The sequence below is a fragment of the Psychrobacter glacincola genome (assembly GCF_965118485.1).
Taxonomy (GTDB): domain Bacteria; phylum Pseudomonadota; class Gammaproteobacteria; order Pseudomonadales; family Moraxellaceae; genus Psychrobacter; species Psychrobacter glacincola_D.
This window is the reverse complement of sequence record NZ_CBCPJH010000004.1, coordinates 1-57,671: the sequence shown is the minus strand read 5'-3', so window position 1 is coordinate 57,671 and position 57,671 is coordinate 1. Positions and strand designations below refer to the sequence as shown.

41 protein-coding genes and 1 tRNA gene (1 of these 42 running past the window's edge) are annotated in these 57,671 nt (G+C 42.1%); 21 read left to right on the top strand and 21 right to left on the bottom strand.

Annotated elements, in window-relative coordinates; genetic code table 11:
• Nucleotides 1-54: the end of a bifunctional 2-methylcitrate dehydratase/aconitate hydratase gene (locus ACMHKH_RS01895; RefSeq protein WP_413518992.1), read on the top strand. It extends 1,434 nt beyond the left edge of the window; the window shows 54 of its 1,488 coding nt (coding positions 1,435-1,488); the start codon falls outside the window, past its left edge; its stop codon occupies nt 52-54.
• A 57-nt stretch (nt 55-111) separates the two neighbouring features.
• On the opposite strand, the gene ACMHKH_RS01890 is transcribed toward ACMHKH_RS01895, so the two are convergent.
• Together ACMHKH_RS01890 and ACMHKH_RS01885 are read right to left on the bottom strand one after the other, a co-directional pair.
• Nucleotides 112-870, bottom strand: a complete 759-nt coding sequence (locus ACMHKH_RS01890) for an SDR family oxidoreductase (protein ID WP_413518991.1) — start codon at nt 868-870, stop codon at nt 112-114.
• Nucleotides 871-1,183: 313 nt separating this feature from the next.
• Nucleotides 1,184-2,671, bottom strand: a complete 1,488-nt coding sequence (locus ACMHKH_RS01885) for a nucleobase:cation symporter-2 family protein (protein ID WP_413518990.1) — start codon at nt 2,669-2,671, stop codon at nt 1,184-1,186.
• A gap of 474 nt (nt 2,672-3,145) precedes the next feature.
• On the opposite strand from ACMHKH_RS01885, the gene ACMHKH_RS01880 reads away from it, so the two are divergent.
• The 4 genes from ACMHKH_RS01880 to ACMHKH_RS01865 all read left to right on the top strand — a co-directional run bounded on the left by ACMHKH_RS01880 (nt 3,146) and on the right by ACMHKH_RS01865 (nt 7,980).
• Entirely contained in the window at nt 3,146-4,585 is a 1,440-nt protein-coding gene (locus tag ACMHKH_RS01880) for a DUF2868 domain-containing protein (protein WP_413518989.1), read from the top strand.
• A 96-nt stretch (nt 4,586-4,681) separates the two neighbouring features.
• Entirely contained in the window at nt 4,682-6,325 is a 1,644-nt protein-coding gene (locus tag ACMHKH_RS01875) for a DUF3482 domain-containing protein (RefSeq protein WP_413518988.1), read from the top strand.
• Between the two features lie 320 nt (nt 6,326-6,645).
• The gene (locus ACMHKH_RS01870; protein ID WP_413518987.1) at nt 6,646-7,314 is read left to right on the top strand and encodes a hypothetical protein; all 669 of its coding nucleotides are present in this window, start codon (nt 6,646-6,648) and stop codon (nt 7,312-7,314) included.
• A 102-nt stretch (nt 7,315-7,416) separates the two neighbouring features.
• Nucleotides 7,417-7,980 carry a hypoxanthine-guanine phosphoribosyltransferase gene (locus ACMHKH_RS01865; protein WP_413518986.1) on the top strand — a complete coding sequence of 188 codons (564 nt, stop codon included), beginning with the start codon at nt 7,417-7,419 and terminating at the stop codon, nt 7,978-7,980.
• Between the two features lie 91 nt (nt 7,981-8,071).
• Here ACMHKH_RS01865 and recD read toward each other — a convergent pair whose 3' ends face one another.
• The 3 genes from recD to ACMHKH_RS01850 form a co-directional block, all read right to left on the bottom strand.
• Nucleotides 8,072-10,288 (bottom strand): exodeoxyribonuclease V subunit alpha, encoded by a 2,217-nt coding sequence (gene recD / locus ACMHKH_RS01860; protein ID WP_413518985.1) that lies wholly within the window; start codon nt 10,286-10,288, stop codon nt 8,072-8,074.
• A 76-nt stretch (nt 10,289-10,364) separates the two neighbouring features.
• Nucleotides 10,365-14,816: a UvrD-helicase domain-containing protein gene (locus ACMHKH_RS01855; protein ID WP_413518984.1), complete on the bottom strand. Its 4,452-nt coding sequence runs from the start codon at nt 14,814-14,816 to the stop codon at nt 10,365-10,367.
• 72 nt (nt 14,817-14,888) lie between these two features.
• Nucleotides 14,889-19,388 carry an exodeoxyribonuclease V subunit gamma gene (locus ACMHKH_RS01850; RefSeq protein ID WP_413518983.1) on the bottom strand — a complete coding sequence of 1,500 codons (4,500 nt, stop codon included), beginning with the start codon at nt 19,386-19,388 and terminating at the stop codon, nt 14,889-14,891.
• Between the two features lie 491 nt (nt 19,389-19,879).
• Between ACMHKH_RS01850 and ACMHKH_RS01845 the strand changes: the two genes are divergently transcribed.
• From ACMHKH_RS01845 to ACMHKH_RS01800, 10 genes are all read left to right on the top strand, one after another.
• Nucleotides 19,880-20,416 carry a hypothetical protein gene (locus ACMHKH_RS01845; protein WP_413518982.1) on the top strand — a complete coding sequence of 179 codons (537 nt, stop codon included), beginning with the start codon at nt 19,880-19,882 and terminating at the stop codon, nt 20,414-20,416.
• A gap of 66 nt (nt 20,417-20,482) precedes the next feature.
• Nucleotides 20,483-21,292: a hypothetical protein gene (locus ACMHKH_RS01840; protein ID WP_413518981.1), complete on the top strand. Its 810-nt coding sequence runs from the start codon at nt 20,483-20,485 to the stop codon at nt 21,290-21,292.
• Nucleotides 21,293-21,364: 72 nt separating this feature from the next.
• Nucleotides 21,365-21,440, top strand: a tRNA-Arg gene (locus tag ACMHKH_RS01835).
• Between the two features lie 220 nt (nt 21,441-21,660).
• The gene (locus ACMHKH_RS01830; protein WP_413518980.1) at nt 21,661-23,124 is read left to right on the top strand and encodes a tyrosine-type recombinase/integrase; all 1,464 of its coding nucleotides are present in this window, start codon (nt 21,661-21,663) and stop codon (nt 23,122-23,124) included.
• Between the two features lie 184 nt (nt 23,125-23,308).
• Nucleotides 23,309-24,082, top strand: a complete 774-nt coding sequence (locus ACMHKH_RS01825; RefSeq protein ID WP_413518979.1) for a hypothetical protein — start codon at nt 23,309-23,311, stop codon at nt 24,080-24,082.
• A gap of 199 nt (nt 24,083-24,281) precedes the next feature.
• The gene (locus ACMHKH_RS01820) at nt 24,282-24,563 is read left to right on the top strand and encodes a helix-turn-helix transcriptional regulator (RefSeq protein ID WP_413518978.1); all 282 of its coding nucleotides are present in this window, start codon (nt 24,282-24,284) and stop codon (nt 24,561-24,563) included.
• A gap of 1 nt (nt 24,564) precedes the next feature.
• Nucleotides 24,565-24,846 carry a helix-turn-helix domain-containing protein gene (locus tag ACMHKH_RS01815; RefSeq protein WP_413518977.1) on the top strand — a complete coding sequence of 94 codons (282 nt, stop codon included), beginning with the start codon at nt 24,565-24,567 and terminating at the stop codon, nt 24,844-24,846.
• Nucleotides 24,847-25,107, top strand: coding sequence for a hypothetical protein (locus ACMHKH_RS01810; RefSeq protein ID WP_413518976.1), 261 nt, complete (start codon nt 24,847-24,849; stop codon nt 25,105-25,107).
• A 294-nt stretch (nt 25,108-25,401) separates the two neighbouring features.
• Nucleotides 25,402-27,678 carry a YfjI family protein gene (locus ACMHKH_RS01805; RefSeq protein WP_413518975.1) on the top strand — a complete coding sequence of 759 codons (2,277 nt, stop codon included), beginning with the start codon at nt 25,402-25,404 and terminating at the stop codon, nt 27,676-27,678.
• Nucleotides 27,679-27,865: 187 nt separating this feature from the next.
• Nucleotides 27,866-28,210 carry a hypothetical protein gene (locus tag ACMHKH_RS01800; RefSeq protein ID WP_413518974.1) on the top strand — a complete coding sequence of 115 codons (345 nt, stop codon included), beginning with the start codon at nt 27,866-27,868 and terminating at the stop codon, nt 28,208-28,210.
• Between the two features lie 190 nt (nt 28,211-28,400).
• Here the strand turns inward: ACMHKH_RS01800 and ACMHKH_RS01795 are convergent, their stop codons facing one another.
• The 7 genes from ACMHKH_RS01795 to ACMHKH_RS01765 all read right to left on the bottom strand — a co-directional run bounded on the left by ACMHKH_RS01795 (nt 28,401) and on the right by ACMHKH_RS01765 (nt 40,468).
• Complete coding sequence (locus ACMHKH_RS01795) at nt 28,401-31,664, bottom strand: type I restriction endonuclease subunit R (RefSeq protein WP_413518973.1); 3,264 nt, start codon at nt 31,662-31,664, stop codon at nt 28,401-28,403.
• A 1-nt stretch (nt 31,665) separates the two neighbouring features.
• Nucleotides 31,666-32,334: a DUF2971 domain-containing protein gene (locus ACMHKH_RS01790; protein ID WP_413518972.1), complete on the bottom strand. Its 669-nt coding sequence runs from the start codon at nt 32,332-32,334 to the stop codon at nt 31,666-31,668.
• Nucleotides 32,335-32,440: 106 nt separating this feature from the next.
• Nucleotides 32,441-32,683, bottom strand: coding sequence for a hypothetical protein (locus ACMHKH_RS01785; RefSeq protein ID WP_413518971.1), 243 nt, complete (start codon nt 32,681-32,683; stop codon nt 32,441-32,443).
• Nucleotides 32,684-32,889: 206 nt separating this feature from the next.
• Nucleotides 32,890-33,648, bottom strand: a complete 759-nt coding sequence (locus ACMHKH_RS01780) for a hypothetical protein (RefSeq protein WP_413518970.1) — start codon at nt 33,646-33,648, stop codon at nt 32,890-32,892.
• Nucleotides 33,649-33,714: 66 nt separating this feature from the next.
• Nucleotides 33,715-35,040 (bottom strand): restriction endonuclease subunit S, encoded by a 1,326-nt coding sequence (locus ACMHKH_RS01775; protein WP_413518969.1) that lies wholly within the window; start codon nt 35,038-35,040, stop codon nt 33,715-33,717.
• Nucleotides 35,040-37,406 (bottom strand): type I restriction-modification system subunit M, encoded by a 2,367-nt coding sequence (locus ACMHKH_RS01770; protein ID WP_413518968.1) that lies wholly within the window; start codon nt 37,404-37,406, stop codon nt 35,040-35,042. The genes ACMHKH_RS01775 and ACMHKH_RS01770 overlap by 1 nt, the downstream gene beginning before the upstream one ends.
• 1,445 nt (nt 37,407-38,851) lie before the next feature.
• Nucleotides 38,852-40,468 carry an NAD(P)/FAD-dependent oxidoreductase gene (locus ACMHKH_RS01765; protein WP_413518967.1) on the bottom strand — a complete coding sequence of 539 codons (1,617 nt, stop codon included), beginning with the start codon at nt 40,466-40,468 and terminating at the stop codon, nt 38,852-38,854.
• A gap of 359 nt (nt 40,469-40,827) precedes the next feature.
• Between ACMHKH_RS01765 and ACMHKH_RS01760 the strand changes: the two genes are divergently transcribed.
• The 3 genes from ACMHKH_RS01760 (at nt 40,828) to ACMHKH_RS01750 (ending at nt 42,458) form a co-directional block, all read left to right on the top strand.
• Entirely contained in the window at nt 40,828-41,139 is a 312-nt protein-coding gene (locus ACMHKH_RS01760) for a transposase (protein ID WP_413519055.1), read from the top strand.
• Complete coding sequence (locus tag ACMHKH_RS01755; RefSeq protein ID WP_413519054.1) at nt 41,085-41,771, top strand: IS3 family transposase; 687 nt, start codon at nt 41,085-41,087, stop codon at nt 41,769-41,771. Before ACMHKH_RS01760 ends, ACMHKH_RS01755 begins: the two co-directional genes overlap by 55 nt.
• 402 nt (nt 41,772-42,173) lie before the next feature.
• Nucleotides 42,174-42,458 carry an XAC2610-related protein gene (locus ACMHKH_RS01750; RefSeq protein WP_413518966.1) on the top strand — a complete coding sequence of 95 codons (285 nt, stop codon included), beginning with the start codon at nt 42,174-42,176 and terminating at the stop codon, nt 42,456-42,458.
• 75 nt (nt 42,459-42,533) lie between these two features.
• Here the strand turns inward: ACMHKH_RS01750 and ACMHKH_RS01745 are convergent, their stop codons facing one another.
• Together ACMHKH_RS01745 and ACMHKH_RS01740 are read right to left on the bottom strand one after the other, a co-directional pair.
• On the bottom strand, nt 42,534-43,367 hold the full coding sequence (locus tag ACMHKH_RS01745; RefSeq protein WP_413518965.1) for a tetratricopeptide repeat protein: 834 nt from the start codon (nt 43,365-43,367) through the stop codon (nt 42,534-42,536).
• A 101-nt stretch (nt 43,368-43,468) separates the two neighbouring features.
• Nucleotides 43,469-44,692: a hypothetical protein gene (locus ACMHKH_RS01740; protein WP_413518964.1), complete on the bottom strand. Its 1,224-nt coding sequence runs from the start codon at nt 44,690-44,692 to the stop codon at nt 43,469-43,471.
• Nucleotides 44,693-44,995: 303 nt separating this feature from the next.
• On the opposite strand from ACMHKH_RS01740, the gene ACMHKH_RS01735 reads away from it, so the two are divergent.
• On the top strand, nt 44,996-46,348 hold the full coding sequence (locus tag ACMHKH_RS01735; RefSeq protein ID WP_413518963.1) for an alpha/beta hydrolase: 1,353 nt from the start codon (nt 44,996-44,998) through the stop codon (nt 46,346-46,348).
• Between the two features lie 240 nt (nt 46,349-46,588).
• On the opposite strand, the gene ACMHKH_RS01730 is transcribed toward ACMHKH_RS01735, so the two are convergent.
• From ACMHKH_RS01730 to ACMHKH_RS01710, 5 genes are all read right to left on the bottom strand, one after another.
• Nucleotides 46,589-47,728, bottom strand: a complete 1,140-nt coding sequence (locus ACMHKH_RS01730; RefSeq protein WP_413518962.1) for a M14-type cytosolic carboxypeptidase — start codon at nt 47,726-47,728, stop codon at nt 46,589-46,591.
• Between the two features lie 230 nt (nt 47,729-47,958).
• Nucleotides 47,959-48,789: an ABC transporter ATP-binding protein gene (locus tag ACMHKH_RS01725; protein ID WP_413518961.1), complete on the bottom strand. Its 831-nt coding sequence runs from the start codon at nt 48,787-48,789 to the stop codon at nt 47,959-47,961.
• 15 nt (nt 48,790-48,804) lie between these two features.
• The gene (locus ACMHKH_RS01720) at nt 48,805-49,791 is read right to left on the bottom strand and encodes a FecCD family ABC transporter permease (protein ID WP_413518960.1); all 987 of its coding nucleotides are present in this window, start codon (nt 49,789-49,791) and stop codon (nt 48,805-48,807) included.
• A gap of 78 nt (nt 49,792-49,869) precedes the next feature.
• A complete protein-coding gene (locus ACMHKH_RS01715) occupies nt 49,870-50,739 on the bottom strand; it encodes a heme/hemin ABC transporter substrate-binding protein (protein ID WP_413518959.1) in 870 nt (289 codons plus the stop codon).
• Nucleotides 50,740-50,938: 199 nt separating this feature from the next.
• The gene (locus tag ACMHKH_RS01710; RefSeq protein WP_413518958.1) at nt 50,939-52,084 is read right to left on the bottom strand and encodes a ChuX/HutX family heme-like substrate-binding protein; all 1,146 of its coding nucleotides are present in this window, start codon (nt 52,082-52,084) and stop codon (nt 50,939-50,941) included.
• 247 nt (nt 52,085-52,331) lie between these two features.
• Between ACMHKH_RS01710 and ACMHKH_RS01705 the strand changes: the two genes are divergently transcribed.
• Entirely contained in the window at nt 52,332-54,488 is a 2,157-nt protein-coding gene (locus ACMHKH_RS01705) for a TonB-dependent receptor plug domain-containing protein (protein WP_413518957.1), read from the top strand.
• 88 nt (nt 54,489-54,576) lie between these two features.
• Nucleotides 54,577-55,857: an HmuY family protein gene (locus tag ACMHKH_RS01700; RefSeq protein WP_413518956.1), complete on the top strand. Its 1,281-nt coding sequence runs from the start codon at nt 54,577-54,579 to the stop codon at nt 55,855-55,857.
• Between the two features lie 237 nt (nt 55,858-56,094).
• Here ACMHKH_RS01700 and ACMHKH_RS01695 read toward each other — a convergent pair whose 3' ends face one another.
• Nucleotides 56,095-56,514 (bottom strand): PaaI family thioesterase, encoded by a 420-nt coding sequence (locus ACMHKH_RS01695; protein WP_413518955.1) that lies wholly within the window; start codon nt 56,512-56,514, stop codon nt 56,095-56,097.
• Nucleotides 56,515-56,789: 275 nt separating this feature from the next.
• Nucleotides 56,790-57,470 carry a glutathione S-transferase gene (locus ACMHKH_RS01690; protein ID WP_413518954.1) on the bottom strand — a complete coding sequence of 227 codons (681 nt, stop codon included), beginning with the start codon at nt 57,468-57,470 and terminating at the stop codon, nt 56,790-56,792.
• Nucleotides 57,471-57,671 lie beyond the last annotated feature (201 nt).

The window sequence follows — 57,671 nt, the reverse complement described above, 5'->3', positions numbered from 1 at the left end:
CGCTTAGAGCAAACGCCGGTAAACGAGTTTATGGATTTGTTTGTAACTTATTAAATTGTCTGTTGATCCTATTAATTTTTAATCGTTTTAAAGAAGTGCTTACTTTAAAGCTTACCAAGGTATCGATTCTCCTGCCCAATCGACAAAACTGCCTGATTGGCTCGCATTCATCTTGCTGAGTACCTCAAGCAAGCATTCAGCACTGTAGGCTGGCGAGAATAACTGTTCGTCAGCCACATTGCTCTGGAACGGTGCTGATAGTTGGGTATTAACGGTGCCCGGCTGCATGACTACCACGCACATATCTTTCAGCGAGCGACTCCACTCAATACTTAGGTTTTTCATACCCATATTGAGCGCCGCTTTACTCATACGATAGCTATACCAACCGCCAAGCTGATTATCACTGATACTACCTACCCTTGCCGATATCGTTGCAAAAATAGCTGGCTTGTCATTACTGCGCTCAGCTTTTGCCAATAGTGGTCTAATATGCTTGGCAATAAGTAGGCTTGCCAACGCATTGACTTGCATATTCTTTAAGAAAAAATCAGTCTCAACCTGACGCAGAGCTTTCTCTGGTTGCTGCGTCCCGCTGTGTAGCAGTCCTGCACAGTTAATCACCCAGTTGATATGGTCAGTTTGCTGTGCAATCGTCTCAACCGCTTGTTTGATGCTCTGCTCGTCGCAGATATCCATAGGTAGCCAATGCAAATTGTCCGCTTCAAAGTCAGGAACATTCTTATAGTAAGTTGCAAATACATGAGTGTTTTTTTCAGTATGGTTAGCCGTTTTATTAACCAATTGCTCAACGATGGCTTTACCAATACCGCCCGTACCGCCAATCACCAGATAAATTTTAGCGTTCATAATGGGTTGCTCCTTTTTTATGACTTTTTTATGGCTTAGTTTTTATTGATTTTTTTCGGTGGCTATTGTTAATAAAACTCAGCCTACTAATTATTTATAGTTTGACTGAATTTTTTAACATTTTCTATGAGGCTGTTGTGTCTAATTAATATCCCTTACTAAGGTACTTAATATCACCTAAAAAACGACATTTTATTAAAATTTTGAGTAATAAAAAGCCGCCTCAATAATGGGCGGCTAGTAAAGATTTAAATATTAATATTTTAGCTTAAGTCTTGCTCATTTTTAACAATGCTCAGTACAGTAATAAAGGTTAATGTGCAGATTGTTTCTCTACAACCACAACAGGTACTTCTTTATGGTCTACATCGAACAATTTACCTTCGCTGAAATAATCACCGTCAGTTAAATCCATGAGAACAGTAGGATGTACCGAGCGGTCTTCTGTACCAGCAACGAATACTGACTGTTGGTCTGAGTTACCAACTTTTAAGTGGTTAAATAGCAAGTTTAGTGCAATCGCCATGATAGCAGCCGAGCTGATACCTGAATGGAAAATAGTTGCGAACCAGTCTGGGAATTGATCATAAAATGCTGGAGCTGCAATCGGTAACATACCGAAACCAATAGAAGTCGCAACAATGATAAGGTTCATATTGTTGGTGTAGCTTACTTGTGCAAGGGTACGAATACCACTGGCTGCAACGGTACCAAACAATACGATACCAGCACCGCCTAATACTGCAGTAGGAACGGTAGCGATAACACGACCCATAATTGGCATCAAGCCTAAAACAACTAAGATAATACCAGCATAAGCCACTACGAAACGGCTCTTAACGCCCGTTACTGCAACTAGACCTACGTTCTGAGCGAAAGCACTTTGAGTGAATGAACCAAAGATCGGTGCAACCATACTGGCTATCATGTCAGCACGTAGACCATTACCTAGACGTTTTGAATCAATATCCGTCTCAATAATATCGCCAACGGCCAAGATGTCTGCTGACGTTTCAACCAAAATAACCAATACGACGATAAACATTGAGATAATGGCTGCAATCTCAAAGGTTGGCATGCCGAAATGGAACGGTGTTGGGAAAGCAAAAATAGAACCTGTGGTAACACCAGAGAAATCAACCAAGCCTAACGCCCAAGCAGCAAAGGTGCCAATAACCATCGCTAATAAGATTGATAAGCGACTGATAGCAGCATTACCTAGTTTGCTTAGTAATAACACCATCGCTAGCGTGAAGCCAGCAAGACCGATATTGGTCATGCTACCAAAGGTTGGTAATTTGCTGTTGCCGCCCATTGCCCAGCGAGCAGCGACTGGCATCAAGGTTAAACCAATAGTGGTAATGACGGTGCCGGTGACTAATGGCGGGAAAAATTTAATAATCTGGGAGAAAATAGGCGTAATTAAGAAGCCCAGTGCAGAGGCGGCAATGACAGCACCAAATACCGAAGGTAGTCCGCCCCCCGTTGTCACAATTGCAACTACAGTGGCAACACTCGCAAACGATACACCTTGTACCAGTGGCAGCTGACAACCAAAGAATGGCACACCAATGGTTTGCAATAGAGTAGCAAGACCACCAATAAATAACGAGGCGGCAATTAACAAACCAATTTCAGCGGGCGTTAATCCAGCAGCCTGCCCAACAATGAGCGGTACAGCAATAATACCACCGTACATGGTCAGTACATGCTGAAAGCCGTAAGCAATATTTGCGCCAACACCCAAATTTTCATCTTCTGGGCGGATAACTGCCGATTGAGAAGTAGATTTAATATCCATATTAAATAGCCGTCCTTCGTGTTCTGTTGTTAATATGTTGTAGGCTTGCTCTAAGACAACCCCTAGCGTGGGACTCAAAATGTTCTAAAAACAAACGCTCTATGTATCCATTACTACTAAAAAGGCGTACTGCCCTTTTTATCTGCTTACCTTCGTTATTTCCAGCTATGTGGCTATCTTTATTTATAGCCGTATATAGCGCTGGGTATAATCTGAATTTGACATTAGAATGAATAGAAAGCTTTGGTTAAAAGTTGAAGCAGGATTCTAATGTGTTTTTAGCATAACGCTTATTTGAGATAACTGCTAGCTATAATTGACCATATGGTCAGGTTTTTTTGTTAGTAAAGCAAATTTAGGCAAGATTGACAACGGTATTTTCAAAAAAAACATAATTACACCGATAAACATGACTTATTAATTATAAACTTTCAACATATTTTGACATTTTTCATTAATTATGGATATCAGACTATGCTATCGCCCCAAGACCAATTGACTGAACTGGTACGTTTACTTGAGACTGACCAGCATGTCTTTGCCATTGACCCATTACTTATCACTGAAAAGCTGCAAAATGAGGACGGCAAACCATTACAAAAACTGTATCGCCGCGCCTCACGGATAGACAGTAATGGCGCACTGTCTAGTGTACTCGCTAAGATTGACGGGCGCATAAAAGGCATTATGGTTGTGATGAGTGTGGTCTGGTGTTTATCAGGATTCTTAGGGCTATTTACCTTACTCCAAACCAACGTGGTGAACTTCTTTTATGTCTTGGTTTGTTTGCTTGGTTTTCATAGCCTGATGCTTTTGGGCTGGCTGGTCATGACGCTCATCAATCAAGGTAAGCAGTCTTCAAATTGGTTTGCCAGTTTTGTCAGTCCCAGCTATCTAATACGTGGTAAAGACGATGTGACCAAAGCCGCGGTCAATCTATATGAGCGCCAGCTGCAACATAGCGGTATGCGTTGGTACTTGGGTAGGTTCAGTCATCAGTTATGGCTTGCTACTTTGACTGGTATGCTACTGGCGATTATATTTTTGCTGATTGTGCGTCAATATAGCTTTAGCTGGGAGTCAACCCTGCTATCCGATCAGTCGCTGATTACCTTGACTCACGTGCTTGGCTGGTTACCGAGTATGGTAGGCTTTGATGTGCCCAATGACGCGGCTATCATACAAAGTCGGTTGGTCACTGACGCTATGCCATTATCAGTCGCACGGCAGTGGGCGGGTTTATTGATTGGTAGTTTGCTGATGTATGGTATTGTCCCGCGCGCGTTTGCATGGGCATTTTGTGCATTGATGTTCCGCCGCAAAAAAATGCGTTTGGATATCAAACTGCCTTATTATCAAAAAATCCTTAATTTCTGGCAGCGTCATGTAGTGGATACCGATGACTTTAAATCAGCTAAAGCCGCGCCCACGCCTATCGCCCCAAAAGCTCAAGTCAGTGCTGGCAAGAAACTGGTGGCGTTACTAGAGTATCCAGCGCAGCAAGAGCGCTGGTGGCAGTCAGGACTTACAGAACTTAGTAAAAACATTACTGAGGTAACTAATATTGAGAATTTCGGTATCGTTGATGATCGTGATGATATGGCGCGGTTAAGCACTTACTTAGATGCGCATCCGGTACAGGTGTTACTAGGTATTCATTTTAAAGCACTGCCTGACCGCGGCACGCTGCGCAAACTGGATCAAATTGCCAGTCACGCCAAACATGGATTGATTGTGCAACTCTTAAACGATAGTAGCCCGAAAGAGAGCAATGTTAATGTTAATAATGATGCTCTAGATGGCAATATATTAGACCCGTTAAATGCAAGTACCAGTTTAGAAAAACGGAATGTACGCTATCAGCAATGGCAAACTGCCTTATCTGCTCGTAATATTGGTCTGATTAATAACTGATCAATATTGAATAATAGCTAAATGGCTGTTTGATTGCTAGGGTTAAATTAGTGGCTATGGTATTTTTGATATTACTAATAAATATAAGATTCTATTATGAATAATGACAATAATAATCAATACAACAATAAAGATGGCAACGGGCAATACAGTCTGCGAAAAACTGATAGCTCGTCTGTGGATGTTGCTGATAAAGCGTATGAATTAACTACGTTATCAAGTGAAACAGAAGCCAGTCACAGAACAATCAAAAAAACCATCGCTAGTGGTGAACCACTAAAGCTGGCGGTCGTTGGTCATACCAATACCGGTAAAACCTCTATATTGCGTACGCTATTACGTGACGTTTATTTTGGTGAAGTAAAAAATGAGGCGGCAACTACTCGTCATGTGGAGCGTGCGCAACTAACAGACAACCAAACTGGTGAAGTATTGGTCGCCCTATACGACACCCCAGGTTTAGAGGATGCCTCTGGTCTGATGGATTGGCTTGAGGATAATACTGCCAGTCGCCGTGATGGTATTGAGCGCTTACAACAGTTTTTGGCGTCTGATATCGCGCATAGTGATAATAGAGATGATAGCCATGCTGTGGTTAGCGCCTCAAATAACTATAAATCACCAAGCTATTCACAAAATTATGATTATAGCCAAGAGGCAAAAGTCATTCGGCAGCTGCTGGCAAGTGATATGGCAATCTATGTCGTTGATGCCCGCGAGCCAGTACTTGGTAAATATAGGGATGAATTAGCCATTTTATCTTGGGCGGCGATTCCTGTTATGCCAGTATTTAATTTCACTGACGCTCAAGATGCTAATATCGATGAATGGCAGACCATGCTGGCAAGACGTAATCTGCACATCTCGACGCGTTTTGATTCTGTTGCTTTTGAATTTAACGATGAGATGCGCCTATGGCAGAATCTTGCCACTATGCTCACCCACTCTGAGATGCTTGAACAACTGATGGCGCGGAGGACAGAGAATTGGGCGCAGCTCTATGATGAAGCCAATATCGTCATTGCCGATTTCTTATTGAATGTTGCCGCCTTTGTGCGAGAGATTGGTGAAGACGATGATCCAATGCCCGTACTGCAGCAAATGCAAGCAGCCGTCAGACAAAGTGAACGTGCCATGCAGCATAATTTACTAAATTTATATAAATTCTATGACAATGCCGTAGCGGCAACCCCACTTGAGCTGCAAGCCTATCAGCAAGACCCATTCGACCCTGAGCTGCTTAAAAGTTATGGTATTCGCACCACTTCTGGCGCAGCAGCTGGCGCGCTACTAGGACTAGGTATTGATGCGGCAGCACTTGGTACAACCTTAGGATTGGGCGCTGCTATCGGCGGCATCGCAGGTGGATTACTCTCCAACACTAGCAGTATCGCTGACAAGATATCAGGAGTTAAGCGTTTATATATCGACCCTGCAACACTGACCTTGTTAGCCACTCGGGCAATAGATTTACTCACTGCGCTACGTCACCGCGGGCACGCAGCAACAGACGCGACCCAGCTGATATATAATGGTGAGTCATCAATGGGTGACAATAATGATGATAATGGTAACGCCATCACGCCATGGGCGACGCATAAATTACCAAGTGAGCTAAAAAAAGCGCGCGGTAAGCCACAATGGTCATCACTCAGTAGCGGCAAGTCTGAACAAGCGCAGTTGCTAAGAGCGGATATGGCATGGTCGCTGGCAAGTAAGCTATCTTCATATCAGCGTTAGTAGACTGGTATTTAGAAAATAGCGCCATTTATATCATATATAAATGAGTAAATAATAGTTAGCCTGATAAGTTCAAGCTTTTAAATTTAGAATATGAAAAATATGGTAAATTGGTCTGCGGTTGGTCATCTAGCCGCCCATACTCATTTTAGAGAAATTCTGTAATATTATTATCCATTAACAATGGTTTTGCATTCTATCGTTAGTACACGTCACTAGTCAGCATATGATATGGTGATTTTTTAATTGCCAGCTTATTTAACTTTAACGAAGAATGTAATGCTAATTAATTATGAAAAACAACAAACAAAGGAAGCACGATGGCGCATTATTTTGGGTTTGTACCTTCAGATAAATTGAAAGCATTAATCATTGAGGCAGAACAAGTCATTGCATCAGATACAAAGACTGACTATTACCCTTATCGAGATGCATTGACTCACCAAACTGCACGCGATTTGATCGATAATTTGCTAGTTGGTCTGGTTGAGATTATTCCAAATCCTGAGCGTCAAGCATCTATGCGTAAAATTGTCGCGACTATTGAGCGTGCGACCGATACACTACTCAATATTTTACTGGGTAAAGAGAACAACGAAGAAGTCATGCCAAGTTTTCATTTTTTGAGAGATCACGCTACTTTTATTGATAATGAAGGTTTAAAACGTGTGGGATTTAAGCTCACCGAACAAGATACCGCTATCATACAAAAAGGTTTTGCAGCCATTACGCCTGAAAACGTGGATACCAAAACCTTTAAGATAGCTCTTGAAACGATGAACGAAGAGACGTTGACTCATTTTATCAGCCGTTTTGCTGATACCTTAAAACTTGGTATGATTAAGCGTAAATCGGTACCGGTTGCCAAAGCGGCGATTGATAAAGGCATGAGTATGGCGTTAAATAAGCTATTACCGGACCTGCCCGATAAATCATTAAACCGTTTAGCGAACTATTACCGCCCTTTTATCGTAGAAAAACCAGAATAAGTACCCGTATTTAATTAATTTTGTCCCAAAAGACAGATGGTGTTGGGCATATTCCCGAAAATTTGCTAAGATAAGCGGCACTTTTTACCGAAGGCGCATCCGATGACCCAAATCAGCAATCAAGAAATTGAAAAAACATTACGCAATTCAGAATGTCTAATCAGCAGCATCGAAGTTGCTGCCGCTTATGAGCGCTTGGCCGCACAGCTTAACCTGCACTATGCTGGTCTAAACCCGATTGTTATGGTTGTTATGAATGGCGGTCTTATCCCAGCCGGTCAACTATTGACTCATCTAACCTTTTATCATCGCATGCACTATATCCACGCTTCACGCTATCGCGATAACGCAGGTACGAATGAGCTTGATTGGAAGTTTAAGCCTGATGTAAATCTTGCTGGTGAGCATGTATTATTGATAGACGATATTTTTGATGAAGGCATCACCCTAAAAGCAGTCGTCGAAGAACTGAGCAAAGAAAATCCATTGTCGATTGAATCTTGTGTTCTACTTAATAAAGAACATGATCGTAAAGTTAAAGGTTTTGATGTGGATTTTGTTGGTATCAACGTTGCTGATCGCTATGTTTATGGCTGTGGTATGGATTTCCATGGTTACTTGCGTCATCTACCTGGTATCTATGCGATTAAAGAAGATAAGGTTTAATTAGCCTTTGGTTAAATTTATAGCATAATAAAAAAGCACCCATTGGGTGCTTTTTTATTGCTTGTTGATAATACACGTAATCCATATTAACTTAAAACTGCAATGCCAAACCCGTATGGCGCTCAGTCGGTGTCTGGACGGCTTTTTCAAAGGCATGTTTGGTGCTATATATTGACACCTGTTTTTTGGCACGTGTCACAGCCGTATAGATAAGTTCTTTGCTCAAAAGCCTTGCATGACTATTATCAAAAGTAATGGCCACATGCTCGAACTCTGAACCTTGTGATTTATGAATGGTCATCGCATATGCCGTAGCAATAACCTCTTCATTTAGCAAATTGACGGCAATCCCTTGTGTTTTGTTCTCAAAGAACACTTCAAGTCGGCTTCTCTCATCTGTTGTTTGAAGGCAAAAACCAATATCACCATTAAACAATCCAAGTTCATAGTTGTTTTGTAGCACCATAACGGGACGACCATGGAACCATGTGTTTTGACCGAGCGGCAACTTCAGCTCTGCAAGATGCCACTGAGTGAGATGGTTATTGATGTAATGATCACCCCATTCACCATTATGACCCGCACTTAAAATTCTAAACTGGTTAAACGTTTGCGTTAATGAGGCAATTGTACTTTTTATTGATTCTGGCATGGATTTTTCTATTGGATTCTTTAGTAAATTCTTAATTTTATTTATATATGGATGGTAGTTTAATGCGAGGTTTGAAATAATTTTATCATTACTTAGGCTATTTTTTATTTTATTATCTATAATACCCTCTACTTGTATCGTATTTATATACTGAAAACTTAGCGCCGCGTCCTGTTTTAATAACTGCCAAATAGCTTGAGTATCGGTCTCTGCCTGATTGATTTGATAAGCGAGCTTCCCAATACCTGAGTCTGCGCTAAATCGTTGACTCTCTGTTAGCTCTGCATGTATGTGCTTTAATAATGGAATGCGGCACAAGTCAGCCAGCACTGCTCCTGCATCTACCGCTGCTAACTGGTTCGCATCTCCCAACAGTATCAGTCTGGCACCTGGCTTCACTGCACTTACAAGATGATTCGCCAACTCAACTCCGAGCATAGACGCCTCATCAACGATGATAATATCTTCGCCGAGTGGGTTTTTGGCATCATAACGAGGTCTACCCGTCCGACCAATGCCTAACAAGCGATGAATGGTCTTAGCTTCTTGCAATTGTAGCTGTACATTTGCTGCATCTAGAGCCGCCTGTAAAGACTCCTGCATTCGCTGGGCAGCCTTACCAGTTGGTGCCGCTAACGCTAAACTGGCACTGTCAGTACTGAACCTAATATGTCTATACTCATCACCCCCACTCTCTGCAGCTTGTTGCAGCGCAATCACTAACTGAGCAACGGTATAAGTCTTTCCTGTACCTGGTCCGCCAGTAATAATACTAAAAGCATTGTTATTAGCCACATTGATAGCCGCTACCTGCTGCTCCTTTAAATTTTCTGGCATTAATATTTCTAGGGGTTTTATTTTTTGATTTAAAATACTACTAATCCGCTGCGCTAAATTAAATTCTGCTTGCCACGAGCGATGTAGCCAAAAAGTTAATGAAACTTTTGGTTTGTTGTTGTTTTGCTTTTTAGTTATTTTGTATATTATGGGTTTATTTATTTTACTTAGGCTATTTTTATATTCATCACTAATAGTATTGGCATTAGAATTAACGTCAATAAATAAAGTCTGTTGATGAATTATCTGAATAAAAGAGGTTAAATCCGTGTTTTTCAATAGCTGGTAAAGCATAACAACTGTATCAAAACGTTTAATCAGTATCTCTTTTTCATGATTAGTAAGTGCTAGCTGCGCCCATAGCTGATCGCGCTTGGCAAACATAATGTCTAGCAAGACAAATAATGACGACTCAGCTTCAGCTGTAAAATTATCATCTAGCTGCGTCTCTATTCGAGTGTCAATCAATGCTAGGATTGGCGCTGCTAGCATTTGTAGTAATTGCTGCTGCCAAGTATACAGAGTGACCAAATCGCCATTGATTTGACCTTGTAGCGGTATCTCATCCTCAGCCACCTCAATTGTTAAGACGGTATGCCCCTCTTCCAGGTGAGTTGCCAACATAACGAATAAAGCAGTAAACAAACCTTTTTCTTCATTTTTATCGACTTGTTTGCTATCAATGTTATCCGCTATGTCAGTTGTGCTATACGCTACATGCGTTTGCTGACGGCGCAGCAAAATATAGTCACTGATGTTACTAGCCCAGCTTTCTTGTAAGCTCACTGCCGCGCTGCTCTTATTGTTATTTTTACTCATAGTATGCTTGTCTCTATTATTGCCCAGGTAATCGCTAGCATGGTTATTATTCATTTAATTCGTTATTTATAGCCCGCTAATCTGGCAACCCAAACAACGCATCTAAGGCCTTAATAAAATCAACTGGAATATCCCAAGTGACTAATCCATAGCGTTCATTGCGCATTGAGCGGCTATTATCAGGCTCATTAACGTCTTGTGATACATTGGCAGCCGCTCGAGAGTCTGAGTCATACACGCCCCGTAAAAAGACATATTCAACAGCCCCAAGGTACTTTTCTTCATTACCTACATAATCACCAATCCTCATTGCAAGGAAGCGATGTAATGCCACTTGATAGATCGCTGCCTGTAGCCAATATCCCGCTTTGGACATGGCTTGCTTAAGTGTACTTTCGTCGTAATTGCTTAGGCTATTACCTAAAAAATTACTTTTATAATCGACAACGTAATACTTGCCAGCATGCTCATACACCAAATCAATTTCGCCACGTAGATAACGATACAGCTGCGTTTTATTTTGTGGAATAAGATTAACGTGCTTGTCCACTTCATTTGGAAGATATTGCTGAAAGAGTCTATTGATATCTTGCGCTTTAAAGCGCTCTGATAGCCCCATATTAAACTCTAATTCAGCAAATCGCTGTTCTGCATTGATAGATTGTAGTGGTTGATTGGACGCTAATAGCGGCGCCTGTAGCACCTCTTCAATCCAGTCAATCAATGCCTGATGTTTGGTAGCATCTATTAAGTCTATATCGAACGGACGGCTATTTTCTTTATTCTTTGACTGTAATAGTCGTCCTTGCTGTTCAGCGCTACTATAAACCAGAGGCAGCTGATAACTACTAACCGCTCTATCAATCACCTGAGACCACTGCGATTTATTATTGAAATCAATTTTTTCAAATATCTCATGCAAAAATGTACCGGCATTGGCACCTTTCACGAAAGTAAAACGGATATCATCTTCTGGTTTCAAACTCAAATCACTAACCCGTTTAAGAGAATCTTTACTAGTGAACGATACTGCCGACTCTGTTATATCAATATCTAAGGCATCATCCATACGTTCATCCACAACAGCTAACGCTTGTGTAGATTCATCTAGCTGACGAGCTAAAGCCGTAAAGCTAGTCTTAGCCCAACCATAAAAGTAATCTGTTTTCATGACCTCTGAAAAATCAGCATACTCAATAGTCTCTGTTATAGGCTTAGCGGTGGTAAGCGTTATGTTACCCGCTAAGCCTACTGCATTAGCATCTTTATTGTCATGGTAACTGTTATAAAAATCATTAACATGATGCCCTCGAATCATACCTATGGTGCCTTTGAGCCTATCAGGCAAATCAAATTTTGCCTCTAATGAATCAAACCAATAAAACACAGGCTTACGACCCATATCTCTTGTGCCACTAGGATCTCGTAACACTATATAAAGCTGCTCACTGGCTCTAGTAAAAGCCACATAGCCAAGTCGTCGGAGCTCATCAAAATCCTCTTCTGTCTCGATATCAGTGTAATAGCCTTCTGTGCTCGCAGAGCCTTTTACAGGTGAGAAACGACGCTGATTTCCCGTTGATTGGCTTTCTGTCGATTGCTGTACTAGCATCGAAGGAGCTTGTTGCGCATTATATAAATACAAGCCATAATCTTCTTTGTTACCCGACTGCCTACTGGCATCGCCCATACCCAATACGTAGACAATGGGAAACTCAAGCCCTTTTGACTTATGAATGGTCATCAGCTGCACGCCAGACTCAGTCGGTAGCGGGTATTGCTTAGCCCAATCGCTATTAGGAGCAGCATCTATATTTTGTCTAAACCACGCCAATAGTTCATGCTCACCCATGCCGATGCCATGCTGCGCCAAGACATCCATCATATGACGCAAATCCATGATGTGACGAGCGCCTTCTGGATGAGACGCTAAGGCTTGCCAAACGCCTTGCGGCTGTACGGGATTTTTATCTAATAAGTAATGCAGTGCCGACAAGATACCAAAGTGCTGCCAGTTTTGAGCCCCTTGTTTTAGATAAGTAATAAAGTCTTGATAGCTCGCTTTATTATCAATCACTTTCGTACTAGCACTACTCAAGCTACTACTCTCCGTAACTCCTGACTCATGGTCAGTCATCATGGCTTTGACGTCTTTGATACTTAGTCCATACAGATGGCTAGTCAAAACCCGATTAATCATGTCATGACGATATGGATATAGCATGGCACTGAGCAGCGCCGCCACATCTTCTGCCATGATGGTTTCAAAGATACTGACATCACTGGTGGTCAAGGTTGGGACATTAAGCTTAACGAGCTCGTCTTCAACGCGTTTTAAGTCTTTTTTAGTACGCGCCAACACGCCGATATCACTGGGCTGAATGGTTTTACCTGTTAAAGTCTGACCACTACCGAGTAAAGTCGCAATATGACGCGCCGTGATTTCATGCTCATCGTACTCAAGCTCTTTATCTTTGTCATAAGGTAGGTGTAATAAGCTCACTGGCTGGGCAGAGAGTATCTCAGTCACTAAGCTGCTGCTTTGAGCAGCTGGCTCATTAAACCATGACAGCTGGTTCTCTGACTTCGTAGCTTTGATATGCTGATAGTAAATACTGCTACCTAATTGTGCCAGTTTATTCTCAGTAGTCTTCACCATTGGCATACCAAACCAGCAATTTAGTGCATTAATCACACCAGCATTTGAGCGGCGGTTAATATCGAGCGTCCAAAGACTGCTTTGCTCAAACTGGGCTTTCATGTAGTTATAGTTGGCCACATCACCGCCACGGAAGCCGTAAATAGCCTGCTTTGGATCACCAACTAAGAGTAAAAACTCATGACTGGCTTTATTGGGTGTTGACTGCTTACCTTTATTTTTTGGCAAATAAATACTTTCAATCATAATGGCTTGTTCGCCATTGATATCTTGCGACTCATCAATCAGAGCAACCGGATAATGATGGCGAATATAGCGTGCCAGCTTCTCTCCTTGCCTACCGGTCAACGCTTGATTTAAGCGCACCATTTGTAAACTAAAGGTAGTTTCACCGCGCTCTTCTAAGATGACCGGTAATCTATCACGTACTGCAAGCACGATATGACGATTAAGATTGGCTAAAACAGTGTTTATATACTTATCAAGTTTTTCACTTTCTTCGATATACCGTTTAAAGTCACGAACGACTTGCAACTCGTTAAATATTAAATTGACTCTTTCACCATCTTTTGGCTTATAGAACTGCTTGCCTATATCATCAGTTTTCTGAAAAGCCTGAATCAACTTTCCTGTATGATTCTTTGTGTCTGATATAGACTTGTAAGCGGCTGGACCAGAATCTTTTAATGTTTGGATGATTTTTGGCCAAGAACCTCTGTTGTTTAGCAACTGACCTTTTGGAACCTCATAATACTCGCCGTTAGGCTTAAAAAAAGCATCAAGCTCATGGCTGTGCTCAAAGATACTACTAATAAGCCTCTCATAACCCTCAAAAGAAAAATTACTAACTACAACCTCATCAATAGGTGCTGAAATAAAGTTAAGCGAACGAGTGACATATTTTTTATGATCACTAACTGCAGTCAGTTTTCCTTGCTGATCCAGCAAGGCATATAATTTGGGCTGCTCATGATACAGTTTGCTTTGGAACTGCCGCAGCTCATCATGAATAATACTGTCAGTAACTTGCTCGATACTACTGTCTTCAATAATGGCCATACCTTGCTGATGACCGGTCTCACTACTGTATTCGATCAACCACTTTTGCGCCAAGCTATCAAGCGTGCCTACAAACAGCTTATCCAAAGTGGTTAGTACTAACGCAGTGCGTCGAATGGCCTCAGTCGTTGGATAACTATGTACATGGTCAAGCAAAAACCCAATCAAATGCAGATTAATAGGGTCTTCCATAGTGCTATCTAAGCGAACGTACTTAGCCTGTTCTACTAACCAGCACTCACGTTCTTTTTTTGCCTGTGCACGTTTTTCAGCCGCGATTTGTTTATCATATTGTTGATCATAGCCAATGTCTTGATTGAGTTCATTAACACCTGTCTCAACGTCTAAATCCTTGCTTATTTTTTTATCGTTAGCCGTCTCAGGCGTCACCTGCAATACGTTAGGATACAAGGCATCTTTATTTTTGGCGTCAGCACTCAGGCTATTAACCCACTGCAATAATTGATAAAAATCCACCAAACGGTCGTGGATACGCTGACGCATCTCAGCTGCAGCGGCTCGAGTAAAGGTGGTAGCAATGATTTGCTCTGGTGCGCGCCGCGCTTCAATAAGCAGCCGTAGCATAATGCCAGTTAGTGTCCAAGTCTTGCCTGTGCCAGCTGACGCTTCGATAAGATGCCGCCCCTTCAGCTCAACATCAACCGCCGGTATCACATCTGCCTTCTGCTCAATCATAGCGTCACTCTCAGGCGTATCGAATGGGTTATGTGACTCATCTAGGTAGTCATCAGATGAGTAGGCCTGTATAGATATATCAACGATATCGCTTGTATCGGTAAAATCAGTCATATGCGCGTACACTTTTTATTATTATCTATGAAATTAATCGGCTAAAAATCAGCCATCTTAGCTTGATATTTGTCAGCCATCTAAACCGTCTAGTGCAGCAAACATTGGCTCATACAGCGGCTGCGCTAAGGTAGTTAACGCTGCTGATAGCGTTTTAAACGCATCTTGGTCACGCAGTAAGTATTGCCAAATAGCATGTTGCGAGCAGCTATCGTAGACTGTATCTGAGTAATAGCTAGGTCTTAACCAATCTGAGAAGTCTGCTCGCTTTGGCCAATAGCTGCCACCTTCAGCTTTTAGATACTTATCAAGATAACTGAGTGCATATTCCGGCAATAACGTAATAGGCACTTGACCAGATAGCTTGGCAAAAATTGCCCATTTGATTAGCTCAGCCACTGCGTCTTCATATACGATAGGGCTTAGTTTAAACGCGATGAAATCTTTATATTTATCAACTTGCGAGCTGGACTTATTAAAGCGCCAAATGCTCACACCATCATTTAATGCAACTTGCTCAGCAGTGGTGCGTCTGGCAATTTGCCAATACAGATGTGATAACCAAAATTTAAGTAAATGCCTAGGACTGGCAGAATTAGGTAATATGTTTAACCACTGTTTAGGTGATTGCTCGGCATAGGACACGCCAGCCTGTAGATGAGAGCGTCTGTTACGGTTATTTATCGGCACTAATACTGGTACTGAGCCTTTTATCTTAATAATTTTAGGTAGTAGCTTAAATAGTGACTCATTGTCAGTACGATTTAGCACAGCTGCCAGCTCTATCTGAACAGGGTGCTCAGAGGTTGGCGTCAATAACTGCAAACTACCTATACTACCTTCTCCAGCCTCATCAAAGCCATTAGCAACTAACTGCTCTTTGAACTCTAGGCATTGCTGTTGCAGTTTTTGTTGTTGATTGGGCAACGTGGTTTGGCGAGCCACACCGGCTGGCATGATTTTTTGATACATCAAAATTTGACTGTCTTTTTTGGCCTCGCCATGAGCATTCTTATCAGTAGCATCATTGCCCAGTGTATTTATCAAATGCTCTTTAATTTGATAGGTGGTTAAACTGTCCAAAAACAGCGGCTCTTGATGCGCCATTGCCTCTTCGCCTTGCACCACATGCACCTTTTGGCTACGTAAAAAGGTCTTGGCAGGGTGGCGAACTTGGTAGGCGAGCATCCCTTCAATATCTATCTCTCCAATATTAAATACGCTATCAAACGCTGTTTTGATACTTGTCTCATTCATATCGCTACCACTACCAGTGTTACTGACATCAATAGCACTATCTAGCGCTAACATATCAATTAATGCAGCAAAGACTGAACTATCTATTTGTCCCAGCTGACCCAAACCTTGACCAAGTAGCTGAGCAATTGATTCATATTGCGCTTTTGTCGGTAAGCCTACCAGCTGTGGATGCTCGCTAGATACTCGCCCCTTTAAGGTATCAAACACAGCTTGCCAGAGCGGCGCAGGCGGAAACTGCTTTTTTTGTGCCAACTTGGTTTTGTGCATGGCCTTACTTAAGAGAGCATCTAACTCATCGGCGATATCAACAGTGCTATTGTCTTCAGTATCGTGAATCGCATCTTTTGTAATAGGGTTAGGCGCTTGCTCAGAAAAATTATCGCCTTCAACCTTTGTTTCAAACAGACTCTCATGAAAAGGCAATGCTGGATGCTCAGTCAACAGCCACTGTTTAATCAGCTTATGCAAATAGCGCCTGAGGCTCTCGGTAGTTGAGTCAATGTTCTCAGGCAACATATCCAATGTTTCGAGCGATTTCACCTGCCATTGTATCTCACCTTGCAAAAACTGTAATAACTCACTGACGGGATTGGCTGGTAGGTGTTCATGAGTGTCCGTCAGGCTCTGACCATTATAGAATATCCAGCAAGCACTACGCGCGCACAGCAGCGCATCTAAAAATGCCCCATTATCATCGTCTTCACTGACTCTATCACCGCGACGGGCGTTGGTCGCTTTCATCAAATCATAGCGATTATCACGGTCACGACCAGGAAACTCAGAGAGGTTCATATTCAGCATGATCACCAAGTCAAAAGGTACATTCCTTAATGCGCCAAATTTACCAAAGGTAATGACACCTGTCGGCTCAGCACTGACCTGCTGACTTTCAAGCTCCGCCTCAATACTATCTAGCATAAAGCTAAGCTTTAGCGGCAATTGCTCAACACCCGCCAGCTTTTGCTCTACCTCTTTGTTAGCGCTATCTCCGCTAGAGTACTGCCTATAATGACGGTTAGCGCGTAAACTGGATTTAAAACCGTTCATAGCGTTATAAATGGCGCGCATCGTACGAGTTTGATCAACATCGCCAAAGTAACGATGAATGACTTGGGTTTCAATCTGATCGAGCCAGTCTTCTGCTTTCATTTTTTGTGTATGGTCGTCGCGGCGTGCGGTCAAGCCGGCATAAATACGGCAAAGAGCCTCAACAATCATCGCATCGTTTAAGCTCACTTGCGGCAGCGGCAAGCTCATTTCTGGCAAAGCAGTACTTGGCCAATCTTCCTGCGCTAAGGGATATAAGCAATCGCTCAAACTGGCCTCTGGCATAATCAGACCTAAGGTTAACCTATCTAGCGCTTGCGCAAAACTAAATCGATAATCAAAGTCATTACTATCTAGGGTCTGCTTAAGATGTAACTCATCAAAGCCGCGGATAAAGCCCGCCTCTACCAACAAATCGCAACCGCGGCTCATTTGTTCGCGTGTTAATCCAAAACTTTCAAACAAAGGCGCTAGCATCAACCAGTCTAAGACCTCAGCCGCTTCAAAACGTGCGCTATGACTGCCTAATAGCTTATAAAAACCAACAATAGCTTCCCATAATTGACGAATATCTGCATCGACAACGCCCGTGACTTTGGCAGGCAGGGTCAAACCATCTTGACCTTTACCATTGACAAAAATAGAGCTGATCAATGCGTGATGACGCTCAACATCAGGTAGCAAGACAACAATGTCTGATATATGACGTTTTTTCTCACCAGTTCTGATAGGTTCGTTTAGCCAGTGCCCAATCATAATCCGCAGCACTTCAAGCTGACGTTGCAAACTGTGGCACGAATGGATGCTTAGGCTATTATCTTGCGCAGACATTGCCCAAAAACGGTCTTTTTCAAAGCGTTTATTCTCTAACGCTTCATCTTCATACCATGGTATTTCCTGCTCTTCATTAAAGCCTAACTCTATTTGCTTAGTCATCTCCTGCGAAACTTTTGCAGCCGTCGCTTGTTGGGTAGATGTCTCATCAAGCATCAATACATCGTTTTGCAAACGTCTAAGTAAGCTTGGACTGTTTTGCGCAGTTTGAGAATTGCCACTTACATCAGCATCATAGACGCTATCGTCAAAGCTCAGACTAGACTCATCATACAAATCATCATAGCCGTTCTCGCCAGCACCAAAGCTATCTTGCCACTCGACAAGCGCATCCTGATATTGTTCATTACCCGACAAGTTGGCAAGCATCGCAAAGGTATCGCGCGACTGTTTGCCCAAACGTGATAGCAAGCTATGACCATAATCACGTAAAAATACACTTTCAGGATTAATAATTTGTTGACGCTGTAGCCAAGATTTATCAACAATATCTGCCCAAAATAGCTTTGATGGGTTGTAGTGTAATAGCGTGATATCCATATATTTCGATAAGCGTTGCAAAAAGTCGAGCTCGGTCTGTGGTAGCTGCTGAATGGTGAAAATACGCAGAACTTTGGGTAATTGGCTACGCTCATTAGCACTGTTGTCTTTTAGTGCTTGCCAAAACACCTCTTCCAATACCACCCGGTGCTGATGCACATCCGCAAATAAATGCGACCACAAAAAGCGCTGAGCAATTTCTAACTCGGCATAATGCTCAACCAACCACTCAGGCGTGCCGCGCGCATATTTATCAAAGCGCAATGACAAGGCATCTTTATCTGCTATCAACTCGTCCACATTAAGCGGTTTGTTGTGTGACCATAACGCCAACCAATCTTCACGATGGGTTAAATAGCGGTTAAACACTCTCGCCAAATCACTTGCCAGCTGCCAAATACGCGCATCTTGTTGCGCTTTATCTTGCGATACATTGTCTTGTCGTACAGTGTCTTTTTGGGCACTTTCTTTCGACTCATCAATTAGAGACGCTAATAATGGATGAACCGGATGTTTTCCATCTTTAACAATTGATTCTTGATAGTAGGTCAAATAGCCAAATAATCGCCACTGCATCACCGTTAGCGACAATACGGCAACCTCAGGCACATTTAAAGTGACCGCTTCAGGGTTCTGCTCTAATAAATGTGCGTTATGCCGGCTTAACACATCCTGCATCAGTGTCCACTGATATTGACCCCAAAATTTAGTACGCACCAAGGTACTAATACCTGCACGGCTCGCAATGGTTTTATCCAACCAATCACCCAGTACCATTGAAGGCACAATGACAATAAAAGGCTCAAAAACAGGTTGATTCTTGGACTGATATTGCAAAAGAAGCTGGTCAACGAGATTTTCGGTACGGTGGGATTGTATAATTGTAAACATAGAGGATAGTCTGATTGAATTAATAGGATAAATAGTTAAGCGGCGTAATGTGACATAACTGATTGCTATAGAGTTGTATGCAAGTTCACTTTTTAATTAATACACATTAATAGCGATTAAGCTATTAATCAAAGAGTACTCGCAATCCATGTTTCGTGATCGTTACCTACTTGTATTTCTGTTAGCATAAGAACTAAAACCCAATAAACAGTTTTATAACAATAATATCCATAACATATTGAAACTGATTAACAGAAATAGAGCCAAAATATTATAAAATTAACGGATATAAGTGTGCCATTGATACCTAGCATTTACTAGCTTATTCATAGCAGTAGTAGCAACTTACGACAGCTAGTGTCGCCGTATTATCCCACTTAAATTTATTTAAAGTAACTATAACTGCAATGCAAGACCCTTGTACTGGGCTGTTTTGGATTACTTTACTTCGTTATTTAATCATGTTTTACATAAAAAGATAACAGAATACTATGCGTTTGCGCCCCATTGATGCCATTTTTGTTCATCCGAAACGACGTCTATATGTTGTGTACTATCGCGGTGAACTGTGGGAATTGCCACGAATGAAAATTGATGACAAATCATGGCAAAATAGAAAACCCTATACTGATGACAGTCGTGAACTCTATCTCAGTATTCATCAAGCCATCAGCGACGCTGTGTTAGCGCAAAAATTGCGTACGTTAAATCTGCCAGCAGCGGTTCGCGGCAGCAACTTACCGCGTTTTGAGGCGTGGTGGGAAGCACATGGCTTTAACTGGCTTAAAGACAAGCTGGCGACAGGCGAATCTCCTTTAGCTGCGCATCAAATCACTGCACCAACAAAAACCGTTGACAATCAGCCCTCTTCCGCTTCAAACTACTCACTCGCTCCTGTAAGTATAGACGACTCTACCAATCATGAAAGTCCTGTGCAAAAAGACATGCCGGTTGTAAAAGAAGCTACTGATATCTTTGCAGATATGCTGGCAGACTTAGCAAGCGAAGTGTTAAATCAGCACGATTAAATCTGATGCTATTCCTCAATATATGTAAATAACTGATACTATCAAGAAAAATGAGAGCGGTAACTTATGAGAGACCACAAACTACTATTGGCTGGGCTTATTTTACTGCTGCTAGTTGTTTTAATTGGCATCTTTACTTGGTTATGGACCAGTAACCTTAAAAATGCGGATCCGTTGCCTATCATGTCAAATGATAGCGCGTCGACGTCTCCAGAAGAAGATGAAGATGATGCTGTCGCTAAAAGCACTTTGTATATACAAGCAGAAGATAGTCTTAAAGTGCCTTTGGATGAGGTCATTGTCCGCTTTCAATCGCGCTACCCTAATGTTGACATCATGACAAACTATGTAGCTTCTACTGCGCTTTTAACTATAGTGGATGACAAAGCTGCTGATAATGAGCCATCTACCTTTATTGTGGATACGGATGTTATCATTGCCGATGACAGCTTTTCAGCAGAACGCCTTGCACCATTACAAGAAAAATTAAAAATAGCACAGGATAAACATAACCAGCTCAAGGCGAGAAATGGCATGGTAGAAGATACTATTGACGCAGATGGTGATGCCGAGGAAGCGGCTGCCAAAGGTGAAATACATAACACCAATACTCGTAGTTTAGTTTCTTTTGGTTATGCGTTAAAAGATACGAAAAAAGTAGATGGCGTCATCTTAACGCAAAACCCTATTGCACTTAACTTTCGAAACTTTTTACTCTCAAGTACAGGGCAAGATATATTAAGTCGGCATGGCTATCAAAACATCGATGGCTATCAAAATGAGATGTCTGACTTGTTCAAACCAAACTCTAGAGGAAAACAAGCAACAGGTGAGCTAACGGTAAATGTCGCTGACGCTATAAGCATTGCTGAATAAATATAAGACGCTCTATTTACTCAGTATTCATTGCTTTTATAAGTGCTTTTTTCTACAATAGTACTCCATTATGCGCCTATAGCTCAACAGGATAGAGCAGTTGCCTCCTAAGCGATCGATCCGAGTTCGAGTCTTGGTGGGCGCACCAATCATTGTATTTAGACATAACCTCGCATTACCTTAATCCCTTAAAACCCCTATCATATCTAAGTATCAGTCTTTATTAAACACTTGTCATTACCTACTAGCACCTCTACAATGTTGTACATACTGATGTACATAAATGAAATTACCACTATTTTGTTGTACACAAATCGAATTATTGTTGTACATAGTAATTATTAATAGTGGCTAATCGAGGTATGGCAATGGCTGAGCGCAAAAACTACCTATTAAACGTCAATGGTGTGAAGGCTATTGCTAAGCTTGCGCCACCAGCTAAACGCAAAAGATATAGCGATGGTGATAGCCTTCATCTAGTCCACGACCCAAAGGGTTCGCTGTACTGGGTAATGACTTACCGCTATCAGTCAGATAAAGATATTAAGCCCAAACAAAAAACCTTTCATATTGGAACGTACAGGTCATCTAAGCAAGATGTTGACACCGTTTTCAAGCCTGATGTTAGCCTTAAAAAAGCACGTACTGAGCGTGATAGAGCTAAGGCACTGCTAGCTGAGGGTATTGACCCCGCTGTCAATAAAAACCAACACAAAAACAGTGTTGAGCAAAAAGACCTATTCAAGGTGATAGCGCAAAGCTATATCAATGATAAGTCCGACACCACACCCAAAAATGTACAAAAACTTCAAACCTACCTCGATAAGCATGTAGCGCCACATATCGGTGACTACCCTATTCAAGCTATCACGGCTCAAGATGTGATTAAGACAGGTTTAGCCGTACAGACCTACTTTGAGCAGCAAGGTAAACTGACAACAGACACCGCCCACAAGAGCGTGGCATTTATAACGTCAGTGTTTGAGTATGCTATCAATACCTTAGGCTATGACATTATCAATGTGGCTTACGGGCGCAGCAAGGCGCTTAGAACCCATAAAGCTGAGCGCATGAAAGCTATTGAGCAACACCAATTCTCAGAGCTATTACGCAATATTGATAACTACGGTAAAGATAATCCGAACGGGCATCTTCAGACAGTGGCAGGTATGCAGCTGATGACGCTGTGTTTTGTCAGAACCAAAGAGCTAAGGTTCTTTGAGTGGTCTGAGATTGATTATCATAAAAATGTATGGCGCATACCAGCGGCCAAGATGAAAATGCGTCAAGACCACATCATTCCACTATCACCTCAAGCAATGGCTATCATTGAGCGTATGCGTCCACTAACGGAGCAGACGGGTTATGTGTTCTATAACTTTGAACGCAGTCAGCCCTATAGTGAGGTATGGTTCAATCAAGCACTCAAACGCATGGGTTATACAGGTGACCCCTACCCTAAGATGACAGGTCACGGCTTTAGGCAGCTTGCCAGCACGGGGCTGTATGAGCTGCAATTCAATGACAACTTAATCGAGATACAGCTAGCGCACCTTGAACAATCGAGCGTTAAGAAGCGTTATGACTTATCGGCACACTTAGCTGAACGGCAAATGATGATGAATAAATGGGCGAACCATCTTGATGACCTGCGAGCTGGCAAGGCGGTCAGCTTTGACTTGCTGACCCCTGATGAACTCGCTAAAGAAATGAATAGCCGCAACGAGCAAGCTACCGATATAGCGCTGCACGATAAGGACATGCTGATAAAAAGCTTACAGGCACAAGGCGTATCGCCTGAGCTATTAGCGCAGCTTGCCAAGCAGCTTTAACAACACCGCCTTACCACTTATCGTCAGCATTAGGCTGGCAGACCGAGATTGATAGCTTCAATCGCTGTCACAACCGATTGCAAGGCTAGGACTAATTACCCGAACACCGTCAGTTTTACACACCTTTATGACGGTAATGCCTTGCACCTTTTTATACCAAAGTGTGTATTGGAAGGTGTGAATTATGGAATATGTTGGTATTACCGATGCAGAGTCTTTCAAGCTAATGGACATATTAAGCATTAATGATGCAGCTGCATTAATTTCAGGAGCATCACCAAGTGATGTAGATTATGACTCACAGTATAATTTTTTCTTTTTAAATGAACAGAATAGAAGCTACACAAACTCAAGTAAAATGTCATTTAATATTGCTATGACATCATTAACTCGCTCTATAACTGCAGGCAGGTTGAAAGCAAATATAGTATCAACCTTAAATGATCAACGAGTTTCAAAATCTAACTTGCAAAGCGATTGGATAGTTTTGAATGGAATTGATACCACAGAAACTATGATAGATAGGGAAAATCTAAAAAACTGGCTCGAAGATAGAGGTGTTTATCCTCCTCTGCTATTTCCAAACGGGAAAAAAGATGACTACATGAATCCTGATCATCTTCATTACGCTCCTAAATTAGCAGTATGTGTTAAAGCTTGGGAGGTTGCTCAAACAGCTGATCTACAAGGTGAAACATATAAACAGTTCATGACTGATTGGATATCAAAAAACGCTTCATCGTATGGAGTAGAAAATCAGAGCGTCAAAGTTTTTGAAAGTTTAGCAAGCATCTCTAATTGGGCAACTAAAGGTGGGCGAGCAAAAAATAAACATACCCTACCATTAGAAGAACATTCTGATGCTAGTAGCAAAGAAATAGAAATTCATAAAGAATTAATAGCTATTTTGCCTAATATTAACATTTCAGAACACGAAAAAGATGACTTGCCATTTTAACCTACCTCCCTATTAAAAAGCTTATAAACACTAAGTTTTGGGAAATTATTCATTCTAAGCATCTCAACTCTTAGTTTAAAGGTCGGGAAATAGTTCCCTACCATACTGTCTATTTTAGTATTTAAATACTCTCTATCATTTATCTCATAGCAACCCGCCATCACTGGCAAACCTTTTAACAGCTATGAGGTAAATTATCATGACACTTATCGACCGATATCTAAGAATGGCAGACCTTGCCAACCAACCAGCGCAAACCGCTAAGACCTACATTAAAAAGTCAGGTCAACAGCGCACCGTCACTGCCAAAACCGCTACACGCGGTATCACTGGCTTTAGCGCCAAACACATATACCATTTAATCAATGAAGACAAATTCCCAGCACCCGTAAAAATCGGACGGGCTAGTCTATGGCGCTTGTCTGATATTAATCACTGGCTAGACAGTCATGCCACCACTGATACGACAGAGGGGGCTTGATATGACGACCACAGCTACTGCACCCGTTACCAACGAGCCAGCACCCAAGACCCAAATAGAGATAATCAGAGCGCACCTAATGACAGGGGCTACTATCACCACATGGGACGCTTACCGCCTTTATCAAATCACAAGCCTAGCCCAACGCATCCATAATTTGCGCGATACAGGACTGCTAATTCAAAGTGAAATGGTCAATCATAACGACAAGCGTTTTTCAGTCTATTGGCTTGATGAACAGACCTTACTTGAAAGTGAATTATCTAACAGTGAGGTGAGCTAAATGAACAAATCAAACAACAAATTATTGCAGATAGCGGACACACTTGAGCATATCAACGAACACCTAGTCCTATTAGCGATTGATACCGAACATTACGCAATGGCATTACAAGCCGTGCAAACAGACGACGCTATATCTAAGGGAGTTATTCAAGCAGTCATAGCTGCATTATTTAGAGACTCATTGTTTGCCACCGATGCTAGCGAACAGATGAACAGCGTGCTGTCAATGCCTGAAATGGAGGTAACGCAGCATGAGTGATAATACTAGAACCAATTCAAAGCCCCAATACGCGGCGCACAGTAGCAATAAGACTGGCAATTTTGACTTACTGCTAAGATTTGTTGTTTTCATGGCATGGGTGATAGGTATTGGCTTTCTACTGTCACTGATCGGATGCAAGCAAAACGAACCTAAGATCTTTGTAATTGAAGAATTAGTGGAGTGTAAAAACACTTATCAAAACAACATCACTGGCATACCGATATTAATATCTACTTTGAAAAGCATCAGTCTATATGTCAGTAGAACGAGTTGCGATGAAAGGAGTAATAGATGACTACTATGCTGCAGACCAACAACCATGAAAAAGCCCATGCTGTTAGCATAGGCTTGTCACAATATATCGTAGATTTTAGACTCGCTACATTTGCAGATGTTGCAGGTCATGACTCTTTAGAAAGTGTACTAAGCAATGGAATATCAAACTCAGTCATCTATCTAGATAAAGATATTAGCATATTTACAGGAGCATTGTCAGGTGAAAAGCAGCTCGATACCGCCGATACGATAGGGCTGGTTATGCTCAATAACAAAGCTGAGCAAGTTAATCTTGCGAGCATACCGCTTGAGGATAACGGACGTATCTTTATATCTGATACTGATATACCAAGCGCCTTTGTCATTGGCTCAATGAGTCAAGATAGCAAGTGGATAGTTATAGGTGATCTTGCTGAGGCAGTCCGATGTTATAACGCTTATTGCAAGCTAGGTATTGATGTGACGGTACTCACTTGCCTTGTACCTAGTCTATTTAATCGGACGGTAAAGCACTTCGCAGAGGTGCAGCAAGTGACCATCGTGACCACCTCACAAAACAAAGCTAAAGTAATAACACCGCTTAAAGGCGTGAATGTTGAAGCTATCGTTTGTGAGCATACGCTTATTTATGACGCGCTTGATTTTGACGCTAACTATAAGGACTTAATGGCTGATGCTGAGATCATAAACTTGCAAGCATTAGGCAAACCAAAGCCCAAACCTATCAGTCAAACGCTACCACCAGTTAAGACGCTGACAAGCGCTATGATGCCAAAACTACTATGGGGTTATGCTTCAAACAGTGCTGAGCGCTTAAGCGTACCTATTGAGTATGTGCTAATGCCATTAGTGGTATCTTTAGGTAGCTTGATAGGTTCGAAGCTGAGCATCTACCCGAAGATGTACGATAACTGGGAGGTAGTACCTAACTTTTACGGTGCAATCATTGGCAATCCATCTAGTAAGAAATCACCGTCACTCTCTGAAGGATTAAAACCAATATCGCATTTAGTTGCACTCGCTAAAGATAAATACAATGAGGATAGGCTCGAGCATGACACCCAAAAAGAGCTAAATAAGCACATGACAAAGGCAGCTGAGAAGCAGCTCAGTGACCTTGCTAAAAAGCTAGCGACCCAAGCCGATGATGATACTGAGATCAGTCAAGATGACCTAAAAGCTAAAGCACAGGAATTGGCAGAGGCAAAGCAGACTGATGAGCTGATGCCTGAGATTAAACGCTATGTTACTGATGATGGTACGATTGAGAGTATCGGAGAGCTTGAGAGCAAACACAAAAACGGTATGTTAGTTAAGCGTGATGAGCTGACAGGCTGGCTTGCCTCATTAGAGAGTGAAAGCAACCAACAAGTACGGTCATTCTATCTTGAGGGCTTTAATGGCTTAGGAAGCTTTCAAGTCGATAGGATAGGCAGAGGCTCAGTGTTTATCGACACACATTGTCTATCGGTCATTGGTGGCATTCAGCCTGACAAGCTCGAGTATTACTTATCTAAGACGATGAAAGGGTTAGGCAATGACGGACTTATCCAGCGCTTTCAGTTAATGGTCTATCCTGACGCACTACCTAATAGTAAAGAGCGTGACTTGCCACCTGATAAAGAAAGCCGTGATGCTATCTATAATTTATTTGAAACGATTGACAGTATGCAGCTAGGTGACTTCATACGCTATGGTGCAAAACCAATTGATGATTACCACAAGCGCCCCTATTACCGCTTTACTGATGAAGCCTATCAAGTATTTATGAGTTGGTATGACGCGCTTAAACTCAGAGCTAGTGACGCTGAGCATAGCATCATAGCTGAGCATCTAATCAAGTATGCTAAAACAGTACCGTCATTAGCGCTAGTCTTTCACTTAGTCGATTGTATCGAACATGGCACGTCTTTAGGTGCAGTCAATATGAACGCACTCAGAGCAGCGCTGGCATGGTGTGAGGTATTAGAGAGTCACATGATGAGGATATATAGCACAGTCACCGACAGCGCTAATATCAAAGCGTCTTATTTAGCAGATAAAATAATGAATATGGTCAAAAAAGGAGCTGACAAAACTGACAAAACCGATTGGATTGAACATGGCTTCACAGCTCGCCAGCTAATCCGCAGGGGGTGGAAAGGTTTAACTGAGGCAGATGATGTACTCAACGCGCTTGAAATATTAGTCGAACATGACTGGTTAAGCTGGCAAGAGGTAAAAAGCACAGGGCAAGGAGGCAGACCGACTGAGCGTTACTCTATCAACTCAAGACTAGCAGAGCTTTTATAGTTTCGTCAGTTTTGTCAGTGCAGTTATGGGGCGTTATTGAAAAATAGCGTCCTTTTTATTTCTATTATTTCCTGTTTGTATTATAATGGTAGTATAGTAGATGAGCGTTTAAATAAATATTTATAAGATATTGTTTAAAAATCAGAAGGTTAAAAATAATTTATATTTTTTATTTTATGGAATATTTATGAAATACTTAACAACTCCTTTAATTACTCTTGCTATTATAGGTTTTGCTCCTTTAGCAAATGCCGCTGAGGTAGAAGAAGTATGTGCCAAATATAGGCAAGCTTTTGGTGAATGGTCAAAGTCTTATAAAGTAAGTGCCACTTTGATCGATGGCAGTGAGCTTAAAAGTAAGACTAGTTGCTATTCTTGTTATGATAGCTTTTCAAAATATGCGGTCATGTTTTGGAGTAATGATGGTACAACGGTCATTAAACTCGATAATCGATACCTTAGCTACTCTGGTAACGAAGGTTATGACCAAGACGGTAAACAGTGGGAGCTTTCTAAAGGCTACTGTTATTGATAGTTAGACTATTTTAAATATTCTATTCAAATTAGGGCGTTATGTAGAAGTAATGCCTTTTTTGGTTGTAATTGGTTTAGAAAATTTAAGGTTAAAACCCAACATCTATATAGAATAAAAACTTGCCAAAACCTCATAAAACCTCAGATTGAACTTAATTAACATCTGTCATAAGTGAAAAACCTAACCTTTAAGCACCCAGCTTCGTATCAAGCATCAATCTAATGAACTTTTTAAACTGGTTAGGATTAGACAGTAAGTGCATAGTCATGTCTTCAAACGCATCCTTTGCTTCAAACATAGCGTCTTCGGCGGCATCAGGATAACCACCTAACATAATCTGATCGGTGCTGTTATTACTGAATTGCTTGACCACAATTTCGTTTTCCGTGACTTTATCCCAAATAGTATTCATAAAATTCACTTTATCTTTATCCGTAAAATCTTCGCCTGCAAATACTTCGTTTAGTCTAATGATAACTTGCGATAACAGCTCTTCTTTTTTATCCTTGGGCTTAGCAGTACCAGCGCCACCACCTGCGTCAAGCTCACCGCTACTCTCTTGTAATTTAAGATCCTGCTGATAAAGCTTTGAGACACGATAATGACTCATCACGATATTACTTAAATCGATATCGTCGTCCTCATTGATGCTCTCGCGTAGTAGCGGCTGTAGGTTACGCGCGTATAGGCTGAGCTTCTCAAGATCCTTGCTGTCATAGTCAACGATTTGCGACATAAACTCGTACTGGCGGGTAAAAGTACCAAGATCCTTTTTAAAGATCTCAAGCTCGTCTTGTTTAGTCTTAAAGCCTTTATAGTCGTTCTCAGCATTGGTAATGAGCACGACATCACCAGTGGCCTTGGTACGCTCAAGCATCGTTTTAGCGTGCTTTGCCTCTGTACGCGCCTCAAGGTACTGCTTTTGCCAACGCTCAACCGCTGGCTTGCAGATATTACTGATAGCCGCGTTAGATTTATTCTTGCTATAAAACGCTTCAACGAACTGCTCAACCTCACGCCATAAGAAAATACCGCTGGCGCGTAGTTTCTCGTAGAGGTCATAAACTTGATCAGGGTCAGACACGTCCGCCAAGGTTGCAGTCTCGTAATACGGCTGAAAGGCGGCCAAGATATCATCAGGATCATTAAAGAAGTCGAGTACAAAAGTGCCGCTCTCTGCTTTGCCCTTATAGGTACGGTTAAGTCGTGATAAGGTCTGGACGCAATCGACACCGACTAATTTCTTATCGACGTACATGGCGCACAGCTTAGGCTGATCAAAGCCCGTCTGAAACTTATTAGCCACTAGCATTACCTGATAGTCATCACTGTCAAAGGCGGTACGTAGGTCACGTTTTTTTAAACCGATATTCATATTAATTTCAGTGAACTTTTCACCGATGAGCGCGCTACTATCAGGGTCGTTATCGTCAAAGGTAACTTCCCCTGAGAACGCGACCATTGCGTTAATACCGCGGTAACCGTTATCAACAATATAGTTATCAAAAGCGAGCTTGTAGCGTACTGCCTCTTTACGCGAACCAGTTACGACCATCGCTTTGGCTTGCCCGCCCAGTAAGCCTTTAACATTATCATTGAAGTGCTCAATGATAACTTTGACCTTTTGCGCAATATTATGATCATGAAGGCGCACCCAGTTATTCAATTTAATCTTGGCGCGGCGCGAATCGACCTCATCATCAGCGGCGAGCTTTTGCTTGAGCTGGTAGACCACTTTGTAGTTGGTGTAGTTCTTGAGCACATCTAGGATGAAGCCTTCTTCAATCGCTTGGCGCATGGAGTAGACATGATAAGCAGCTGGCAGGTTATCTTTCGATGCTGGCAAGTTAGGGTTAGGTAGCCTTCCGAATAGCTCAATGGTTTTTGGCTTAGGTGTGGCGGTAAAGGCATAGTAGCTTAGATTAGGACTGCTACGGCGTGCGGCAAGTGTGGCATCCAATATGTCCTCACTAGATAGCGCCGTGTCATTGTCAGTAGTATTACTCTCTATATCGCCTGAGACCAATACTTCTTTGAGCTGGCGTGCGGTAGAGCCTGTCTGTGAGGAATGTGCTTCATCGGCGATGATGGCATAGCGGCGCGACTTAAGCACACTTGAGTCTTCAATCGCTTTTAGTACAAACGGAAAGGTTTGAATGGTCACGATAATAATCGGCTGTGAGTTCACTAATGCACTGGCAAGCTGCTCAGACTTTGAGCCGTCGCTCTCTTTTCTATTAATCTTGCCAACCACGCCATCGGCATGTTCAAACTGATAGATGGTATCCTGCAATTGATCATCAAGCACGGTACGGTCGGTGATAACAATGACTGAATGAAACTGTTTATCGCCATCGCTGTTGTATAAGGTGGATAGCTGATGTGCTGTCCATGCGATAGAGTTAGACTTGCCCGAGCCAGCGCTGTGCTGAATGAGATACTTTTGTCCCGCGCCCTCAGTAATGGCGGCATCGACCAGCTTGGTCACCACGTCCCACTGATGATAGCGCGGGAACATCATGGTCTCTTTTTTGGACTTGCGCCCGATCGCGTCCTCTTCCTCTTCGATCTGCAAGTGCATAAAGTGGCCGAGAATGGCCAGCAAGTTATCAGGCGTCAGCACTTCATTCCATAGGTAATCGGTGGCATAGCGGCTGCTATCGGCTGGCACGTCATTACCCGCACCGCCATCACTAGTGCCTTTGTTAAACGGTAAGAAGTATGTACTGTCACCTGCCAGCCTTGTGGTCATATAGACTTCATATTGACTGACGGCGAAATGCACCAGTGCGCCGCGCTTAAACGTCAGCAGCGGCTCAGTTTTTTTAGTATCAGGGTCTTTTGGCAGGCGGGTGCGCTTATACTGAGTAATGGCATTTTGTACTGCTTGCTTAAATTCTGACTTTAGCTCCATTGTGGTCACGGGCAAGCCATTGACGAATAGCACGATATCAATTCGGTTACGTTTAGCGACCTTGCCATTAGCGTCAGCACCGTCCTTAAGACTGGTATGAGGGCTATACACTACCTCAGGGACAACACGGCAGATATTGGCTTCATAGCGTACCATGATCTCAGGGTTTAGGCTGTGCTCAGGTTTGAACTGGCATAAGCTAAAACGCGCGTTACGAATCTTTAAACCATGACGCAATACGCCCAGCGTGCCATAGGTGCGCGAGGCTCTATCGGTGGCGTGCGCGTCCGCTTTGTTGAGCTGCTTCACCAATGCGGCAATAAAGTGGCGTTCTGAGTCGATAGGAAAGGTGCGACAAAACTTCTGCCACTCTTGCGGCTGGGTGCCCTGCACAAAGTCCAGCACGTCTTGCTCATATAGCGCGGTCTCAGCCGTATAGCCGCTAGGACTGCCCAATTGCCAGCCTTGCGCTTGCATCTGAGTGACGATATCGGCTTGGAAGACAGATTCGTAGGTGACGTTATGGGTGTTAATCATGTCAATCCTTTGAGGTTAACAGTGAGGATAAATCTTCAGGAGTCAGTCCCTGTGTGGCTTTTAATTGGGACAAGTCTTCAACAGGTTGAGTATAGACATATAAACTGTCTTCATCCCATTCCTTTATTTGAATAGATGAATCAAAACTATTGATGATTTTTTTAAGCATATTTTTTCTTTCTTCGTCGACTTTTTCGCCAAAGATTATTCTTTTTACCTTTATAGGTATAAAATTTCGATCCGTAAAGACTCTCACTTCTTCTTCATAATGCCAAAATGATGCTTTGTGAGATAGTACTTCTTTAGCCAGTTGTTGATCAATATTTGAATTATGCTGTAACTCAAAATTTGTTCCATAACGGACATCACATATATCTATATCATCAGAATTCCAATCAAGTTCAAGTTCAATTACGACACCTCTACTACCATTTGTGTAGTGAGACCACATTAATGGATTATCGTGGACTCTTGAAAGTGAACATAGCTTTATAGTCCCTCTATATCTATTCAATGCTTCCAATTCATTATCATTGAAATGCTGCTGGCCAGTATAGATACCTTCCATTGGATCATTCATTTGATCAAATGTTGTAGCATATAATCTTTGATTGATAATAATATCTAAAACGTAAAACATGTCCTCAATTGAGCGATACTTAAACAACATATATTTCAGCCCCTTAACTTATTAATAAAACCCTAAGCATCGATCTTGCACATCACAGCAGTAAAAATTCAAGAAATTATGGCACGTAGAACGATTCTTACTAATTTTATTGGACTGAAACAGGTACAGGAGCTTCATAATCATTTTCGATCTTTACAGGAATTTCTTCTCCATAACCATTAATGACATTAACATCGACTGAATTCCGATAACCACTACTATCAATAGTCACTTCGCCGTTATATTGACCCCAAATTAATAATAAACCAATAACCCACATACTAATTAAAATGTATATTAGTAAAGTCTTAACTGAATTTTTTTCTTCAAAAGATTGAACAGGCTTCATAGATAATTACTCTTATATTTTTAATAAATTAGTTTCAAATTTCAATAATTGTTAGCTATTGTCTAAAAGGTGGTTAGTGGAAATTAGGCGCCCGCCAACCCCTCACGTCAATTTTACCCGTAACAGCAGCAGATATTAGAGCGGTGCGGCATACTTGCACGAGTTAGGCGGTTTATTCGGCTTTATTAAAAAACGTAATCCAAGTTTTACGGCTCATCGCACATCTGCTTAAAGCTTTTACCAAATAACGCTTTATTCAGTTTTTGCTGATTTTTAAATACCACTTCAGAGTCAGCATGATAGACCTGCTCATTGACGCAATTACCAAAACCAAAAGTAACCAAGTTTATCTTGGCGTACTTAGTAGGGTTGCTGGCTTTTTCTTCCTGATAGCGCTTGGTAGCCAAACTGCGGTAATACTTACCACCATCGTCTGTGATATCTGCTTGTTCTTGAATTTGCTCTTCAACAAACTGTTTCCATCTATTTTGCACAGCCGTTTCATTCTTTAATAACGGCTCAATATAAGTTTTACACATTTGCGGGCTTTGCTTGAGTGCCTCACTGGGATTCAGATATCCCAAAATCGTCAATTTATTTTGTTTATATTCGCCGTCAATAGATTTGACCAACTCTTGCTTATAGCCTTTTGCGTCAGGCACCACATCAAGTCGTTCAATATTATTCTTAACTTTTATATATTCTTCAGTAAGCTTGTCTAAGTCTTTCATCGATAACTTGTCTAGCGCGTCAATATCCATCGGTGGAAAAAAGCTATCTAGATTTGATCTGGTTAAGCTTTCTAATACTAAATGTGAATTCTTGATTTGCTTAGCGGTATATTTTTTACTATCAAAGTCACCCTGCATACTGCAAAAATCATCTTCCCATTTATAGGTCTGTGCTTGGGCGATGGTGGTCACGGCCATTGATGCCAATAGAGCTGCTACGGTAACTGCTTTCATCATATAACTCCTTTTATTGTTCTTCTTGTTTATCAAACGCAATATGCGCTTAATCTCTATTTACAGCTACTCAGGCACCCGCCAACCCCGCACATCAATCTTGCCTGTGACGGCAGCAGATATTAAAGCGGTGCGGCGTTCTTGCATGAGTTGGATGGCTTGTTCTGCTTTCATTACCAACGTATCAAAAACTTCTAAATTAAATTTAATATGAGAAATAATCTTATAACTCTCTTCTAGTGGCGGTACGGCAATAACGAACGAGTTGTACTTATCTGCACTGACGTTTTGAATCGTCGCTTGAATTTGAATACTCTCAATCCACTTCCAATAAAAGTCAGTTAGTGTGTTTAAATAAAACCATTCTGCCGGAGTTATATTTTCATCAATTTTCGCTTTTATCAGATAACCTGCAAAACAGCATTTACCCCATGAATCTCTATAAATGAAACTTTTACCTACAGTTCCGCCACTTCTAGCCAGCAGTACATCACCATCCATTAACATATATGGCTCAGCAATGTCCTGAGGTAATGACCTGAAAGTATCATCTTTTAAATTACCATTAGGTAATACATCAGTTATTCTTACAAATCTTGGGTGAGTTTTATCAACATCTTCCGCAGCTTCGTTCGCACCATACTGTAAAGGCTCGCTTATCAAGTATTTTAATTTAGAAACCTCCCAATGCTCAGGTACTTCCCCCAACCATTCAACACCCGAATTTTTCATTGGCGCGTCAGGGTTTAAGCCTTTAGTCACGGCATGACTAATCACCGCTTGGCGTTTCTCTTTTAACAGCTGGATAAGGATTTGCTGTTTTTCGATTAGAGTATCGATTTGAGCGGTTTCATGCTCGAGGAAGTTGGCAATTTGAGCTTGCTCTTCATAAGAAGGTATTAATATCTCAGTGTCTAAAAATGATTCAGGATAAAGTCTTAATCGAGAATCAATGACACCTGTGGAACGTGTTTTAAAATGACTTGTATATAAATCTGTTCTGAACAAATGGTGCATAAAATAAGGATGTATGCCCTTATTAAACCGAAAAACTGAATAGGCTGGACTTACTATTCCATCATATTTGCTAACGCCCAAGCCACGCTTCCAAGCCAGCATAATATTCATGACTAAGTCATTTTTATAACACTTCTTATAATCTACTAGACTTTCAGCACGTGATAAATGATCACCTTCAGAAATTTTCTCTGACCTTGGTTTTACACCATAGTACTCTGAAACTGATAGAAGCACTTCTTCACCAGTTGTAGAGCGTTCACGAAATTCTTGGAAAACATATTTGCCCCTTAATACCTTCCAACCATGAGGAATCCTCCCCAACCACTCAACCCCTGAATCCTTATATTCATTATATTGCTGATACTTCGCCATTATGAATGTACCTCACCCAATAACTGCATAATCTCAGTGCTAACCGCATCCAAGTCCGCATCAATCTCAGCTAGCGGGCGCGGTGGCTCATACACATAGAAATGACGGTTAAACGGTATCTCAAAGCCCACAATGCCTATCTCTTCATCAATGGCATCTGTCTTATCGGCATTAATCCACGCATCAGGCACATGCGGCTGCACTTCACGAGCGAAGTAACTTTCAATCAACTCAGTCGTCGTCACCTCAGGATTAAGTGGTACGTTTTCATAATCACGTAAATCGCTATCGGTTTGAAACTCTACTATTTTGGTCTTGCTGGCAGGGTCAGTATAACTAAACGCACCATAAAGCGGACTGGCAACCTTGACCGCTTTTTTGATGACAGGTTCTGCTTCAGAATTTTTCCATGTGATCGCATCTAGCAGCTGTTTCTTTTCTTTGGTGTCTAGGCTGATATCAGCATCTTTTAACGCTTGCTTAAACACTTTATCAAACTCATTGAAGTCATCGAATTGGTTTTCACCGATAGCAGCTTGTAAGGCTTTGGCTTTATTCATCAGTGCAAGTTGCGACTGCCATAGCTTAGCCGCCAGTACGTCTTTGACTTGGCTTTCTTTTAGCTCGCTAAAGTCGGCTTTAATCATCGCACGTGCTTCTAACGTGACCGCTGATAAATCGCCATAGCTGTTATTGTTGCTGTCAGTCGTCCAATTATCACCAAATGCCTCATACAGTGCTGGCATGACCATATCGAACGGCTTAGGCGCATAACGCAAGTTATCAATGGCGCTATCAGACATCTGAGCAGACAGACGAAGTGGACGCTCAATGGTGATACGGCGATAGCCAAACTCATGAGTGGCAAATATCTTACTGGCAAAGGTCTTGGCAGGTTCAGCTTTAGGATTGGCAGACTGACGGCCACGGTTGGACTTCACTTCCTCTGGCTTATCGAGCACACGCGCATCAACCACCTCAAAGTCACCAAAGCTGCGGATAATGGTCTTGATATCATCATCGCTCATCTCATTACGCTTTGAGCCAAGTGATTTACGCATCTTGCCGTATAGGTTACTGCCATCAATCAATTGCACATGACCTTTACGCTCAGGCGCTTTCTTATTGCTCAATACCCATACATAGGTAGCGATACCCGTGTTGTAAAACATATCAGTAGGCAGAGCGATAATAGCCTCTAGCAAATCGGCTTCTAAGATATAACGGCGAATCTCACTCTCGCCGCTGCCCGCTCCGCCCGTGAATAACGGTGAACCATTTAAAATGATACCGATACGGCTGCCCTGATTGCTATTTTGACCATTACTAGCCTCTTGCTCATTAGCAGTGATCGGACGCATCTTGCTAATCAGATGCATCAGAAACAATAAAGACCCATCAGACACGCGCGGCAAGCCAGCCCCAAAGCGACCATCAAAACCTTTTTGCTCATGCTCATCTTTGATCTCACCTGATATCTTTTTCCAGTCCACCCCAAACGGCGGATTAGACAGCATATAGTCGAACTGCTCACCTGCCAGCTGATCACTAGATAAGGTATTACCTAGCTTAATATTATTGACCTCTTGGCCTTTGATCAGCATGTCAGCTTTACAGATGGCATAAGACTCAGGGTTGAGCTCTTGCCCATAGGTACGCATCACCGCGTCAGGGTTGAGCTCTAGCACGTACTCCATACCCGAGGATAGGAAGCCGCCCGTACCCGCTGTCGGGTCATATATGGTGCGAATGATGCCGTCTTTGGTCAGCGCGTCATCATCTTCCATAAATACCAGTGAGGTAGTCAGGCGCACGATATCACGCGGGGTAAAATGCTCCCCTGCGGTCTCATTCGAGCTTTCAGCAAAGCGGCGGATTAGCTCTTCAAACACAAAGCCCATTTCATGGTTAGAGATTGCCTCAGGGCTAAGATCGGTATTGGCGAACATCTGCACCACTTTATATAGCAAGTTGGCATCGGCCAGTTGCCCGACAAATTCTTCAAATTTGAAATGTTCAAATATCTCACGCGCGTCTTTAGAGAATGATTGCACGTAAGTATTAAGGTTATCCTTAATATCGCTTTGACCCATCTTGCTCAGATCCATCGGCGAGGTATTATAGAACGGACGCTTGCTGGCACGAATGATGAACTTCTCTTGTGCTTCCTCTGGCAGACCCATATCAGCGATACGTTGGCTCTCAGCAACCACAGCTGCTTTAGTCTCTTCTAATACGCATTCTAAGCGGCGTAGTAGTGTAAATGGCAGGATGATACGGCCGTATTGGGACTGCTTAAAGTCACCGCGCAATAGGTCAGCGACAGACCAGATAAAAGCCGCTGTTTGAGAAAAGTTTTTGGTCATGGAGTTGTCTTATTGTTTGTTGAGCAAGGATGTGAGTTGTAGATCGTCTATCAGAGATGAGGTGATAGCCATCTTAGATAAAATATGTCCATCATAAGGGTATTCGACATTACTCGGCAAGTCTGAATGTGAGATTTATGGGTATAGTAATATATTTCATTGTATAAGATTCGACGTACTACCTGTGTTTAGCAATTCAACCCCATGCAATCAAAGTGCAAGTTGTTTTTAGTATCAGTAGATAGCAGGAAATATGACATGGCTCAAACACTGGAAATTGACGATATTTAGGAAATATTTATTGCCAGTTTCAAAAATTTATAAAGTAGAAATACCTATACGCACAAGGGCGTGAGGACGGAAAAATACAAGCGTTAGGAAATTTAATTAGGGAAATATAAAAGCCAAAAACAGGGAACCTAGGAATAATAATTACCATAATTGCGCGATTATTCCAATGCAAAAAACCGCTACAAGCTAATGAGAATAAGTGTTAGCACTGGAAACACTAAAAGGGATTGGAATAAAAAAAACGATTTTATTAGGAATAAAATTCTCATCAATTTAAGGCGGCTACCTATGCCATTTTTGCGAGTAGGTGCGATAAGACTCACTAGGTACAATGCAAGAAAACGCATCTTAAACGCAAGTATAAATTGGCTATATTTAGATAATCACAATACGCGATATACGCACGTTATTAAGATGAAAGTTGCACGGGCGCAAAGAAAACGCATGATAAACGCTTAACTAAATCAGTCCATAATTGCGCTTGATAGCGTTTAGCAATTTAACCCCATGAAGACAAGTTGCAAGCGATTAATTGTGGTCGGTCTGTGATAGATAATAAATGCTAAGTTGTTTATATCAATCAATGCTATCTTGTTATAGTCTGCCTACTAGGAAACATTGAACATTTTTGATATAAGATGGTACTGACAAGCATAATATTTGTAATCAAGTTTGCTTTGCCTAAACAGGCGAAAAGACAGGTTAGCGATAGCGAAATGTTGTACATATTGATGTGCATATAATAATATAAAAACCTTTAAACCTTATTACTAAAGCCCTGTAGCTTAATGATTGAAGCGTGGTGGGCGCACCAACAAATATTGTCATAAGTAATTATAGAACCCCCTAGCCTATACGCTGTGCGGGTTTTTAATGTCTTAACATATCAAAACATAACATTGCATAACTGACGATGCATTTTCATACAAAATACCGTCAAAACACAAAATATCCGGCATCGCTTATTAATCCAATCAGCTCATGCTTTTAGGATGTCCAAATTTATTAAAGACATGAGAATAATTCTCCACCTTCAAAACACAAAAAAGCCTTTCAAGCTTTATATTTTATAGCTTGAAAGGCTTTATCGATCATATGTCTTTATCTAAGTAAACATTTTAATATTGAGTTTTGCTTACAATTTACAGCCGCTCTTACTCTATCTTTAACATCGATTTCGCTACAGCTTCGGCCACTTTAATACCATCAATCCCTGCTGATAATATGCCACCTGCGTAGCCAGCACCCTCGCCTGCAGGGAATAAGCCTTTGGTGTTAATGCTTTGGAAGTCTTTATTGCGTTTAATACTGATTGGTGACGATGTTCTGGTTTCTACCCCAGTTAGTAAACCGTCGTCAGATGAAAACCCTTGGATTTTTTTATTAAACGCTGGAATGGCTTCACGTATGGCATCTACGGCAAAGTCAGGTAACGCTTTGCTTAAATCAGTTAAGGTAATACCCGGTGTATAAGACGGTTTTACATCGCCCAATTCTGAATGTGGTTTGCCTTTCAAGAAATCACCAATGGTTTGCGCTGGTGCACTGTAGTCTTTGCCGCCTAATTCAAAGGCTAAAGTCTCTAGTTGTCTTTGTAATTCGATACCAGCAAGAGGATGATTTGGGTAATCTCGCTCTGGGTCGATGCCGACAACAATAGCACTGTTGGCGTTACGCTCGTTTCTTGAATATTGGCTCATGCCGTTAGTGACAACTCGGCCTTCTTCTGATGCTGCGGCAACAACCGTTCCGCCTGGACACATACAGAAGCTATAAACAGAACGACCATTTTTACAATGATGAACCAGTTTATAGTCTGCTGCGCCAAGTATTTCGTTTCCAGCATTGTCACCAAAGCGTGCTTGATCTATGGTTGACTGTTTATGCTCAATTCTAAAGCCAATCGAGAAAGGTTTTGCTTCAATATACACGCCTTTTTCATGGATCATCTCAAACGTGTCTCGGGCGCTATGACCAACAGCAAGAACAACATGGTTGGTTTTTAAGATCTCGCCACTATTAAGTGTCACGCCAGTGACTTTTGAGTCAGTGATATGCAAATCGTCCACGCGAGTAGCAAAACGAACTTCTCCACCGAGTGCTATGATCTCGGCACGCATTTTTTCTACCATCGTGACTAACTTATAAGTACCTATGTGCGGTTTACTAACAAATAAAATCTCATCTGGTGCGCCGGCTTTTACAAACTCGGTCATTACTTTACGGCCATAATGATTTGGATCTTTCACTTGGCTATATAATTTACCGTCAGAAAAAGTACCCGCTCCACCTTCACCGAATTGTACGTTTGATTCCGTGTTTAATTTACGCTGACGCCAAAAGCCAAAGGTGTCTTTGGTACGTTGTCTGACTTCATTGCCGCGTTCAATAATAATTGGTTTAAAACCCATTTGGGCAAGGGTGAGTCCTGCCAATAAACCACAAGGACCAAAACCAATAACAACAGGACGTTCGGTTAAATCTTTTGGCGCTTCACCTACATATTTGTAGCTGGTATCTGGTGTTGCTTTAACATGGTTGTCTGACTCAAATTGAACCAGTAAATCATTGGTTAAATCCGAGTCGGTCAGTGTGATATCTAGTGTATAAATTAATTGGATATTTCTTTTATTACGAGCATCATAACCACGTTTAAACATCACAAATGAAGCGATTTTCTCAGCAGAAATTTTAAGTTTTGTCGTTATAGCAGTCGTTAAATCTTCAGGTGCATGATTTAATGGCAATTTAATTTCAGTTAAACGTATCATTGGTTACTCATAAACTCGTGTAGAAAACTGTCTTGCATTTTACTGCTACTGATACAAATAAGCGAATAAATATTTTACTTACGCAGGGTAAATTTACGGATTTGTATTGTAGTTTGAAAATGACCCCTGCCCTCAAATCTGTACAGTCAACCTTGGGAGATTTTAGTGACGCAGCTTGACGGTAAAAGTCAGACCACACCTGTCTTGGCGATCTATAGCCCAAACCATTTTGAATTCTCGCCCCACTACGAGCATAGCTGTCTTGCTTCGCTGCAGAGCAGCCTTTTGCTGATTGTAGTGGCATAATAAACTTGGACAGTACATAAGAGGTTTATACTAACCCAAAGAAGGAAAATAGTATCACCAACAAACGCAACCAATATACCCGAGAATTTAAACTTGAAGCCATCAGCTTAGTCACTGATCACAAACGTAAAATACCAGATGTGGCAAGCTCACTGGGTATTGGCAAATCTACCCTGCAGAAATGGCTGAGTCAGTACCGTCAAGAAATAGATGGTCAAGCACCTAAAGTCGGCAACGCTTTAACGGATGAACAACGCGAGCTACAAGAATTGCGCAAACAAGTTAAGCGACTCACTATGGAGCGCGACATATTAAAAAAGGCTTCTGCTCTGCTGGCCTTGGACAGCCTGAACGGCTATCGCTAATCAGTCAGCTTGTAGAGCAAGACAGACAGGTCAGTAAAAGCCTTCTGTGCAAGCTGTTTGGTGTGATGAAGAGTAGTTATTACTATGGAATTCAGCCAAAATCAATCAGACTTGAAACCGTCAAACATAAAGTATTAATCCGCCAAATATTTAATGACTCGAAGCGCTCAGCAGGGGCTCGCAGCATTGCAGCCATACTAATGAATGAACATGACATCAAGCTGACCCGTTATATGTCGGGTCAGCTCATGGCGCAGATGGGGCTTAAAAGTTGTCAGTTAAAGACGCATAAATACAAGCACGCTGGTGACGCTCATAAAACGCATCACAATATCTTAAATAGAAATTTCAGTCAAACAGCACCCAATCAATTTTGGACGGGTGATGTAACCTATGTTCGTATCAAGGTTGGCTGGTGCTATTTAGCTGTCGTTTTAGATTTATATGCTCGGCGTGTGGTGGGCTTTGCCGTATCAGATTCGCCTGACAGTATGCTGACAACCAAAGCGCTGCAGATGGCATATGAGACGCGCCTAAAACCAAGTAATATGCTGTTTCACTCCGATCAGGGAACCCATTACACCAGTGCAAGGTTCGCTGAATCTGTGGCAAGTTGTGAGGGGATGATATAAAGTATGAGCCGTCGTGGAAATCCACTACGGGCACAGCCCTTCGTCTTGCACTCGGGCAAAGCACTGCTTTGCTAATCCTCACTCATGGGATAATGCACCAACTGAAAGGTTCTTCAGGAGCTTTAAAACCGAGTGGTGAAGAACGTTAAAAAACAGTCTGGGAGACTGTTTTAGTGATGCAAGACGTAGCGATAGCGAAGTGAAAGGGCGGCTATGAGAATATCTTTGAGGCTAAAAATGCCATTGTTAATTATATATGGGGCTATTATCAGATCGTAAGACCGCATCATTTTAATGATTATTTAACACCACTAGAAAAAGAGAAACGCTACTTTAACAAAAACCTCTTATCAGTTGTCCTAAATTAGTTGACCACTACACAATAAAGATACGAATAAAGTGGTGCAGAAGTTGACGGGGTTTGAAGTAGATGCACACAGTACCAGATACGTTGATATGAACTACGACGGCTATTTTGATCTGGTATTGAACGTCGCAGAAGGCGACCACAGTGACAAATATATTTACTGGCTCTATGATCCACAGAGTAAAAAGTTTGTGCGTAATAAAACGTTGGAGGCAGTTTTAGGCTACGCAACACGTTATCCGCATAAGCAACTAGCACGCTTTAAAGACGACACCCTCAAACGAGTAGATGGTCAGTGGAAAAGAGTGCCTTGCTGCTAGACATGCTAGATATACACTGCAGCAGATGTATATTAGTCATTTTGAACGGAGCATGTCTCTATTAATTCAAAAACTTTAATGACGGCGCAGTTCTTTTGCATTTAACCTATCATAGGCTTTGCAGCCTTTTGCATAATCGTTATTACAAGCAATTTGATACCACTCTTGTGCTTCGACTTTATCCTTAGGCACGCCTTTTCCCGCCTCATACATCACCCCAAGGCGATATTGAGAATTTGCATCATCTTGATCAGCGGCGTCTCGGTACCACTTCAGCGCCATATTATAATCTTGACTAACCCCTTCTCCTTCCTCAAACATAAGACCTAAATTATATTGTGCGTCTGAAAAACCTTGATCCGCCGCTTTTTGATACCATTCGACAGCCTTCTCAAAGTCTTGAGGTAAGGCGACTCCTTGGTCATAGCTTATTCCCATATTATATTGACCGACTGCTTCTCCTTGGTTCGCAGCCCTCGAATACCACTCAAGGGCTTTGGCATAACTTTGAGTAACCCCTTTACCACTGTAGTACATCGAACCAAGGGTAGCTTGAGCCGACGCATAACCTTGGATAGCAGCTTTTATATACCACTCAACCGCCTTTGCGTTATCTTCTGGTATACCATGAGCGTTTTTATACATCCAACCAAGATTATATTGCGCTTTTGGATATCCTTGATTAGCAGACTTTTGGTACCACTTAAAGGCTTGGGTATAATCTTGCTCTATGTCTTCGCCATAGTCGTACATTAGGGCAAGGCGGTACTGGGCATCAGCATGTCCTTGCTCTGCCTTCAACTTAGTGGTTGCAAAGTCTGCAGCTAACACTGTCACGCTTAGCCCAAGCGATAAAGCTAAAATCATCATTGTATGGATAAAGATCGTTTTCATTATAGAGTGAGCCATGGCTTATCCTTAATAATAAAGATACTTATAATGACAAATATTTTGCCTACATACAGCAGATATGCCGAACGCCTTATCAACTATTCTCGACAAGACAGCGGTTACTGATCGCAGCTCATTTCTACTCCATTCCCACAAGCTTTATCTAACCATATGTTAGCTTGAGATTTATCTTGCTGCACTCCTCTGCCATGGTTGTACATCGTGCCGATGACATATGCTGCCATGGCATCACCTTGCTTAGCCGCTTTGAGATACCAATTAAATGCTTGCTTATAATCTCGGCTTACACCATAGCCATTTTCAAACATCCATGCCAGATTATATTGGGATTCGGTTAAGCCTTGAGCCGCAGACTTTTGATACCACGTCACTGCTTTGGCATAATCCTTGGCAATGCCGCTGCCATTTTCATACATGACCCCAAGATTATTTTGCGCATCGACCTGCCCTTGTTTAGCCGCTTTTTGATACCAATTAAACGCTTGGTTATGGCTTTGAGCAACGCCTTCGCCATGACTGTACATGACTCCAAGGTTATACTGAGCTTCGTCATAGCCTTGATCGGCTGATTGCTGCCACCACTCCCTAGCCTTGGTATAATCTTGCTCAACCCCTCTGCCAAAATAGTGCATAGCGCCTAGAACATACTGGGCCTTTACTTGTCCGTGATCAGCGGCTTTGGTGAGCCATTCGACAGCTTTGCTATAATCTTGTGTTATTCCATCGCCTTCGTGATAGAAAACGCCAAGCTCAAACTGGGCGTCTGCATTACCTTCGTTGGCGGCTTTGATAAGCCATTCAATCGTTTTAGCTTGGTTTTGAGGTCTGTTTTCTCTATTAAGGCTTAGAAGCTGCAAGTTATTCTTAGCGCCAGCATTCCCTTGAGAGGCAGATTTTAAGTACCATTCTATGGCTTTGCTGTCACTCTGCTCGATGCCCTCACCTTTGTGATAAAGAGCACCAACATTGAACTGCCCTTTAGCATCGCCTTGCTCTGCTGCTCTCAGATACCATTCAAAAGCTTTAGCCGAATCCTGCTCAACACCTTTGCCTTTATCGTATAGTTCGCCAAGATTATTTTGAGCCTCAGCATTACCTTGGGTAGCAGATTTTAAATACCATTCGAATGCCTTGGCATAATCCTGCTCAACGCCTTTACCGATATAATATTTAAAACCAAGCCTATATTGAGCATCCGCATCATCTTGCTCTCCCATGGCTTGAGTCGTTGCAAAGTCTGCTGCAATCGCTGGAAATGTTAGCCCGAGCGATAAGCTGAACACTAGTATTTTATGAATGACAGAAGTTTTAAATGTAGGCATGATTATTACTCTCCCTATAAAAAGCACACATCCAATTTAATAAGACAAACTCATATAGTAAAAAGACAGTCCTTACTGACATCAAATATGCAGACTCTTATATATCAGCTACGCTAGTGCGATAAAAGCAGTAGTAAGCTTCTTAATTCTAGCTATCTTTAACTTGATTAGATATTGTTATTATTGAAAGCGCGATCGAACCGACTATATCGATCTAATTACTTTAAACATATTGTGTGTTGTCCATAAAAGGCTGACGATAAGATGGAAGCCAATGCTAATTTTGAGTAAGTGAGGAAACTTATGAAATTGTTGCCGGTATTATCTTTAAATGCGTTGCCAAATGTATCCATAAGTGCATCGCTAAATGCATGGCTAACAAAAATAATAAAAACAGTAGAAACTACTGCGCTTGACCGTAGTAATCAGCGACACATCCTACATTATCTCTTAAAGGGACTAGGTGACTTGCCAACGCCAGTTTTGGAGCGACTCAATCACTATGTAAAGGCGCCGACGATTGAGCAGTACCCTCACGCTGATGCGCATATGAGACTCATCATCGGCTTAAACCATAAACTTAAACCGCCTATAGGCATTACCCAATTAGTAGAGTTGCGACAAAAATTTGCAACCGAAATGGTCGCTATGCAATCTCCAAGCGTATGGCAGCAAATAAATGCTGACGAGCATTCTAAAAATAAAAATAGGAATAATAAAAAAACTGGCTATTCAGTAAGCTGGCAAGATAAGGTAATTGCCAACGCTGATGGTGGTGATATGATTATTCGCTGTTATCAAGCAGAGTCTAATATCAATCAGAATAATGAACAAAATGGCGATAATCCTGAAAAAATAGTGATGTTATTTTTTCATGGCGGCGGATTCTGTGTCGGTGATGTCAATACAGATCATGAATTTTGTCATGTTGTTTGTGCCCAAACAGGTTGGGCGGTGGTCAGTGCCGACTACCGCCTCGCACCGGAGTATCCTGCGCCTACCGCTATTAGAGACTGTCTTGAGGCTTATACTTGGTTGACCATATATGCGCCTAGCCTTGGCGCATCACCCTCTCGTATCGTTTTAGCGGGTGATAGCTCGGGTGGTGGTCTTGCGGCATTGGTCGCGCAGCAGGTGAGCAACGCCACTGTTAGTAAGTCCTCTGATAAACAGCACTATATGAATACCCTTGATGACTTCACTGTTGATATTTTCCACCAATTGCAGAATTTACCGCGCCCACTAGCTCAACTGTTGTTATATCCGATAACCGATATCGGAACCGACTATCCAAGCTGGAAGCTATACGGTCAAGGCTTAATGCTGACCTATGATGATGTTGCCGTATTTCATGCCGCTTACCTGCAAGACAGCTCTTTAACGCAACCGCACGCCCTTATCTCGCCGATGTGCGGTGATAACACAACAATATGTCCGAGCTATATCGTGGCTGCTGAATTGGATATTCTGCGGGATGAAGCGTTGGTTTATGCCAAACAGCTACAAGGGTATGGTATCAATGTGCAGACTCGTACCATCCTTGGCGTACCACATGGCTTTACTCATTTAATGAGTGTTCACCAAGGTCTTGGGCGCGAAATGAGTCAACTTATTGATAAGTTCGCCCATTTTGTACAGCAGATAATTGACGCATGAAAAATACTGTGATGTCGGAATAAGAAATAAGCCCAAATAAATTATTTAAGTAATTTAAATATAAAAAACCTTTTACGTTATATAAAAAATATGAACAGACCCTCATAAGTTGTGTCCAACTTATGAGGGTCTGTTCATATAGGGTTTTTAATGTTCTCTTCAAGATATTTTATATAAAATGACGCTCTAGAACTGCGGCAAAATGCAGGACTAAATTATTAATTAACGCCACATTATTAACTAACGCAGCTCATCAACGACTGCAAGCATAGCAACTAGTGACGCCTCTCCTAATTTGACAGAACGCTCAGGTGACCAGCCTGTATCAGCATCAGGGACATTGTTATTGTCTATGAAAGGCATCTCTAAAGTATTAGCAAGACAGTCAAAACGCTCAGCTACCCAGTGGGTTGCAAGACTCATATTTGCGGTACCCGGTGCATCAACATCGTAACCAAACTCAGTTTGGAAATCTGCGCTAGCCAGTTTTAACACTTCTGCAAATCTATCACGTAGACGTGCCAGACGGTCGTTATAACTTGGCGTCCCTTGAGAGCCGGCAAGGAATACAAAAGGAATCTCCTCATCACCATGCACATCATAAAATAGGTCGACACCAGTCGCCTCCATTTTATTAATAACATAAAACACTTCAGGGCTTTTTTCTAAACTTGGATTTGACCATTCGCGGTTTAGGTTGGTCCCGACTGCATTGGTACGCAGATGCCCACGTACACTACCGTCTGGGTTCATATTCGGTACAATATAGAAGTTAGCTTTATCTAATAATAATTTGCCGGTCGCATTGTCACCGTCTAATAAGCTATATATGAGACCTTCGACTAGCCATTCAGCCATGGTCTCACCAGGATGCTGACGCGCCGTGATCCAAATATTGCGTTTATTCTCGTCACTACTACTATCACCATCACTAATTTTAACTAGCGTTAAGTCGCGCTTGTCAAGCGTATCGCCTAAATGCTCTAACGTCACGAATGGATGCATTTGTACAGCGGCTAATAAATCTTGATGACGCTCATAGCTGTATGGGGCAAAGAAAGCGATTTGAATGCTGTCGTATTCCATTTCTACATTGATGGTAAGCTTGCCGTCTTGATAAGAAGTCGGTAGACGGAACCAATACTCGCGATCGTATGAAGCAACGGCTTGATAATCCTCCCAGCCTGCAGGAAATGCGGCTTGCGCTGCGTTTAAAATATTAAGTACATATTGCTCATTAATCTCGCCTTCTAGACGAAAGTTAAACCACTGGAAAAACTCACCACCCACATCTGGGCGAATCGCCAGCTCGATATTTTTTTTATCTTCTAAACTGATAACGTCAATATTACCAGCATCGAAATTCGCAGTGATACGCATAAACTTTCCTTAATTAGCTTTTAGAGGGAGACTTTAAAAGTATTTATCAGAGTCAGTAATCTGTATTTATATTTTTAAACATATAAATATAGCATTTTTCTACAGTTGTAGCCTCTTCTTTATACTCTCTCTATATCTCAACTAACACTAATTGCTAACATTTTAGAGTCTCACCACATTTATGTTTCTTATCAGCTCAACATACAAAAACCACCGAAATACTAACGATGTCACACAAACACCAACCCATCATCAGTATGATGCGCTTTGATATCAATATGATAGATATCACTTAATCGTCGACTGGTCATCACCTCATCTGGCATACCTTGGGCAACAACTTGACCACCATCTAATAAGATCACCTCATCCGTATAGCGATGTGCATGGGTCAAATCATGTAGCACAACCAAGATGCTTTTACGCTGCTGTCGCACCAAATCATGCAAGTATTTCAACAAAAAACGCTGATGGCGAATATCGAGATGATTGGTCGGCTCATCAAACATCATAATTCGTGTATCTTGCATCAAAGCACGCACGATGGCCAAGCGCTGCTTTTCTCCCCCCGATAATGTTTGCACGCGGGCACTGATCAAACCAGATAACTCAAACTCTTGTAATAAATTTTTTGCTTGTTCAATATGCTGTTCATTAGGGCGCTGATACCATGCCAGAGTGGGTGACACGCCTAAAAGTGCATAGTCAAGTACGGTTAATGGCAGCTCAAAGCGCTCATGCTGTCCAACCCAAGCAATATGACCGTTCTGCATAGCTTCATTAATCGGCTGACCTTGGATAGTAATCTGCCCAGTCGTTTTAAGCGCCGTCCCCGTATGTTGGCCCAAAATTGTATGTAGCAAGGTACTCTTGCCAGCACCGTTAGGTCCAATAAACGCCACCAACTTTTGGCTCGGCAGTGTTAGCTTATCTAGCTGTAGTAACACTTTATTACCGTGCGAGATATGAATGTTTTGCATAGATAGTAACTCACCTACGCCACAATCTATATTGCTTGCAGGCATATCTTTTGATCTAGAAGTAAACAATGAATCTAACATAAAGCTTCCTTTATATTAACGGCGGCTACTACGTACAAATAACCAGATAAAAAATGGACCACCGAGTAGCGCCAAAACGATACCAACAGGTACATCGATTGGATAAGCAACATGCCGTGCTGTCCCATCAATAACCAGTAACAGTATCGCGCCAAGCCAGCCTGACCAAATCATCAGGCGCATACGTCCACCACCAAATAAAATAGCCAATAGGTTTGGCACCATCATGCCGATAAAACCTATTACACCTGCCAAAGACACTGCTGCGCCTGTCAATAATGCTGAGGCAATCACCACCAAACAACGAACCACGCCCACTTTGATGCCCAAGGACTTAGCGGCAGCCTCACCTAACATCAGCCCATCCAACTGTCGACCTAACGGTAATAAAATCGCTAACCCTAAAACCATAGAAATAATTGAATAACGCAGCGGTACAAAGCCCGCTTCTGCTATACTACCTGACAGCCAATTGGTTGCTGAACGAAGCACCATGTCATCAGACATAAATAAAATCAGACTCACGACAGCGGCACAAAAGGCACTGATAACAAACCCCAATATCAATAGCCCCATCTGCCCACCACCTAAAAATCGATGACAAGCAAGAATAAATAAACACACCAATACGCTACCCGTAAATGCGGCAAACGGTATACCAATGCCACCAAATCCTAGCGCTAATACCAATACTACGCCAAGTGCTGCGCCGCCTGAGGTACCAATCAAACTTGGATCGGCTAAAGGATTCTCAAACAGTGCCTGCAATGCCGCACCGCTTACCGACAACGCCATCCCAACCAATAGCGCTGTCACTACCCGTGGATAGCGCAGCTGCCAAATGGTCTCATCAAGAGACATCGGGCTTGACCACTCGCCAAAGCCGATACCAAGTGCCAACCAAATAAGTAGCAGTGACGCTACTGCAGCAGCCATATAATAGAGGCTAGTTTTGTATTTAATCCTTTGTGCAGGCATATCTGCCGTCATCGTATTTGCCATGTGAGATATCGTTTTATTTAATCAGTAAAAGAGATAAGTAAAAGGGTTTTAAAAAGCGGTCTAAAAGCCTTCTAAAAACTATTTGGCGACCGCATGCAGTTTTTTTAGTACCGCAGGTGAATTCAAACCATAACGTAAGAAATCATCCGCTGACCAAAAGTGCACTCCGCCATTCTTACCAGCATTGCTCACTGCAATCTCAGGACGCTTACTAAATTGACCCGCGCCGCCCACGACCGCTTGATTATGATCGGCAATGATAACCACATCAGGCTTAGCCGCTAGCCAGCCTTCACGTGACATAGGTTTTAGCCCTGTGACGTTCGCTGCATTAATCCCACCCGCACGGCGAATTAGCTCATCCCCTACCGTGCCTTTACCAGCTACGATACGACCATCGTAACTAAGCAGATAACGCTTGCCGGTCTTTGCTAATGGACTCATACCTTTACGCCAGTTATTCGCAAGTTTTGTCCCTTGCGAATTTTTATCGACATAGCTACCAATGGTTTTAATGCTGTTAGCAAAGGCGCTGACTTCTTCTCTAGGCGCGACATTGACAGCTTTAACTTTTAATCCGTTTAAGCGCTGATAAATACTGGCAGGCTGTACCATGTAGCTACCGAGTACCAAGTCAGGTTTGACTGCCAATATTGATTCGGCAGTGATATTTCGATGCATACCGACTGCTGGCACGTTTTTTAATGCAGGATTGTCATTGGTCGCATCTTTGCCGACTAGTTTATGAGTCGCACCTAACGCCACGACGACGTCTGCCACATCTGGACTTATGGCGACAATACGCTCATAGGCATGGGCAGATAGTGTGGGCAGCACAAATGCGCCGGTTAAAAGGACAGCCGTTAGCGCTCGGCTGACATAATTTTTATTGATAGCTTGATTGATAGCCAGGTTATTTATTATTTTTTTTGATATTGGAAAAAACATAAGCATTCCTAATTTGCTAACTAAAAAATGGTGCTAGTAATGACAACTGCCAATTGAACGATTAACGGTTATTGACTGTCCAAAAAGCACTCACATAAGGTCTATTATTTATCTATTATGCAAATGCCAAATATGGCTAAAAGCCGCTAAAAATTGCTAATTAATTCTTTATGATTAGTTCTTTGTATTTGTAAATGCTTTACGCACTCTCTGCGTCAGACATTACTACTTGCGATACGGCTTCTACGTATAAATGCCCTTCAACCACGTTAGCAACAATGTTTTGCCACTCTTTAAGCTCAGGTTTGCCTTCAATACGCTGTCCAAACACACTAAACACACTCACACCATGCCGATCAAAGCCCTCGATACAGGTGACGATGCCGTCTTTGGTTGGGCGTTTCACACACCACACTTGCGCTAATGCCTTATCTTTTAGATGTAAGGTAAAGTCATTGTGCTCTTTGTCCAAAATATTAAACCAATCGCCCATACGTTTGAGGGTCTTTACTGTGCCGGTTTGAATTTGAACCATGCCGCTATTGCCGACAAAAATCATAATCGGACACTCAATATTGCGGACTTGCGCAAACAAGGCTTCAACAGCAGAAATATCAAGCTGCTGGGTCATCTGTTCAGGGGCTTGCTGATAGCTACTGGCACGGTCAATATCCAGTTTTTTTAATAATCCATGAAACTGATGCACATCGGTCATTTCTTGCCAGCCTTGTTGTAGCTGTTGACGCGCATTATCTGTTAGCGCTTTATAGCTCCATTCGTTTAGTGGGGTTTGTGCTTCTAATACCAGCTCATTAGCATTAGCATTGGCATCAACTGACTGCAACTGCTCCGCAATCATCTCCTGCCAGCTGGCAATATTTTCAACGCTCAGCTCGCGCAGGTATGCCTTGTCAATCGCGGCACCTTGCCCATCATAAAATTGAATACTATAAGACGGTTTGTCAGGACGAGTAGTATCAGTAACTGCTAGCATATGCTGCCATTGCCACATAAAAAACCGTAAGTCTAGACCACCAACATTGAGCGCCAGTCCCATTTTTTCGGCAAGCTTAAGATTGTGATACGCAGCTGTTTTTTCATGGACAGCCAACTCATTACGGACAATACTTTCAAGCTGACCAAAGCGCTCAAACTGTTTTAACACGGCTCGACATTGACCACCGATATACTGGCTATAAGGCGATGCGAGCATCAGCTCAAACTCACTGATTCCTAACGCAGCGGCACCTTCAGTAGGAAACAGCATCGGCGTTTGTGCCTTTAATGTTTGATAATTCTGCCAAAGCTCAGCATTTTTCTCAGTTAACGATAACGGTTGGCTCATTGGTATCTCCTCAAATAGGCGGTCATAAAAGAAGCCATTATGAAGATGTTTCCTTACTTTGTAAATAGTAATAATTATCATTTACATATTGATAATTATTATCAATTGAAATACCATATATTCACTTTGTTGCTATAAATCTTAAATGGCGTAACAAAACCTCAAGCTTTTATCATCAAAGAAATGCTGAAAAATACCTTTTAACAACCTGTCCTTATTTTCATTTTTTAGAGTGATTGTTTTATTTATGCCAATTTTACTACCCCATTCTTCTTTGACTTATCCTTCTGTAATTGAGCAGAAATTACATACTTATCAACCTCGATTGCGTCGCTGTCCATTAGCGATAAGTATCGCTTTAACGTTGTCGACATTGGTGCCCGTATTATCGCAAGCCGCACCTTTGGCCACAGATAATATGCCAACTGCGCGATTAGATCCCATTGTCGTGACCGCCACTCGCTCAGAACGTGCGCTTAGTGATGCGCCGGTGGCCATGCAAGTGATCAGCCGTGAGACGCTCGATGACAATCATGCCCATACCCTAAAAGAAGCCTTGGCTTTGTTGCCCAATGTTCACTTACGCGAAGTACACGGCAAGACCGGTTATGAGGTCAGCATGCAGGGCTTTACGGGCGATCAAGTATTGGTCTTGATTGATGGCTTGCCGATTACCGCCAGCACCGGCTCGACGGTCAATCTAAATCAATATATGAATATAGACATTGAGCAAATCGAGGTAGTTCAAGGAGCGGCGTCTGCGCAATTTGGTAGTGCGGCGATGGGCGGTGTGATTAACATCATCACCAAACCCATTGGTAAGGTAAAAGGACATATCACCACCGAGCTGGCTAGCAATGGTACACAGAACCCATCAGGTAAAAAGTTAGATGCAAATAAGCGTTATGTGGAAGCCAGTGTTGAAGGGGCACTGGATAAAGACCAGCATTTGCATGCTCGTCTATCTGCCTCATATCTTGATAATAAAGGCTTGAGCTTAGATGATGCGGCATGGCCAAGACTAAAAGATGCTAGCGAGCAATCACAGATAAGTGCGCGCCTGAGCTATCGCCCAGATGGCACAGATGTATCAAGTGACGACGATAGCCGAGTAATTAAAAACTCTCAATATTGGCTAGAAGCCAGCCAATATACAGAAGACGATGTCAGTCGCTTTAATTATTATGTCGCGCCGCGCTACTTAGCACAGCAAAGAGATGAGCACATTAATAAGCAGCGCTTTAGTGTTGGCGCTCGTGCTGACATTGCACCGCATACCAATGATCGCAGCAAGACCTATCGACTGTCCGCTCAAGCACTACATGAAGATTATCAAAGCGAATCCACTACTAAAACTCAGCAAAGCGTCACTAGCGCTCGTGACACAGACATTACCACCACCCTTGCCCAAGCTCAGCTCGACCTACCCGAGCTCGTTTTATCCGATAAGCATATCCATATTATTCAAGTAGGCGGTCAAGTTCAGCAAGACACGCTAAAACAAACAAAGAACCAAAAAAGTGAGCTGATTAGCGATGACGTCAGCCGTAGTGTTGGTGAGCTTTATGTGCAAGACGATTGGCTGATTGGTGAGAACTGGGAAGTATTAAGCGGGGTTCGTTATCAAAACGATGAAGACTTCGGTGATCATATCGCGCCAAAAGTATCCGTGAAATATAATCACCTAGATGCAAATGGGCGCAGCCATATCTTGCGTAGTAGTATCGGTGGCGGTTATCGCGTGCCCAATCTAAAAGAACGCTATTACGTCTTTGACCATAGCAATTTGGGTTACAAAGTCATGGGCAATCCTAATTTGCAACCTGAAACCTCAACCAGCTATCAACTTGGTTATCAAGGTCAGCTCAGCGATAGCGTTAATTTGACAGTCAATGGTTTCTATAACGATATTGACGATCTCATCCAAACTGATGAAGACAACGCCACGTATGAAGGCAATATCGCCATTTATAAATATATGAACGTGGATAGCGCCCAAACCTATGGCGGTGATATTGGTGTCGATTGGCAAGTCGATGATCGTGCCAAGCTGCAAGCCAATTATGCCTATATTCACACTCATAATGAGGTCAGCGATACCGAGCTGACCTATCAGCCCAATCACAAAGTGATGCTCGCGCTTGATTATGCGATCAGCGATAAATTACAGCTTATCCCACGACTCAATTATGAATCCAGACAGCTGATTAGTACCAGTGAGCACGCCTACTCGCCTGCGTGGTGGACGCTCGATACCAAGCTCAATTATGACGCGAGCAAAAACCTCAGTCTATATGGCGCGGTCAATAATATCTTCGATGTACAGCGTGATGTCACCGACACCAGTGATTATCGCCCTATTGACAATCGTGAATGGCTACTGGGCGCGACTTATCATTGGTAAGCCTTTAATTCATAGGCATTCTAAAGTCACTGTATTTGCACCGCAATTTTCATTTTTTATATAAAAAACAACCATCAAGGAAGCTGATATGACCCCAATTATTACAGCAGTTAACAGTAAGCCAAAAGCATTGGCATTACTCTTTAGCAGCAGCATTTTAGCACTCAGCATGACCGGCTGTGGTGGCGGCAGTGATGGTGCAAACAGTGACAATAGCGGCAACAGTGGCAATACGCCGCCTGTTAGCAGTGCTAGTTTTAGCGAAACCGCCACTTGGCAAGTCACCAATCTAGCGCCTAATGCCGCAACTTGTTATGACTTTGACGCCAAAGCTGAAAGCTCTTGCGATGAAGATAAATGGGATATCAAGTTTGATAATCAAGCGCGTTCGGTTAAGCTTTGGTCAAATAGCGGTGATTCTGGTAATGGTAAAGGTGGCGTTTTTGGTTTAATCGATTGGTCAGATTTGAGCCGTTATACCAATGCCACCCAAGACCCTGATACCAGTCGCGACATTACCATGCACTACAACGAAGACCGTAGTGGCGGCATTTTTGATAACGCGCCATGGTTTGAATACAATCTACAAGGCAAGCATCAGCTCTATCCGAATAACCGTGTCTATCTCATCAGCCTTGATAGTAGTAGCGCTATAACAGACAGCAGCGTACAGCAGCCTGTCTATGCTATGCAAATCACCAACTACTATGATGATGCTGGCGCGTCTGGTTATCCGACCATCCGCTGGATTGATACCGCCCTCCCTAATAACGTCCAAACCAAGACCATTAATGCTTCAAACAATGACAGCTGGGTCTACTTTGACTTAAAAACGGGACAAAGCAGTAGCGATAAAAATAGCGTATGGCATGTTGGCTTTAAGCGTAATGACGTCATCTTAAACGGTGGCGATTCTGCTAGCGGCAGCAATAAAGGTAAAGTCGGAGGGTATCTTGCTGCCACGCCAGCAGGATACTATGTAGAAAAAGACGGTGCTGATAAAGGCGCTGTGATTATTAATAAATTTTTGAGCGATGGTAGTGCCAGCACATTGGCTGATTTGACCGACACTTCAGCCTATGCAAAACCAAGCAGCGCAAGAGACTGGGTTGTTGATAGTAAAGGCTCCGACCTAAACCCTGCCTATAGTGGCAGTTTTCCAAATTTAGATTACGGTTGGTATACCTATAATGATATGACCCATCAGCTAAACGCCAAACCTATGGACAAAACTAAAGGTGCTCTTATTCGCTCAGCAGAAGGCAACAGCTATGCGCGGCTACGTTTGGATAAAATAAACTATCCTGATAAAACGTCAAATGTAGCAAGCTCATGGGTATTTAAGTTAGATATACAGCCTGCGTCATAGCTTTAGTTTGAGGTGCTGTATGAATTCGATACCTTTTTCACCACTATTTTATAAAATTTGATATTGGCATCATCCGACCTCCTATAAACTTTGCGCAGTTTATAGGAGGGTTTTGAGCATAGCTTTTTAAACATAGGTTTTAACTTATTTATTTTTACTTAGATTAAAGCCAATACTATTCATCTATTAGGTAATGTATATCTAAAAAAATAAACGATTCAGGCCTCCATTTCTCTTTTAAGCCCCACTAGAATTAGGTGGAACAGAGTACGTGCCAACAACATGAGCAACTAAATCACTAGAACCTTCTGAATAAAGAGAAACCTCGCCTACTATCAAGGTACGCCCTACTTTTAGTAAAGTACACTCCGCAATAATGCGTGCTTGTGCTGACGGTTTACGCAAGAAATTGATCGTCAGACTCGTCGTTACGGTTAACGGTACAATACCGATTTTCCCTAGTATCGCTACATAAATGGCGACATCAGCAACGCTCATTAATACCGGTCCAGAAACCGTTCCGCCAGGACGCAGCTCATTAATACCAATTTCATGCGATAAAGTTGCGCCATTATTTCCTACTGTTTCGATAACGCATTTGGTTTGTGGAAACTCTGCCGTTATAAAGGTTACGATTTCTTCTTTGCTTGCAGACATATCAGCCCCTCGGTTACCCATCTAATGTTTAATTGCTTTAATTACTTTAATTACTTTTATCGTCCACTTTTTGCTTTTTTATTTGAGATAGTAGCTAGAAAATCTTGAAAATTATTGGCTAATTAGGTTTTCCCGCAAGCATAAATTTATCGCACGGCTCAATAACCTGACACGCCTCTACCACTTCACTGTGAGCAGGATTTCAGCCATAACGGCTATTTATATCAACGGTCATGCTAATCTCCTATGATTGAAATCCAGACTTTATCTCAGCATTAATCTGCGTCCATTAAATAAGCAGGAAAAACCACCACCTCATCTCCTTCTTGCCAAGGCTCAAACTTAGTCATCACTTGTAAAAAAAGAGGATGCTCTAGCCAGCCTGTTAACCAGCGCTGTAAGTTTGGGTAAGGTAGGTTATAAAACACATCGCGATCCACGTGGGCAAATTGACGTACAAAAGGCATGATGGCAATGTCAGCAATAGTGATATGACTTCCTAGTAAATAAGCGTTTTTTGTTAATAACGCCTCTAAAACCTGCAAAAAGGCTTCGCCTTGTTGTCGATACTCTGTCTGAGTCATTTCGAGATGACGGTCAGCATATTTATAGCGATTTAACCAATATTTAAATTCATGGTCGTTTTTATCAATCAAAATATTGGCTTCGTGCAAAGTCTTTGTATCCAATAGTTTTTGTGGATCTTGTTGCTCAAGCGCCCACACCATTATCTCTCGACTCTCTTCAATCACAGCATCATTAGATAGCTGTAAGACAGGCACCGTACCTTTTGGACTAATCTCTAGCATTTGAGCAGGTTTATGTTTTAGCGTTATCTCGCGCAGCTCGACCTGAACTTCGGCAAATAATAGACCGAGACGCGCACGCATGGCATAAGGGCAGCGACGAAAGGAGTAAAGACGATGCATTGGTAGTGAGGATGTCGGGAATGTCATAGCTATTGATGGTAACCACTTAAGATTGGAATTAGGACTGTTATCTTACTACTAACTGCCTTTAATTAAAAATGACTACGGTAAATAGCATATCTATTTATATGTTGATAATAGTTATCATTTGTAATATTATTCGCAACAATTATTACAGCCATTTTGCTAAGTGCCCTTATTATTCATATTGGCGCAGTTATTATCTAT

Coding starts and splice junctions, on each gene's coding strand:
- ACMHKH_RS01845 (WP_413518982.1), top strand. CDS start 19,880: ATGCGTTTGCGCCCCATTGATGCCATTTTTGTTCATCCGAAACGACGT.
- ACMHKH_RS01805 (WP_413518975.1), top strand. CDS start 25,402: ATGACTACTATGCTGCAGACCAACAACCATGAAAAAGCCCATGCTGTT.
- ACMHKH_RS01785 (WP_413518971.1), bottom strand. CDS start 32,683: ATGAAGCCTGTTCAATCTTTTGAAGAAAAAAATTCAGTTAAGACTTTA.
- ACMHKH_RS01735 (WP_413518963.1), top strand. CDS start 44,996: ATGAAATTGTTGCCGGTATTATCTTTAAATGCGTTGCCAAATGTATCC.
- ACMHKH_RS01840 (WP_413518981.1), top strand. CDS start 20,483: ATGAGAGACCACAAACTACTATTGGCTGGGCTTATTTTACTGCTGCTA.
- ACMHKH_RS01855 (WP_413518984.1), bottom strand. CDS start 14,816: ATGACTGATTTTACCGATACAAGCGATATCGTTGATATATCTATACAG.
- ACMHKH_RS01810 (WP_413518976.1), top strand. CDS start 24,847: ATGAACAAATCAAACAACAAATTATTGCAGATAGCGGACACACTTGAG.
- ACMHKH_RS01885 (WP_413518990.1), bottom strand. CDS start 2,671: ATGGATATTAAATCTACTTCTCAATCGGCAGTTATCCGCCCAGAAGAT.
- ACMHKH_RS01770 (WP_413518968.1), bottom strand. CDS start 37,406: ATGACCAAAAACTTTTCTCAAACAGCGGCTTTTATCTGGTCTGTCGCT.
- ACMHKH_RS01870 (WP_413518987.1), top strand. CDS start 6,646: ATGGCGCATTATTTTGGGTTTGTACCTTCAGATAAATTGAAAGCATTA.
- ACMHKH_RS01690 (WP_413518954.1), bottom strand. CDS start 57,470: ATGACATTCCCGACATCCTCACTACCAATGCATCGTCTTTACTCCTTT.
- ACMHKH_RS01730 (WP_413518962.1), bottom strand. CDS start 47,728: ATGCGTATCACTGCGAATTTCGATGCTGGTAATATTGACGTTATCAGT.
- ACMHKH_RS01740 (WP_413518964.1), bottom strand. CDS start 44,692: ATGCCTACATTTAAAACTTCTGTCATTCATAAAATACTAGTGTTCAGC.
- ACMHKH_RS01825 (WP_413518979.1), top strand. CDS start 23,309: ATGGAATATGTTGGTATTACCGATGCAGAGTCTTTCAAGCTAATGGAC.
- ACMHKH_RS01700 (WP_413518956.1), top strand. CDS start 54,577: ATGACCCCAATTATTACAGCAGTTAACAGTAAGCCAAAAGCATTGGCA.
- ACMHKH_RS01800 (WP_413518974.1), top strand. CDS start 27,866: ATGAAATACTTAACAACTCCTTTAATTACTCTTGCTATTATAGGTTTT.
- ACMHKH_RS01775 (WP_413518969.1), bottom strand. CDS start 35,040: ATGGCGAAGTATCAGCAATATAATGAATATAAGGATTCAGGGGTTGAG.
- ACMHKH_RS01875 (WP_413518988.1), top strand. CDS start 4,682: ATGAATAATGACAATAATAATCAATACAACAATAAAGATGGCAACGGG.
- ACMHKH_RS01695 (WP_413518955.1), bottom strand. CDS start 56,514: ATGTCTGCAAGCAAAGAAGAAATCGTAACCTTTATAACGGCAGAGTTT.
- recD (WP_413518985.1), bottom strand. CDS start 10,288: ATGAGTAAAAATAACAATAAGAGCAGCGCGGCAGTGAGCTTACAAGAA.
- ACMHKH_RS01795 (WP_413518973.1), bottom strand. CDS start 31,664: ATGATTAACACCCATAACGTCACCTACGAATCTGTCTTCCAAGCCGAT.
- ACMHKH_RS01880 (WP_413518989.1), top strand. CDS start 3,146: ATGCTATCGCCCCAAGACCAATTGACTGAACTGGTACGTTTACTTGAG.
- ACMHKH_RS01865 (WP_413518986.1), top strand. CDS start 7,417: ATGACCCAAATCAGCAATCAAGAAATTGAAAAAACATTACGCAATTCA.
- ACMHKH_RS01745 (WP_413518965.1), bottom strand. CDS start 43,367: ATGGCTCACTCTATAATGAAAACGATCTTTATCCATACAATGATGATT.
- ACMHKH_RS01765 (WP_413518967.1), bottom strand. CDS start 40,468: ATGATACGTTTAACTGAAATTAAATTGCCATTAAATCATGCACCTGAA.
- ACMHKH_RS01720 (WP_413518960.1), bottom strand. CDS start 49,791: ATGGCAAATACGATGACGGCAGATATGCCTGCACAAAGGATTAAATAC.
- ACMHKH_RS01780 (WP_413518970.1), bottom strand. CDS start 33,648: ATGAAAGCAGTTACCGTAGCAGCTCTATTGGCATCAATGGCCGTGACC.
- ACMHKH_RS01790 (WP_413518972.1), bottom strand. CDS start 32,334: ATGTTGTTTAAGTATCGCTCAATTGAGGACATGTTTTACGTTTTAGAT.
- ACMHKH_RS01815 (WP_413518977.1), top strand. CDS start 24,565: ATGACGACCACAGCTACTGCACCCGTTACCAACGAGCCAGCACCCAAG.
- ACMHKH_RS01705 (WP_413518957.1), top strand. CDS start 52,332: ATGCCAATTTTACTACCCCATTCTTCTTTGACTTATCCTTCTGTAATT.
- ACMHKH_RS01725 (WP_413518961.1), bottom strand. CDS start 48,789: ATGTTAGATTCATTGTTTACTTCTAGATCAAAAGATATGCCTGCAAGC.
- ACMHKH_RS01820 (WP_413518978.1), top strand. CDS start 24,282: ATGACACTTATCGACCGATATCTAAGAATGGCAGACCTTGCCAACCAA.
- ACMHKH_RS01850 (WP_413518983.1), bottom strand. CDS start 19,388: ATGTTTACAATTATACAATCCCACCGTACCGAAAATCTCGTTGACCAG.
- ACMHKH_RS01710 (WP_413518958.1), bottom strand. CDS start 52,084: ATGAGCCAACCGTTATCGTTAACTGAGAAAAATGCTGAGCTTTGGCAG.
- ACMHKH_RS01715 (WP_413518959.1), bottom strand. CDS start 50,739: ATGTTTTTTCCAATATCAAAAAAAATAATAAATAACCTGGCTATCAAT.
- ACMHKH_RS01890 (WP_413518991.1), bottom strand. CDS start 870: ATGAACGCTAAAATTTATCTGGTGATTGGCGGTACGGGCGGTATTGGT.
- ACMHKH_RS01830 (WP_413518980.1), top strand. CDS start 21,661: ATGGCTGAGCGCAAAAACTACCTATTAAACGTCAATGGTGTGAAGGCT.